This window comes from Streptomyces sp. NPDC091412 (genome assembly GCF_044756885.1).
Classification (GTDB): Bacteria; Actinomycetota; Actinomycetes; order Streptomycetales; family Streptomycetaceae; genus Streptomyces.
Genome location: NZ_JBIVTV010000004.1, coordinates 547,132 through 604,802 on the forward strand (window position 1 = coordinate 547,132; position 57,671 = coordinate 604,802).

Annotated in this window: 49 protein-coding genes (1 of these 49 running past the window's edge); 28 read left to right on the top strand and 21 right to left on the bottom strand. The window is 72.3% G+C overall.

The window, feature by feature from the left end:
* The first annotated feature begins 159 nt into the window (after positions 1–159).
* The 5 genes from ACIQMV_RS13715 to holA all read left to right on the top strand — a co-directional run bounded on the left by ACIQMV_RS13715 (position 160) and on the right by holA (position 6,636).
* Positions 160–1,260: a helix-hairpin-helix domain-containing protein gene (locus ACIQMV_RS13715; RefSeq protein ID WP_402592787.1), complete on the top strand. Its 1,101-nt coding sequence runs from the start codon at positions 160–162 to the stop codon at positions 1,258–1,260.
* 200 nt (positions 1,261–1,460) lie between these two features.
* On the top strand, positions 1,461–4,067 hold the full coding sequence (locus ACIQMV_RS13720) for a ComEC/Rec2 family competence protein (RefSeq protein WP_402592912.1): 2,607 nt from the start codon (positions 1,461–1,463) through the stop codon (positions 4,065–4,067).
* Positions 4,068–4,273: 206 nt separating this feature from the next.
* On the top strand, positions 4,274–5,155 hold the full coding sequence (locus tag ACIQMV_RS13725) for a YceI family protein (RefSeq protein WP_402592788.1): 882 nt from the start codon (positions 4,274–4,276) through the stop codon (positions 5,153–5,155).
* Between the two features lie 152 nt (positions 5,156–5,307).
* On the top strand, positions 5,308–5,553 hold the full coding sequence (locus ACIQMV_RS13730; RefSeq protein ID WP_402592789.1) for a hypothetical protein: 246 nt from the start codon (positions 5,308–5,310) through the stop codon (positions 5,551–5,553).
* Positions 5,554–5,646: 93 nt separating this feature from the next.
* Positions 5,647–6,636: a DNA polymerase III subunit delta gene (gene holA / locus ACIQMV_RS13735; protein ID WP_225075101.1), complete on the top strand. Its 990-nt coding sequence runs from the start codon at positions 5,647–5,649 to the stop codon at positions 6,634–6,636.
* 260 nt (positions 6,637–6,896) lie between these two features.
* On the opposite strand, the gene rpsT is transcribed toward holA, so the two are convergent.
* Positions 6,897–7,163, bottom strand: coding sequence for a 30S ribosomal protein S20 (gene rpsT, locus ACIQMV_RS13740; protein ID WP_141361020.1), 267 nt, complete (start codon positions 7,161–7,163; stop codon positions 6,897–6,899).
* Between the two features lie 220 nt (positions 7,164–7,383).
* Here rpsT and lepA point away from each other — a divergent pair, with 220 nt between their 5' ends.
* From lepA to hemW, 4 genes are all read left to right on the top strand, one after another.
* The gene (lepA, locus tag ACIQMV_RS13745; protein ID WP_141361022.1) at positions 7,384–9,252 is read left to right on the top strand and encodes a translation elongation factor 4; all 1,869 of its coding nucleotides are present in this window, start codon (positions 7,384–7,386) and stop codon (positions 9,250–9,252) included.
* A gap of 271 nt (positions 9,253–9,523) precedes the next feature.
* A complete protein-coding gene (locus ACIQMV_RS13750; RefSeq protein WP_402592790.1) occupies positions 9,524–11,398 on the top strand; it encodes an AMP-dependent synthetase/ligase in 1,875 nt (624 codons plus the stop codon).
* A gap of 237 nt (positions 11,399–11,635) precedes the next feature.
* On the top strand, positions 11,636–13,582 hold the full coding sequence (locus ACIQMV_RS13755) for a SpoIIE family protein phosphatase (protein WP_402592791.1): 1,947 nt from the start codon (positions 11,636–11,638) through the stop codon (positions 13,580–13,582).
* Between the two features lie 48 nt (positions 13,583–13,630).
* Positions 13,631–14,863, top strand: a complete 1,233-nt coding sequence (gene hemW, locus ACIQMV_RS13760; protein ID WP_402592792.1) for a radical SAM family heme chaperone HemW — start codon at positions 13,631–13,633, stop codon at positions 14,861–14,863.
* A 44-nt stretch (positions 14,864–14,907) separates the two neighbouring features.
* On the opposite strand, the gene ACIQMV_RS13765 is transcribed toward hemW, so the two are convergent.
* Both ACIQMV_RS13765 and ACIQMV_RS13770 read right to left on the bottom strand, forming a co-directional pair.
* The gene (locus tag ACIQMV_RS13765; protein ID WP_402592793.1) at positions 14,908–15,714 is read right to left on the bottom strand and encodes a DUF3097 domain-containing protein; all 807 of its coding nucleotides are present in this window, start codon (positions 15,712–15,714) and stop codon (positions 14,908–14,910) included.
* A 32-nt stretch (positions 15,715–15,746) separates the two neighbouring features.
* The gene (locus tag ACIQMV_RS13770; protein ID WP_402592794.1) at positions 15,747–16,490 is read right to left on the bottom strand and encodes an MBL fold metallo-hydrolase; all 744 of its coding nucleotides are present in this window, start codon (positions 16,488–16,490) and stop codon (positions 15,747–15,749) included.
* Between the two features lie 201 nt (positions 16,491–16,691).
* Between ACIQMV_RS13770 and hrcA the strand changes: the two genes are divergently transcribed.
* The 13 genes from hrcA (at position 16,692) to ACIQMV_RS13835 (ending at position 33,271) form a co-directional block, all read left to right on the top strand.
* On the top strand, positions 16,692–17,708 hold the full coding sequence (hrcA, locus tag ACIQMV_RS13775) for a heat-inducible transcriptional repressor HrcA (RefSeq protein ID WP_402592795.1): 1,017 nt from the start codon (positions 16,692–16,694) through the stop codon (positions 17,706–17,708).
* Positions 17,709–18,845 carry a molecular chaperone DnaJ gene (gene dnaJ, locus ACIQMV_RS13780; protein WP_141361036.1) on the top strand — a complete coding sequence of 379 codons (1,137 nt, stop codon included), beginning with the start codon at positions 17,709–17,711 and terminating at the stop codon, positions 18,843–18,845. It begins immediately after the preceding gene.
* 147 nt (positions 18,846–18,992) lie between these two features.
* Positions 18,993–20,081 (top strand): nitronate monooxygenase, encoded by a 1,089-nt coding sequence (locus ACIQMV_RS13785; RefSeq protein ID WP_402592796.1) that lies wholly within the window; start codon positions 18,993–18,995, stop codon positions 20,079–20,081.
* Positions 20,078–20,818 (top strand): 16S rRNA (uracil(1498)-N(3))-methyltransferase, encoded by a 741-nt coding sequence (locus ACIQMV_RS13790; RefSeq protein ID WP_402592797.1) that lies wholly within the window; start codon positions 20,078–20,080, stop codon positions 20,816–20,818. The genes ACIQMV_RS13785 and ACIQMV_RS13790 overlap by 4 nt, the downstream gene beginning before the upstream one ends.
* Before the next feature lie 92 nt (positions 20,819–20,910).
* On the top strand, positions 20,911–21,495 hold the full coding sequence (locus ACIQMV_RS13795) for a hypothetical protein (protein WP_402592798.1): 585 nt from the start codon (positions 20,911–20,913) through the stop codon (positions 21,493–21,495).
* Between the two features lie 81 nt (positions 21,496–21,576).
* Positions 21,577–24,801: a S41 family peptidase gene (locus ACIQMV_RS13800; RefSeq protein ID WP_402592799.1), complete on the top strand. Its 3,225-nt coding sequence runs from the start codon at positions 21,577–21,579 to the stop codon at positions 24,799–24,801.
* Between the two features lie 94 nt (positions 24,802–24,895).
* The gene (locus tag ACIQMV_RS13805) at positions 24,896–25,249 is read left to right on the top strand and encodes a histidine triad nucleotide-binding protein (RefSeq protein ID WP_225075087.1); all 354 of its coding nucleotides are present in this window, start codon (positions 24,896–24,898) and stop codon (positions 25,247–25,249) included.
* A 6-nt stretch (positions 25,250–25,255) separates the two neighbouring features.
* Positions 25,256–26,164, top strand: a complete 909-nt coding sequence (locus ACIQMV_RS13810) for a ribonuclease Z (protein ID WP_401771062.1) — start codon at positions 25,256–25,258, stop codon at positions 26,162–26,164.
* A gap of 20 nt (positions 26,165–26,184) precedes the next feature.
* Positions 26,185–27,177 carry an adenosine deaminase gene (locus ACIQMV_RS13815; protein ID WP_402592800.1) on the top strand — a complete coding sequence of 331 codons (993 nt, stop codon included), beginning with the start codon at positions 26,185–26,187 and terminating at the stop codon, positions 27,175–27,177.
* Between the two features lie 179 nt (positions 27,178–27,356).
* The gene (locus ACIQMV_RS13820; protein WP_141361051.1) at positions 27,357–28,322 is read left to right on the top strand and encodes a 5-dehydro-4-deoxyglucarate dehydratase; all 966 of its coding nucleotides are present in this window, start codon (positions 27,357–27,359) and stop codon (positions 28,320–28,322) included.
* Positions 28,319–29,608: a glucarate dehydratase family protein gene (locus ACIQMV_RS13825; RefSeq protein ID WP_402592801.1), complete on the top strand. Its 1,290-nt coding sequence runs from the start codon at positions 28,319–28,321 to the stop codon at positions 29,606–29,608. The genes ACIQMV_RS13820 and ACIQMV_RS13825 overlap by 4 nt, the downstream gene beginning before the upstream one ends.
* A 232-nt stretch (positions 29,609–29,840) precedes the next feature.
* Positions 29,841–30,962 carry a carbohydrate kinase family protein gene (locus tag ACIQMV_RS13830; RefSeq protein ID WP_402592913.1) on the top strand — a complete coding sequence of 374 codons (1,122 nt, stop codon included), beginning with the start codon at positions 29,841–29,843 and terminating at the stop codon, positions 30,960–30,962.
* Between the two features lie 230 nt (positions 30,963–31,192).
* On the top strand, positions 31,193–33,271 hold the full coding sequence (locus ACIQMV_RS13835) for a glycoside hydrolase family 31 protein (protein WP_402592802.1): 2,079 nt from the start codon (positions 31,193–31,195) through the stop codon (positions 33,269–33,271).
* A gap of 235 nt (positions 33,272–33,506) precedes the next feature.
* Here ACIQMV_RS13835 and era read toward each other — a convergent pair whose 3' ends face one another.
* From era to ACIQMV_RS13855, 4 genes are all read right to left on the bottom strand, one after another.
* On the bottom strand, positions 33,507–34,460 hold the full coding sequence (gene era / locus ACIQMV_RS13840) for a GTPase Era (RefSeq protein ID WP_172632973.1): 954 nt from the start codon (positions 34,458–34,460) through the stop codon (positions 33,507–33,509).
* A 46-nt stretch (positions 34,461–34,506) separates the two neighbouring features.
* Positions 34,507–35,871 carry an MFS transporter gene (locus ACIQMV_RS13845; RefSeq protein WP_402592803.1) on the bottom strand — a complete coding sequence of 455 codons (1,365 nt, stop codon included), beginning with the start codon at positions 35,869–35,871 and terminating at the stop codon, positions 34,507–34,509.
* Positions 35,872–35,994: 123 nt separating this feature from the next.
* A complete protein-coding gene (locus ACIQMV_RS13850) occupies positions 35,995–37,200 on the bottom strand; it encodes a cytochrome P450 (RefSeq protein ID WP_402592804.1) in 1,206 nt (401 codons plus the stop codon).
* A 28-nt stretch (positions 37,201–37,228) separates the two neighbouring features.
* A complete protein-coding gene (locus tag ACIQMV_RS13855) occupies positions 37,229–38,221 on the bottom strand; it encodes a PDR/VanB family oxidoreductase (RefSeq protein ID WP_402592805.1) in 993 nt (330 codons plus the stop codon).
* A gap of 228 nt (positions 38,222–38,449) precedes the next feature.
* Between ACIQMV_RS13855 and ACIQMV_RS13860 the strand changes: the two genes are divergently transcribed.
* Positions 38,450–39,250, top strand: coding sequence for an IclR family transcriptional regulator (locus ACIQMV_RS13860; RefSeq protein WP_172632974.1), 801 nt, complete (start codon positions 38,450–38,452; stop codon positions 39,248–39,250).
* A gap of 356 nt (positions 39,251–39,606) precedes the next feature.
* Here the strand turns inward: ACIQMV_RS13860 and ACIQMV_RS13865 are convergent, their stop codons facing one another.
* The 4 genes from ACIQMV_RS13865 to ACIQMV_RS13880 form a co-directional block, all read right to left on the bottom strand.
* On the bottom strand, positions 39,607–39,927 hold the full coding sequence (locus ACIQMV_RS13865; RefSeq protein ID WP_402592806.1) for a DUF202 domain-containing protein: 321 nt from the start codon (positions 39,925–39,927) through the stop codon (positions 39,607–39,609).
* Positions 39,924–40,313, bottom strand: coding sequence for a YidH family protein (locus ACIQMV_RS13870; RefSeq protein WP_402592807.1), 390 nt, complete (start codon positions 40,311–40,313; stop codon positions 39,924–39,926). The genes ACIQMV_RS13865 and ACIQMV_RS13870 overlap by 4 nt, the downstream gene beginning before the upstream one ends.
* Before the next feature lie 118 nt (positions 40,314–40,431).
* On the bottom strand, positions 40,432–41,385 hold the full coding sequence (locus tag ACIQMV_RS13875; protein ID WP_402592808.1) for an MBL fold metallo-hydrolase: 954 nt from the start codon (positions 41,383–41,385) through the stop codon (positions 40,432–40,434).
* Positions 41,382–42,806: an aldehyde dehydrogenase family protein gene (locus tag ACIQMV_RS13880; RefSeq protein ID WP_402592809.1), complete on the bottom strand. Its 1,425-nt coding sequence runs from the start codon at positions 42,804–42,806 to the stop codon at positions 41,382–41,384. The genes ACIQMV_RS13875 and ACIQMV_RS13880 overlap by 4 nt, the downstream gene beginning before the upstream one ends.
* A 238-nt stretch (positions 42,807–43,044) precedes the next feature.
* On the opposite strand from ACIQMV_RS13880, the gene ACIQMV_RS13885 reads away from it, so the two are divergent.
* Entirely contained in the window at positions 43,045–43,854 is an 810-nt protein-coding gene (locus tag ACIQMV_RS13885) for an SDR family oxidoreductase (protein ID WP_402592810.1), read from the top strand.
* A gap of 349 nt (positions 43,855–44,203) precedes the next feature.
* Here ACIQMV_RS13885 and ACIQMV_RS13890 read toward each other — a convergent pair whose 3' ends face one another.
* From ACIQMV_RS13890 to ACIQMV_RS13925, 8 genes are all read right to left on the bottom strand, one after another.
* Entirely contained in the window at positions 44,204–44,566 is a 363-nt protein-coding gene (locus ACIQMV_RS13890) for a cytidine deaminase (protein ID WP_402592811.1), read from the bottom strand.
* 66 nt (positions 44,567–44,632) lie between these two features.
* Positions 44,633–44,992, bottom strand: coding sequence for an MmcQ/YjbR family DNA-binding protein (locus tag ACIQMV_RS13895; RefSeq protein WP_141361077.1), 360 nt, complete (start codon positions 44,990–44,992; stop codon positions 44,633–44,635).
* Entirely contained in the window at positions 44,989–46,299 is a 1,311-nt protein-coding gene (locus ACIQMV_RS13900; RefSeq protein WP_141361079.1) for a hemolysin family protein, read from the bottom strand. Before ACIQMV_RS13900 ends, ACIQMV_RS13895 begins: the two co-directional genes overlap by 4 nt.
* An 8-nt stretch (positions 46,300–46,307) precedes the next feature.
* Positions 46,308–46,805, bottom strand: coding sequence for an rRNA maturation RNase YbeY (gene ybeY, locus ACIQMV_RS13905; RefSeq protein WP_141361081.1), 498 nt, complete (start codon positions 46,803–46,805; stop codon positions 46,308–46,310).
* A gap of 12 nt (positions 46,806–46,817) precedes the next feature.
* Positions 46,818–47,909, bottom strand: coding sequence for a PhoH family protein (locus ACIQMV_RS13910; RefSeq protein ID WP_141361084.1), 1,092 nt, complete (start codon positions 47,907–47,909; stop codon positions 46,818–46,820).
* A 144-nt stretch (positions 47,910–48,053) separates the two neighbouring features.
* Complete coding sequence (locus ACIQMV_RS13915) at positions 48,054–49,418, bottom strand: GH1 family beta-glucosidase (RefSeq protein ID WP_402592812.1); 1,365 nt, start codon at positions 49,416–49,418, stop codon at positions 48,054–48,056.
* A 46-nt stretch (positions 49,419–49,464) separates the two neighbouring features.
* A complete protein-coding gene (locus ACIQMV_RS13920) occupies positions 49,465–49,731 on the bottom strand; it encodes a protealysin inhibitor emfourin (protein ID WP_141361088.1) in 267 nt (88 codons plus the stop codon).
* 20 nt (positions 49,732–49,751) lie between these two features.
* The gene (locus ACIQMV_RS13925) at positions 49,752–50,843 is read right to left on the bottom strand and encodes a M4 family metallopeptidase (protein WP_402592813.1); all 1,092 of its coding nucleotides are present in this window, start codon (positions 50,841–50,843) and stop codon (positions 49,752–49,754) included.
* A gap of 394 nt (positions 50,844–51,237) precedes the next feature.
* Between ACIQMV_RS13925 and leuA the strand changes: the two genes are divergently transcribed.
* The 3 genes from leuA to ACIQMV_RS13940 all read left to right on the top strand — a co-directional run bounded on the left by leuA (position 51,238) and on the right by ACIQMV_RS13940 (position 55,315).
* Positions 51,238–52,959, top strand: coding sequence for a 2-isopropylmalate synthase (gene leuA / locus ACIQMV_RS13930; protein WP_141361093.1), 1,722 nt, complete (start codon positions 51,238–51,240; stop codon positions 52,957–52,959).
* Positions 52,960–53,154: 195 nt separating this feature from the next.
* Positions 53,155–53,853 carry a TerB family tellurite resistance protein gene (locus ACIQMV_RS13935; protein WP_141361095.1) on the top strand — a complete coding sequence of 233 codons (699 nt, stop codon included), beginning with the start codon at positions 53,155–53,157 and terminating at the stop codon, positions 53,851–53,853.
* A 517-nt stretch (positions 53,854–54,370) separates the two neighbouring features.
* Positions 54,371–55,315 (top strand): FAD-dependent oxidoreductase, encoded by a 945-nt coding sequence (locus tag ACIQMV_RS13940; RefSeq protein ID WP_402592914.1) that lies wholly within the window; start codon positions 54,371–54,373, stop codon positions 55,313–55,315.
* Here ACIQMV_RS13940 and ACIQMV_RS13945 read toward each other — a convergent pair.
* Positions 55,305–56,501 (bottom strand): GNAT family N-acetyltransferase, encoded by a 1,197-nt coding sequence (locus tag ACIQMV_RS13945; protein WP_402592814.1) that lies wholly within the window; start codon positions 56,499–56,501, stop codon positions 55,305–55,307. The two genes, ACIQMV_RS13940 and ACIQMV_RS13945, sit on opposite strands and share 11 nt — an antisense overlap.
* A 296-nt stretch (positions 56,502–56,797) precedes the next feature.
* Here ACIQMV_RS13945 and ACIQMV_RS13950 point away from each other — a divergent pair, with 296 nt between their 5' ends.
* Positions 56,798–57,268 (top strand): protein phosphatase, encoded by a 471-nt coding sequence (locus tag ACIQMV_RS13950; RefSeq protein WP_402592815.1) that lies wholly within the window; start codon positions 56,798–56,800, stop codon positions 57,266–57,268.
* A gap of 131 nt (positions 57,269–57,399) precedes the next feature.
* Here the strand turns inward: ACIQMV_RS13950 and bla are convergent, their stop codons facing one another.
* Positions 57,400–57,671 carry the 3' portion of a class A beta-lactamase gene (bla, locus tag ACIQMV_RS13955; protein WP_402592816.1) on the bottom strand. 799 nt of this gene lie beyond the right edge of the window, so only the last 272 of its 1,071 coding nucleotides appear in the window; its start codon lies off the right edge, out of view — the gene reads right to left on this strand; the stop codon is at positions 57,400–57,402.

Here is a 57,671-nt window from a genome sequence, read left to right on the forward strand (position 1 = left end):
CTTGCGGCGGGTGGTAGGGCGCCGTCTGTCCTGGCCAACGTCGTCGCTGCCACGGGTGAGGCGAGGGCAGTGGCCGCGGGTCCGCCCGCGGTGGATGGCACGGATTCGACTGCCCTGGGCGATGGGGGTTTTGTCACCGGGCGGGAGGTGGGCCCGGCTGTGGCGGCCGGTGGTGGGCTGGTCGGCGTGGGCCGGGCAGCCGCAGCCGGAGCCTCTGCTGCGGCGGTGGGCGTGGGTTCGGCGGCCGTGGTCGGCGGCGGGGTGACTGGCATGGCCGGTGGCGGCTCGGCAGCGATGGCCGCTGCCGGCCCGGCTGTGGTCGTCGACGGGGGTTCGGCGGACGTGAGTCCGTCCGGCGCGGGCCGCGTGAGCCCCGCTGCCGTGCGCGAAGTGAGCTGCTCGACCACGGCGGTTGGGGCGGGCCCGGTGGCGGCCGGCCGCAGGGGCGCGGCCCATCCCGCTGTGCGGGGCGCCGTGGAGACGGGCGGCAATGCCGAGTCGGAGCCCTTCGGTCCTGCCGGGGTGCCGGACTGGCGGGAGCGGACCGGGGCAGCGGTGCGCGAGCGCATGCCGTTGTGGTTGCAGGCGCGGTGTGGGCTGGAGCGCAGGAACGTGGTGGCGCTCACCGTGCTGTTCGCCGTCGCCGCGCTCCTCGCCGTGCAGCACTTCTGGACCGGCCGTACGCAGACGGTCCAGGCACCCGAGGTGGTGCGGGCGGTGGCTCCCCACGAGGACCAGGGGCAGGACAAGGCCACCACGGCCGGGGCGCCGCCGGTCCTCGCGCGGGGCGCTCCGGCGTCCCCCGGCACGGAGATCGTGGTGGACGTCAGCGGCAAGGTCCGGCGCCCCGGAATCCAGCGCCTGCCGGCCGGGTCGCGGGTGGCCGACGCCCTCCAGGCGGCCGGCGGGGTGCGTCCCGGCACCAGTACCGACGGCCTCAACCGGGCCCGCTTCCTGGTGGACGGCGAACAGGTCGTCGTCGGCGGCCCGGCTCCCGCCGCCGTACCCGAGGCGCCCGGAGCGGGCCTCTCCGGCGCGGCCGGTACGGGTGCCGCGGGCATGTCCACGGCCCCGGTCTCCCTCAGCACGGCCACCGCCGCCCAGTTGCAGACCCTGCCCGGCGTCGGTCCCGTGCTGGCCCGGCGCATCATCGACTACCGCACGCAGCACGGCGGCTTCCGCTCGGTGGACCAACTGCGTGAGGTCAGCGGCATCGGCACGCGCCGCTTCGCCGATCTGCGGGACCTGGTCAGCCCGTGAACCCCGACACCGACACCGACACCGACCCCGGCACCGGCCGCGACCCCGACACCGACCCCGGCACCGGCCGCGACACCGGCACCGACCCCGGCACCGACCCCGGCACCGGCACCGACACCGACACCGAGCGAGGCCCCGCGCCTCCCGGCCGCCCCGTCCCTGCCGAGCCCCCATCCGCCCGGACTCACCTCCGTCCCGCGGTGCACGCCGCCTCCGGCAAGCGACTGGGCAACGCCCATCCCCGGCAGGAAGGACCGGCAGACCTCCGGCTCGTCCCGCCCGCCCTCGCGGCGTGGGCGACGGCGGCCGTGGCACTGGACGCCTCCACGGGCCGAGTGACCGGCTTCGTGATCGCCTGCCTCGCCGCTGCCGCCGTACTCCTGGTGGGCCGACGACGCGGAAGCCGTGGAACACCCACACCCACGGCAGGGCAGCCACCCGCTCCTGCCGTCAGGCGGTCCGGGACACGTGCCTCCTGGGCGCGTACCTCCGCTGCCGCCGCGCTCCTGGGCGCCGCCGCGGCCGCCGTGTCCGCCGGGCTCCACGGGGCGGACGTGAGGCGCGGCCCGGTGCCCGCTCTGACACGCCAGTTCGCCACGGTGACCGCCGAGGTGGAGCTGACCTCCGACCCCCGCCTCACCCACCCCCGGATCCGCGGTGACCGTCAGGCGCCTCCCTCCGTACGGATGGACGCCGAGGTGCTGCGCGTCGACCGACCCGGCTCGGCGGCGGCGGTGGTGACCCGGACTCCGGTGCTGATCCTGGTCAACATCGACTCGCGCACGGCGTCCCGTGTCGGGGACCCGTCGGGAAGACCGGGACGCTCGCCGGGCGGGCACGACACGCACCCCGCGGAAGGGGCACAGCTCTCGCCCTGGCTGGGGCTGCTGCCGTCCACGCGGCTGAGAGTGACCGCGCGGCTGTCGCCCCCGATGACGGGCGGCGACCGGATCGCGGCGGTCCTCCGGGTCCAGGACAGGGCGCCGCCCGAGGTGGTGGCGGAGCCGTCCGCGCCACAGCGACTGGCGGGCCGGCTGCGTGCCGGGCTGCGGGCGGCGACCGACGGCCTGCCGGCGGACGCGCGGGCGCTGCTGCCGGGCCTGGTCGTCGGGGACACCTCGCGGATCACCCCCGAACTCGACGAGGCGTTCAAGGCGACGGACCTCACACACCTCCTGGCCGTCTCCGGGAGCAACCTCACCATCCTCCTCGCCCTGCTCCTGGGGCCACCGGGCCTGGCCCAGCGAGTGGAGCGCCGTGGCCTGGCACCGTGGCTGGGCCTGCCCCTGCGCGGCACCGCGCTGTTCGGGGCGGCGCTCACCCTGGGGTTCGTCGTCGTGTGCCGGCCCGACCCGAGCGTGCTGCGGGCCGCGGCCTGCGGAGCGGTGGCGCTGCTCGCCCTCGCGACCGGGCGCCGCAGATCGCTGCTCCCCGCCCTGGCGACGGCCGTACTGCTGCTGGTGCTCTACGACCCGTGGCTGTCGCGCAGTTACGGCTTCCTGCTGTCGGTGCTGGCCACCGGAGCCCTGCTCACCCTCGCGCCCCGCTGGAGCGCGGCGCTGCAACGGCGTCGGGTCCCCGCCAGGGCGGCCGAGGCGCTGGCCGCGGCGGCAGCGGCGCAGGCGCTGTGCGCGCCCGTCGTCGCCGTGCTGTCGGCCCGGGTGAGCCTGGTGGCGGTGCCGTGCAACCTGCTCGCGGAGGCCGCCGTCGCGCCCGCGACCGTACTGGGTTTCGCGGCGCTGGCGACGGCACCGGTCGCGATGCCGGTGGCGAAGACGCTGGCCTGGTGCGCGAGTTGGCCGACCGGGTGGATCGCGGACGTGGCCCGGACGGGGGCGGCCCAGCCCGGCGGGGGAGTGGACTGGCCGGGAAGCTGGACCGGGGCGCTGCTGCTGGCCCTCGTCACGGTGGCGGCCGTGCTCGCGGGCCGGTGGCTGCTGAGACACCCCTGGCTCTGCGGGGTCTGCGGGGCGCTGCTCCTCCTGGTGGTCGTGCAGCCGCCGCCACTGACCCGGGTGATCACCGGCTGGCCGCCGCCCGGCTGGCGGTTCGCGATGTGCGACGTGGGCCAGGGCGACGCGACGGTGCTCGCGGCGGGCAGCGGCGCCGGCGTGGTCGTGGACGCCGGACCCGACCCGGCGCTGGTGGACCACTGCCTGCGCAAGCTCGGCGTCACCAGGGTCCCGCTGGTCGTACTGACCCACTTTCACGCCGACCACGTGGCCGGCCTGCCGGGCGTGCTGCGCGGACGCGCGGTGGGCGCGATCGAGACGACCGGTTATCAAGAACCCGTGCAGCAGGCCGAGTTCGTACGGAGGGAGGCAGCCCGTCGCGGCATTCCGCTGACCCGTGCCGGTGCCGGGGAACAGCGCGGTACCGGTGACCTGACCTGGCAGGTGCTGTGGCCGCCACTGCCCCCCGCACCGGACCCGGACGGACCCAACGACGCCAGCGTCACACTGCTCGTCCACTCCGGCGGACTGCGCCTGCTGCTCCTGGGCGACCTCGAACCCCCGGCACAGCAAGCGCTGTTGAACTCCCCGATGAGCGCGCGACTGGCGGGCGTGGACGTGCTCAAGGTCGCCCATCACGGCTCGGCGTACCAGAGCCCGGACCTGATACGCGTGGCGGCTCCGCGCCTGGCCCTGATCTCCTGTGGCGCGGACAACAGCTACGGGCACCCGGCTCCTCCCACCGTAGCGGCCCTGCGCGCGCTGGGCGCGGTGGTGCTGCGCACGGACCGGGACGGGGCGCTCGCGGTGACCGGTGCGGGTGCGGGTGCGGGGGTGCGTGTGGCGCGGAACTGAATGCCGGGGATGTGTGCCGGTTGTGGGGAAGGTGAGGGGAAAATTTCATTTTCTGTCAATGAGCAGCCAGTTGATGCTCCTTGTGTGCAGTCCCGTGGCATGTGACGGATTCTCGTGATGTGGGCTCGTGTTGCCTGGAATGCCCTGTTGGTGATCGAATACTTCTTCGGCAATGGAGATGTCGAGGCATGCGTGGGGTGGCGTAGATGTTCGGCCGCTGGCTGGGAAACCGGACGAACCGGGCGCAACAGGCGAGTCCGCTCGCGGCGGTGCAGACTCCGCCCGACGCGGGTGTGTTGAGCTGCCGGGTGCTCGATCCGGTCAACCAACCGGTGGCGCACGCCGAGTTCACCGTCAGCGACACCATGGGGCGCACGGTGGTCGGCGGCGGCACGGATCCCTACGGGTTGTTCCTGGCGACGGTGCCGGCGGGGGAGTACCGGCTCGCCATCTCCGCGGAGGGGTACACGCCGCACAGGGCGACCGTGTTCGTCGGCGAGAACTCGCTGGCCCCGTTGGGTGATGTGACCCTCCAGGTCGCCCAGCCGCCGGACCTGCCGGCGCCGGGCGACTGGGAGATAGAGGCGACGCACTCCTCGATCGGCTTCACCGCCCGGCACATCGGGCTGGCCCGGATCCACGGGCGGTTCAACTCCTTCGCGGGAGCGGTGCGGATCTCCGATCCCGTGGAGCGGTCCGCGATGCACGTGGTGATCGACGCGGCGTCCATCGACACGAACGTGCGGATGCGTGACGAGCATCTGCGCTCGGCGGACTTCCTGGACGTGGCGAACTTCCCGACGCTGGAGTTCTACAGCGAGCGGTGCGTGCACAGGGGCGGCAGCAGATGGGCCGTCACCGGCGCGCTGTCGCTGCACGGGGTGACGCGTACGGTCACCCTCGACATGGAGTACCTCGGGCTCGGCAACGGCATAGAGGGCGAGGTGCGGGCGGCCTGCCGGGCCACCACCGAGCTGCACCGTGACGACTACACGGTGAGCTGGCAGACGATGCTGGCGCGGGGGATCGCCGTGGTCGGGCCGACCATCCAGGTCGCCCTCGACGTACAGCTCGTCCCCAAGGCCTGACGCCCGGCCGGGCACGGCCGTCGGGCGCCGCCGACCGCCGACCGCCGACCGCCGACCGCCGACCGCCGACCGCCGACCGCCGACCGCCGACCGCCGACCGCCGGCCGCCGGCCGCCGGTCCTCGGCACGGCGGGCTGCCGGACAATGACCCCGTGAGCGATGTGAGACACGTGCTGGTGCTGCCCGACCGCGATGCCGCGGAGGAGGTGGCGCAGGCACTCGCGGAGCGGTTCGCGGTCGACGAGGAGCCGCGGATCGTCCGCGACGCGCTGGCCGGTGAGGACGACGCCGAGGACGCGCAGTGGCTCGTCGTCCTCCGGGACGAGACGGAACGGCTGGATCCGGCGGAGCTGGACGCGTTCGCGGCGGAGTGGGAGGGCTGGCGCGAGGAGCCCTAGCCCTGTGGGGGCCGGGTGCGAACCGGTGTGGTCCGCGGCGTCCGGTGCCACGTGCCGGGGGCCTTGTCAGTGGTCCGTGGGATGCTTGTCGCGATGGCCAGGAAGACTGCGAACGACGACCTTCTCGCCCCGGTGACGCTTGCCGTGGGGCAGGAGGACCTCCTGCTCGACCGTGCCGTGCGGGAGGTGGTGGCCGCCGCCAGGGCCGCCGACGCCGACACGGACGTACGGGACCTCACCCCGGACCAGTTGCAGCCCGGCACGCTCGCCGAGCTGACCAGTCCGTCGCTCTTCGCGGAGCGCAAGGTCGTGGTCGTGCGCAACGCGCAGGACCTGTCGGCCGACACGGTCAAGGACGTCAAGGCGTATCTCGGGGCGCCCGCCGAGGAGATCACACTGGTGCTGCTGCACGCGGGCGGCGCCAAGGGCAAGGGCCTGCTCGACGCGGCGCGCAAGGCCGGTGCGCGCGAGGTGGCCTGCCCGAAGATGACCAAGCCGGCCGACCGGCTCGCCTTCGTACGGGGCGAGTTCCGCGGGCTCGGGCGCTCGGCCACACCGGAGGCGTGCCAGGCGCTGGTCGACGCGATCGGCAGCGATCTGCGGGAGCTGGCGTCGGCGGTGGCGCAGTTGGTCGCCGACATCGAGGGGACGATCGACGAGGCCGTCGTCGGCCGCTACTACACCGGGCGGGCCGAGGCGTCCAGCTTCACGGTCGCCGACCGGGCCGTCGAGGGGCGGGCGGCGGAGGCGCTGGAGGCGCTGCGGTGGTCGCTGGCCACCGGCGTGGCACCGGTGATGATCACCAGCGCGCTCGCCCAGGGCGTGCGGGCGATCGGGAAGCTGTCGTCCGCGCGCGGCGGCCGTCCGGCCGACCTGGCGCGGGAACTCGGCATGCCGCCCTGGAAGATCGACCGCGTCCGGCAGCAGATGCGCGGCTGGACCCCGGACGGCGTGGCCGTCGCCCTCCGCGCGGTGGCCGAGGCCGACGCGGGCGTCAAGGGCGGCGGCGACGACCCCGAGTACGCCCTGGAGAAGGCCGTGGTCACCATCGCCCGGGCGGCCCGCTCCAGAGGACGCGGCTGAGACGGCCCGCGCCACCCCACGTCGAAGGTCCCGGCCTCTCTTCACGCCTGCGCGACACGCCGAAGACCCCGCCGCTCTCCCTGGGGAAAGGGAGTGCGACGGGGTCTTCGGTTCACGCAGTTCGGTTCCGCGCCCGCGTGGCGAACGCAGGCCGCGCGCGGATCCGGGGGTGCCGGTCGGGGGCGGATGAGAGAGGGCCCGCCCTCAGTCCTTCCGGCCAAGTCGGATCCCGGAGGATCCGTTCAGATCAAGGAAGGGGCTCAGCCCTTGAGGGCCGTGACCTTGGTGGCCAGCGCCGACTTCTTGTTGGCGGCCGCGTTCTTGTGGATGACGCCCTTCGAGACGGCCTTGTCGAGCTGACGCGCGGCAGCGCGCTGGAGCTCGGTGGCCTTCTGGACGTCACCCGCGGCAGCGGCCTCGCGGGCCTTGCGGATCGCGGTCTTCAGAGAGGACTTGACGGCCTTGTTGCGCAGCCGCGCCTTCTCGTTGGTCTTGTTCCGCTTGATCTGGGACTTGATGTTCGCCACGAATGAGCCTTTTCAGGTTCTGGTACGGGGCCGCACGGGTCCCGTACCGATGATTTCTTGAGTGGTGCCTCGCGCGTAGAGGGCATGAGACACAGTCGCCCAGGCTACCAGTGGCCCGCTGGGCGGCCCAAACCGGTCGCCGGTCCCCACCCGTGGGACCATGGAAGCTACGTATCGTTCCGACCCGAGGCACAAGGCGCCTCAAGAAACAGGACCCTGCGTGCCCGCGACCCCTGACAACGTGCCCGAGCCGAGCCGTACCGCCCCGGCTCTGATCCGCAACTTCTGCATCATCGCGCACATCGACCACGGCAAGTCCACGCTCGCCGACCGGATGCTCCAGCTGACCGGGGTGGTCGAGCAGCGGCAGATGCGCGCCCAGTACCTCGACCGCATGGACATCGAGCGCGAGCGCGGCATCACGATCAAGTCCCAGGCGGTGCGTCTGCCGTGGGCTCCCACCCACGACCCCGGCAACACGCACATCCTCAACATGATCGACACCCCGGGGCACGTCGACTTCACCTACGAGGTCTCGCGGTCGCTCGCCGCCTGCGAGGGGACCGTCCTGCTCGTCGACGCGGCCCAGGGCATCGAGGCCCAGACCCTCGCCAACCTCTACCTGGCGATGGAGAACGACCTCACGATCATCCCGGTCCTCAACAAGATCGACCTGCCGGCCGCGCAGCCGGAGAAGTTCGCCGAGGAACTGGCCAACCTCGTCGGCTGCGACCCCGAGGACGTGCTGAAGGTCTCCGCCAAGACCGGCCTCGGCGTCGACGCGCTGCTCGACCGGGTGGTCAAGGAGATCCCGGCTCCGGTCGGCGTCGCCGACGCCCCCGCCCGCGCGATGATCTTCGACTCCGTCTACGACTCCTACCGCGGTGTCGTGACCTACGTCCGTGTCATCGACGGTCAGCTCAACAAGCGCGAGCGGATCCGGATGATGTCCACCGGCGCCACCCACGAGCTGCTGGAGATCGGCACCAACTCCCCGGAGATGCTGCCGGCCGACGGTCTCGGTGTCGGCGAGGTGGGCTACCTGATCACCGGGGTGAAGGACGTCCGCCAGTCCAAGGTCGGTGACACCGTCACCAGCCAGCACAAGGGCGCCGAGGAGGCGCTGGGCGGCTACAAGGACCCCAAGCCGATGGTCTTCTCCGGCCTGTATCCGCTGGACGGCTCCGACTATCCCGAGCTGCGCGAGGCGCTGGACAAGCTCCAGCTCAACGACGCCGCCCTGGTCTACGAGCCGGAGACCTCCGCCGCCCTCGGGTTCGGCTTCCGCGTCGGCTTCCTCGGCCTGCTCCACCTGGACGTGATCCGCGAGCGGCTGGAGCGCGAGTTCGGGCTCGACCTGATCGCCACCGCCCCCAACGTGGTCTACCGCGTGCTGATGGAGGACGGCACCGAGCACACGGTCACCAACCCCAGCGAGTTCCCCGAGGGGAAGCTCGCCGAGGTGTACGAGCCCGTCGTACGGGCCACGATCCTCGCGCCCACCGAGTTCATCGGCTCGATCATGGAACTGTGCCAGACCCGCCGCGGCACGCTGCTGGGCATGGACTACCTCTCCGAGGACCGCGTCGAGATCCGCTACACCCTCCCGCTCGCCGAGATCGTCTTCGACTTCTTCGACCAGCTGAAGTCCAAGACCCGCGGCTACGCCTCCCTCGACTACGAGCCCACCGGTGAGCAGAGCAGCTCCCTGGTCAAGGTCGACATCCTGCTGCACGGCGACAAGGTGGACGCCTTCTCGGCGATCACCCACAAGGACCAGGCGTACGCGTACGGCGTCCGGCTCGTCGCCAAGCTCAGGGAGCTGATCCCGCGGCAGAGCTTCGAGGTGCCCGTCCAGGCCGCCATCGGCTCCCGGGTGATCGCCCGCGAGACCATCCGCGCCATCCGCAAGGACGTCCTCGCCAAGTGCTACGGCGGTGACATCTCCCGTAAGCGGAAGCTGCTGGAGAAGCAGAAGGAGGGCAAGAAGCGCATGAAGATGGTGGGTTCCGTGGAGGTTCCGCAGGAGGCCTTCATCGCGGTGCTCTCCAGCGATGACAGCGCGGGGTCGGCCAAGGGCAAGAAATGACCGCCCGGTAGCCCGGGGCGTGCGGCCGTTACCCGGTGAACCGGGTGAAAATGGGGCCCGTCGTGCGAAAGCGCGGTGGGCCCTCGCGCATCCGCGTGGTAGCTCTCCGTGCGAAGTGACGGAGCACTGCCCCTTACGCGGTGGCCGGTCGCGCCTTAGTCTGATCCTGCTCGTTAGTTACTCGTGAGTTAAGCAACAGTTCGCACCACCACACGTGAGTCACCCCAGCCGCAAAGAGCCAGCCGCACTGTCGCGGGCCCCGGAGGATGTCGTGAGCGACGCACAGACCCTGATCGAGAACCGTCCGCCGTCCGTGGCGGCCCTCTTCCTGGAGCGTGTGGCGGCGACACCGGACGCCGAGGCCTACCGCTACCCCGTACCCGCGGCCTCCGGCGAGGGTCCGGACGACTGGAAGTCGCTGAGCTGGGCGCAGTCCGCCGAGCGGGTCTACGCGATCGCGGCCGGACTCATCGAGCTGGGCGTGCGGCCGGAGGAGCGGGTCGCGCTCGCCTCCGCCACCCGTGTGGAGTGGCTGCTGGCCGACCTCGGCATCATGTGCGCGGGCGCGGCCACGACCACGGTCTACCCGCAGACCAACGCCGGCGAGGCGGCCTTCATCCTCTCCGACTCCCAGAGCCGGGTGCTTATCGCGGAGAACGCCGAGCAACTGGCCAAGGCCGAGGAGAAGCGCGCCGAGCTTCCCGAGCTGCACCACGTCGTCGTCATCGACGCGGACGGCGTCGAGGCCGGCGACCGGGTGCTCAGCCTGGCCGAGCTGGAGCGGCGCGGGGCCGCGTACCTGAAAGAGCACCCCGAGCTGATCAAGGAGCGGGTCGGCGCGATCACCAAGGATCAGCTCGCCACCCTCATCTACACCTCCGGCACCACCGGCCGCCCCAAGGGCGTCCGGCTGCCGCACGACAACTGGTCGTACATGGCCAAGGCCATCGCCGCCACCGGGCTGGTCGGCGCCGACGACGTCCAGTACCTGTGGCTGCCGCTCGCGCACGTCTTCGGCAAGGTCCTCACCTCCGGCCAGATCGAGGTCGGGCACGTGGCGGCCGTGGACGGTCGCGTGGACAAGATCATCGAGAATCTGCCGGTCGTCCAGCCGACCTACATGGCGGCCGTCCCGCGCATCTTCGAGAAGGTCTACAACGGCGTCGCCGCCAAGGCCCGCGCCGGCGGCCCGGCCAAGTACAAGATCTTCCAGTGGGCCGCCGAGGTCGCCCGCGAGTACGCCAAGGTCACCCAGGACAACTTCAGGCGCACCGGCACCCGCTCCGCGCCCTTCGGCCTGGCCGCCAAGCACAAGGTCGCCGACGCGCTCGTCTACGCCAAGATCCGCGAGGCCTTCGGCGGCCGGCTGCGCGCCTGCGTCTCGGGCAGCGCCGCCCTCGCCCCGGAGATCGGCTACTTCTTCGCCGGCGCCGGCATCCACATCCTGGAGGGCTACGGCCTCACCGAGTCCTCCGCCGCCTCCTTCGTCAACCCCGGCCAGGCCTACCGCACCGGCACGGTCGGCAGGCCGCTGCCCGGCACCGAGGTGCGCATCGCGGACGACGGCGAGATCCTGCTGCGCGGCCCCGGCATCATGGAGGGCTACCACAAGCTGCCCGAGCAGACCGCCGAGGTGCTGGAGGCCGACGGCTGGTTCCACACCGGCGACATCGGCGAGCTCTCCGCGGACGGCTATCTGCGCATCACCGACCGCAAGAAGGACCTCATCAAGACCTCGGGTGGCAAGTACATCGCTCCCGCCGAGGTCGAGGGCCAGTTCAAGGCGGTGTGCCCGTACGTCTCCAACATCCTCGTGCACGGCGCCGACCGGAACTTCTGCACCGCGCTGATCGCCCTCGACGAGCCGGCGATCCTGGCGTGGGCCAAGGAGAACGGCCTGGAGGGCAGGCCGTACGCCGAGGTCGTCGCCGCGCCGCGGACGGTCGAGATGGTCGACGGCTACGTCAGGCAGCTCAACGAGGGCCTGCAGCGCTGGCAGACCATCAAGAAGTTCCGCCTGCTGCCGCGCGACCTCGACGTCGAGCACGGCGAGATCACCCCGAGCCTGAAGCTGAAGCGGCCCGTGGTGGAGCGGGAGTACAAGCATCTGATCGACGAGATGTACGCGGGCGCGCGTGAGGCGTGATCACTGAGCCGGCCCGGCCGGTGAACTCCCCGCGCGCCTCGGGTGCGCGGGGAACGATCACGAATAGGTTCACGGGCGCTCGGATCTGTCCGTCTTTGATCACTCCGGTAGCGCGGTTCTCATGGTTCTCATGCAAGGCGACACACTTCGGTAACTCCTTGCTTATGGGCGCGGTCGGTCTGTCACCCTGTCGGCATCGACCGAACCGATTCGTCCGGACCGCCCGGGGAGCCGCAGATGGGGGTCATTCCCACGCAGCGGGAGACCGCCTCCCGTGCCTTCGGGGTACCCGCGCACGCGTCCGGCACGGCCGCGTACGCCGCGGGGGCATGCCCGAGGACGCACGCGACACTGCCCGGCGGCCCCCTCGCGCCCGGCGCCGCCCGCGCGCGGCTGCGCGCCGCGCTGGCCGAGTGGACGGACCTCGGGTTCGAGATCGGTGAGCGACTGGCCGAGGACGCCCTGATCGTGGTCAGCGAACTGGTCACCAACGCCGTCGTGCACGCGGGCACCGACGTCGAGCTGACCTGTCGGCTGGAGCCGGAGACCGGCGCCTGTGTGGTCGAGGTGTGCGACCACCACCCCTCGCGCGCCCCCAGCGACCACGGCTCCGGGGCACTGCACGAAACCCCGGAGCACGGCCGCGGCCTGCGGCTCGTCGCGACGCTCTGCGAGGCGTGGGGCGTCACCTACCGGGCCGGCGCCAAGACGGTGTGGGCGCGGCTGCCCGCCGAGGCCGGCCCGGCGGAGGAGGACGAGGAGGCGGTGTACGGCACCGAACGCGGGCTCGGCATCGCCGAGGTCCTCGCGCCCGAGCCCCAGCGCGCCGGGCGGGACCGGGACTGGCTGGGACGCGGCGCGCTGTCCTTCCTCGCGGAGGCCTCCGACCTGCTCGCCGGACAGCTCGACGAGGACCTGGTCGCCTCGCTCACCGGACAGCTGCTCGTACCGCGGCTGGCCGACTGGTGCGCGGTGTGGCTGGAGGACGAGTCCACCGGCCGGTGGGGGTCCTCGCGCTGGAGCGAGGGCGGCGGGGGCTGGAGCGACGTCACCGGCGCGGCCGGACCCCGGCTCGCCCGGGTGTGGCACGGCAGCGAGAGCCGGATCGAGGAACTGCGCCGGGCCCTGGAGAAGGACCCGCCGCGCCCCACCGACGGCCTGCGGTCCGGGCCCGCCCCGTACCCCTGGCCCGGGGAGGCCCTCGGCCCGCACGCGGCCCACGGCGCGGCGCTGGCGTACCGCCTGATCGCGGGCGGCCGTCCGCTGGGCACGCTCGTCATCGGGCGGACCGGACTGCTCCGCTTCCCCGACGAGGTCACCGGGCTGATCGAGGACCTCAGCCGCCGGGTCGCCCTCGCCATCGGCGCGGCCCGGCAGTATGCCCGCCAGGCCACCATCAGCGCCGTGCTCCAGCGCGGCCTGCTGCCCGGCGCGGTCGCCGAGATCCCCGGTCTGCGCAGCGCGCTGGTGTACGAGCCGTGCGACAAGGGCGGCCCGAGCGGTGACTTCTACGACCTCTTCCCGGCCGGCGACGGCCGCTGGTGCTTCGCGGTCGGCGACGTGCAGGGCAAGGGTCCCGAGGCCGCCGTCGTCATCGGGCTCGCGCGCCCCTGGCTGCGGCTGCTGGCCCGCGAGGGCTACGGCGTCGCCGACGTCCTGGACCGCCTCAACCAGCTCCTCCTCGACGACGCCACCGAGGCCGCCGACGCCGCCGCGCGCGTCCTGGTGGCGGCCGGCGGACGGACCCCGGTCCCCGGCGACACCCAGACCCGGTTCCTGTCCCTGCTGTACGGCGAGCTGGTCCCCTTCGACGGCGGCGTGCGCTGCACCCTCGCCTCCGCCGGGCACCCGCTGCCGCTGGTCCTCGGGCGCGAGGGCGGCGTCCGTACGGTGGCCCGGCCGCAGGCGCTGCTCGGGGTGATCGAGGACGAGACGTACGCCTGCGAGACCTTCGAGCTGCGGCCCGGTGACACCCTGCTGTGCGTCACCGACGGCGTCACCGAGCGGCGCTCCGGCTCCCGTCAGTTCGACGACGGCGACGGCCTCGCCACGGCCCTCGCCGGCTGCGCCGGGCTCGACGCGGAACCGATCGCCGAGCGCATCCGCCGGCTCGTCCACGACTTCGGAACGGGCCCACCGGAGGACGACCTGGCCCTGCTGGTACTCCAGGCCGAATGCGACTGACAAAACGACCCACCGGGACCAGTCCGCGTGTGCTGGACAATGGAAGGCATGCCTTCCGCACTTCCCGATGGTGAGTCCGTTCCCGACGACGGTGCGCTGCCCGTGGCCGCGCTCGCCGGGGCGGCCGAACGGCCCCTCGGGTTCTATCTGCACGTCCCCTACTGCGCGACCCGCTGCGGGTACTGCGACTTCAACACCTACACCGCCACCGAGCTGCGCGGCACCGGCGGGGTGCTCGCCTCCCGTGACAACTACGCCGGGACGCTGACCGACGAGGTGCGCCTCGCCCGCAAGGTGCTCGGCGACGACCCGCGCGAGGTCCGCACGGTCTTCGTCGGCGGCGGCACGCCCACGCTGCTGCCCGCCGAGGACCTGGTGCGGATGCTGGGGGCGATCCGCGACGAGTTCGGTCTCGCGGCCGACGCGGAGATCACGACGGAGGCCAACCCGGAGTCGGTCGACCCGGCCTACCTGGCCACGCTCCGCGAGGGCGGCTTCAACCGGATCTCCTTCGGCATGCAGAGCGCCCGGCAGCACGTCCTGAAGATCCTCGACCGCACCCACACGCCCGGCCGCCCCGAGGCCTGTGTGGCCGAGGCCCGCGCCGCCGGCTTCGAGCACGTCAACCTCGACCTGATCTACGGCACTCCCGGCGAGTCCGACGACGACTGGCGGGCCTCGCTGGACGCGGCCCTCGGCGCCGGCCCCGACCACGTCTCGGCGTACGCCCTGATCGTGGAGGAGGGCACGCAGCTCGCCCGCCGGATCCGGCGCGGGGAGATCCCGATGACGGACGACGACGTGCACGCCGACCGCTATCTGATCGCCGAGGAGACGCTGTCCGCGGCGGGCTTCGAGTGGTACGAGGTGTCCAACTGGGCCACCTCGGAAGCCGGCCGCTGCCTGCACAACGAGCTGTACTGGCGCGGCGCCGACTGGTGGGGCGCGGGACCCGGCGCGCACAGCCACGTCGGGGGCGTGCGCTGGTGGAACGTGAAGCACCCCGGCGCGTACGCGGCGGCCCTCGCGGCCGGTCGCTCCCCGGGCGCCGGCCGGGAACTCCTCACCGAGGAGGACCGCCGGGTGGAGCGCGTCCTGCTGGAGCTGCGACTGCGGGAGGGCGTCCCGCTGGACCTGCTGCGCCCGGACGGCCTTGCCGCGTCGCGGCGCGCGCTGTCCGACGGGCTGCTCCAGGAAGGGCCGTACGAGGCGGGGCGGGCCGTGCTCACCCTGCGGGGCCGGCTGCTGGCGGACGCGGTGGTGCGGGACCTGGTGGACTGAGCCACCCGGAGCGGGCGGTCCCTGGAGACGCGGGCCCGGCTCGGCTACTCGGGCTGGGCGGTGACGAAATCGATCAGTTCCTCCACCCGCCCGAGCAACTCCGGTTCCAGGTCCTTGTAGGACCGCACCTGGGACAGGATCCGCTGCCAGGCCGCGCCCGTGTTCTCCGGCCAGCCCAGGGCGCGGCACACGCCCGTCTTCCAGTCCTGGCCGCGCGGGACGCGGGGCCAGGACTCGATCCCCAGCGAGAAGGGCTTCACGGCCTCCCAGACGTCGATGTACGGGTGGCCGACCACCAGCGCGTGCTCGCTGGTCACCGACTCGGCGATGCGCCACTCCTTGCTGCCGGGCACCAGATGGTCCACGAGGACGCCGAGGCGGGCGTCCGGACCGGGCGCGAACGCCTCGACGATCGCGGGCAGGTCGTCCACGCCCTCCAGGTACTCCACGACCACGCCCTCGACGCGCAGGTCGTCGCCCCACACCTTCTCGACCAGTTCGGCGTCGTGCCGGCCCTCGACGTAGATGCGCCCGGCGCGGGCCACACGCGCGCGTGCCTCGGGCACGGCGACCGAACCGGATGCCGTACGGGTGGGCCGTACCGGGCCGGACGACGGCTTCACCAGGGTGACCACCCGGCCCTCCAGCAGGAAGCCGCCGGACGCGAGTGGGAACACCCGGTGCTTGCCGAAACGGTCCTCCAGCGTCACCGTGCCCGCCTCGCAGCGGATCACCGCCCCGCAGAAGCCGGTCCCGGGCTCCTCCACGACCAGACCCGGCTCGGCGGGAACCTCCGGCACGGGCCGGGGCTTCTTCCAGGGCGGAGTGAGGTCGGGTGAATACTGGCGCATTCGAGTGACGATATGGACAGGCCCGTGTCCGATCAGGGCGACACGCCGAAGCGCGCGGCCAGGGCGTCCCGCTGGGCACGGACGAAGGCGGCGTCCACCACCGCTCCGTGACCGGGGACGTACAGCGCGTCCTCGCCGCCGAGCGCCAGCAGCCGGTCGAGGGCGGCGGGCCACCGGGACGGCACGGCGTCCGGGCCCGCCTGGGGTTCGCCGGACTCCTCGACCAGGTCCCCGCAGAACACCACGGTCTGCTCGCCCGGCACCACCACCGCGAGGTCGTGCGTGGAGTGCGCCGGGCCCATGTTCGCCAGCAGCACCTCCCGCCCGCCACCGAGCCGGACGGTGAGCCGGTCGCGGACCTCGCGGCCGGGCCGTACCAGGGCGTCCGCCGCCTCCTCGGCCGCCTCGGCGTCCAGCCCTTGGCGCACCGCGTCCCCGCGCAGCTCAGCGCGCTCACCGCTGTCACCGAACACCGCGTCCGCGCCCTCGGCGGCGAAGATCTCCGCGCCGTCGAACTCCGCCGCCCCGAAGATGTGATCGAAGTGGGGGTGGGTGAGCGCGAGATGTGTCACATCACCACCGGCGAGCGCCCGCGCCCACGCACGCAACCGTGCGCCCTCCGGGCGGCTCGAACCTGCGTCGACCATCAGCGCGGCGCCCTCCCCGACGACCAGCCCGACCGTGCAGTCCCATCCGGGCAGGCGGCACCGCCCCACCCCGTCCGCCAGCCGTTCCCATTCCAGTTCTTCCCGAGGGGCTTCCCACGCATCCGTCATAGGGCGACGCTAGCGGTGATGCCTGCCGGGTACGACATCCCGGCCGATCCCGGGTGATCCCGGTCCCGACCTCGTAGTCCGTCGCGGTCCGGCCTTGCCGGGGGTGTACCCGGCGGCCGTACACTGGGCCGGGTAGAGCTGGCACTCGTATGCGCAGAGTGCCAGGCGGGTGGCCGAGGAACGATCCTGGAGGTGTGCGCGATGCTCAGCGAGCGGCGGCTTCAGGTGCTGCGCGCCATCGTCCAGGACTACGTCGGCACCGAGGAGCCGGTGGGCTCCAAGGCCCTCACCGAACGGCACAGCCTGGGCGTCTCACCGGCCACGGTCCGCAACGACATGGCGGCCCTGGAGGACGAGGGCTACATCGCCCAGCCGCACACCAGTGCCGGCCGTATCCCCACCGACAAGGGGTACCGCCTGTTCGTCGACAAGCTGGCCGAGGTCAAGCCGATGACCGCGCCGGAGCGGCGTGCCATCCACAACTTCCTCGACGGTGCCGTCGACCTCGACGACGTGGTGGCCCGCACGGTGCGGCTGCTCGCGCAGCTGACCCGGCAGGTCGCCGTGGTGCAGTACCCGTCGCTGACTCGTTCGACCGTGCGGCACGTGGAGCTGCTGGCGCTCGCGCCCGCGCGCGTGATGCTGGTGCTGATCACGGACACCGGCCGGGTCGAGCAGCGGATGGTCGACTGCCCCGCGCCCTTCGGGGAGACGTCCCTGGCCGACCTGCGGGCGCGGCTGAACAGCCGGGTCGCCGGCCGCCGCTTCACGGACGTCCCGCAGTTGGTGGAGGATCTGCCCGACGGCTTCGACGTCGAGGACCGCGGCACCGTCTCGACCGTGCTGTCCACCCTCCTGGAGACGCTCGTCGAGGAGAACGAGGAGCGGCTGGTCATCGGCGGCACCGCCAACCTCACCCGCTTCGCGCACGACTTCCCGCTCACGATCCGGCCCGTTCTGGAGGCGCTGGAGGAGCAGGTCGTGATGCTGAGGCTGCTCGGTGAGACGCAGAATCCGGGCATGACCGTGCGCATCGGTCACGAGAACGCCCACGAAGGACTCAACTCCACGTCCATCGTGTCGGTCGGCTACGGTTCGGGCGGCGAGGCAGTGGCCAAGCTCGGCGTGGTCGGACCGACCCGCATGGATTACCCGGGAACGATGGGAGCGGTACGCGCAGTGGCACGGTACGTCGGACAGATCCTGGCGGAGTCGTAGGTGGCCACGGACTACTACGCCGTTCTCGGCGTGCGCCGTGACGCGTCGCAGGAAGAGATCAAGAAGGCCTTCCGGCGGCTCGCGCGCGAGCTGCACCCGGATGTCAACCCGGATCCGAAGACCCAGGAGCGGTTCAAGGAGATCAACGCCGCCTACGAGGTGCTCTCCGACCCGCAGAAGAAGCAGGTCTACGATCTCGGCGGCGACCCCCTCTCGCAGGCCGGCGCAGCCGGCGCGAGCGGCTTCGGGGCCGGTTCCTTCGGCAACTTCTCCGACATCATGGACGCCTTCTTCGGCACGGCGTCGCAGCGCGGACCGCGTTCGCGCACGCGCCGGGGCCAGGACGCGATGATCCGGCTCGAGGTCGAGCTGGACGAGGCGGCCTTCGGCACCACGAAGGACATCCAGGTCGACACGGCCGTCGTCTGCACCACGTGCAGCGGCGAGGGAGCGGCCCCGGGCACCACCGCGCAGACCTGCGACATGTGCCGCGGCCGGGGTGAGGTCTCGCAGGTCACCCGGTCCTTCCTGGGCCAGGTCATGACGTCCCGTCCGTGCCCCCAGTGCCAGGGCTTCGGCACGGTGGTGCCCACCCCGTGCCCGGAGTGCGCCGGCGACGGCCGCATCCGCGCCCGCCGCACCCTGACCGTGAAGATCCCGGCCGGTGTCGACAACGGCACGCGCATCCAGCTCGCGGGCGAGGGCGAGGTCGGCCCCGGCGGCGGTCCGGCCGGCGATCTGTACGTCGAGATCCACGAGCTGCCGCACCAGACCTTCCAGCGGCGCGGCGACGACCTGCACTGCACGGTCACCATCCCGATGACCGCGGCGGCCCTCGGCACCAAGGTGCCGCTGGAGACCCTGGACGGTCTGGAGGAGGTCGACATCCGCCCGGGTACCCAGTCCGGCCAGTCGATCCCGCTGCACGGCCGGGGCGTGACGCACCTGCGCGGCGGCGGCCGCGGCGACCTCATCGTCCACGTCGAGGTCCAGACCCCGACCAAGCTCGACCCCGAGCAGGAACGCCTGCTGCGCGAGCTCTCCAAGCTGCGCGGCGAGGAACGCCCACTGGGACAGTTCCAGCCGGGGCAGCAGGGCTTGTTCTCGCGGTTGAAGGACGCGTTCAACGGTCGCTGAGGCGGGGCTGAGGTCGGTAGGGGGTCCTGGGCCGAGGCGGGGCCCGGGTCCGCCGGGTGCAGTGGTTGGGCCGGAAGGGATTCCTCCGGCATATGCCGGAGGTCGCCCGGATTCGGACTCGTCAGGCGGACGTGACAACATGCCGTCATGTCCTCCGCACTGACCGATCTCTTCCCGCACCCGATCGTGCAGGCGCCGATGGCGGGCGGTCCCGCGGTGCCGCCGCTCGCCGCGGCGGTGTCCGATGCCGGCGGACTGGGATTTCTCGCCGCCGGTTACAAGACCGCCGACGGCATGTACCAGGAGATCAAGCAGCTGCGCGGACTGACCGGCCGCCCCTTCGGCGTCAACGTGTTCATGCCGCAGCCGGAGAGCGCCGAGACCGGCGCCGTCGACCTCTACGCCCACCAGCTCGCCGGCGAGCCCGGCTGGTACGAGACCGAACTCGGCGACCCGGAGTCCGGACGCGACGACGGCTACGACGCCAAGCTCGCCGTGCTCCTGGAGGACCCGGTGCCGGTCGTCTCCTTCCACTTCGGCGTGCCCGCCCGCGAGGTCGTGGACTCCCTGCACCGGGTCGGCACCTTCGTTCTCGCCACCGCCACCACCACCGAGGAGGCGCTCGCCGTGGACCGCTCGGGCGCGGACGTGGTGATCGCCCAGGGCGTGGAGGCCGGCGGTCACCAGGGCACCCATCGCGACCTCCCGGAACAGAGCGGCGCCGGGATCGGCGTGCTCTCGCTCGTCGCGCAGATCCGTGAGGCGGTCGCCCTGCCGATCATCGCCACGGGCGGCATCATGCGCGGCAGCCAGATCGCCGCCGTGCTCGCGGCGGGCGCCAGTGCCGCCCAGCTCGGCACGGCCTTCCTCGCCACCCCCGAGTCCGGCGCGCACGAGCTGCACAAGCAGGCCCTCACCGACCCGGTGTTCCCGCGTACGGAGCTGACCCGGGCGTTCTCCGGCCGGCCGGCCCGCGGACTGGTCAACCGCTTCATGCGGGAGCACGGCCCGTACGCGCCCGCCGCCTACCCGGAGGTCCACCACCTCACCGCGCCGCTGCGCAAGGCGGCCGCCAAGGCGAAGGACGCGCAGGGCATGGCACTGTGGGCGGGCCAGGGCCACCGGATGGCCCGCGAGCTGCCCGCCGGGCAGCTGGTGGAGGTGCTGCTCGCCGAACTCGACGCCGCACGGGCGGCACTGGCGACCGGTTTCGCGGCAGGAGGTGACGCGCGATGACCGCGCCGGTGTTCGTCGTGGACGAACTGAAGGAAATCGGAACGGAGTTCGTGCTGGAGGGCCCCGAGGGGCGGCACGCGGTCTCGGTCAAGCGGCTGCGGCCGGGCGAGGACGTGGTGCTCACCGACGGCCGCGGGCGCTGGATCGAGGGCGTGGTCAAGGCCGCCGAGGGCAAGGACCGGCTGGTGGTCTCGGACTTGGCGTCCCTCGTCGAGGAACCGCCGGAGTCCCCCCGTATCACCGTCGTCCAGGCCCTGCCCAAGGGCGACCGCGGCGAACTCGCCGTGGAGACCATGACCGAGGTCGGCGTGGACGCGATCGTGCCGTGGTCCGCCTCCCGCTGTATCACGCAGTGGAAGGGCGACCGGGGCCTGAAGGCGCTCGGCAAGTGGCGCGCGACCGCCCGCGAGGCCGGCAAACAGTCCCGCCGGGTGCGCTTCCCCGAGGTCGCGGACGCGGCGACGACCAAACAGGTTGCCGCACTTCTGGCCGAAGCCGACTTCGCCGCCGTGCTCCACGAGAGCGGCGAGGAGCGCCTGGCCTCCGTCGAACTCCCCGCCCAGGGCGACATCGTGCTGGTCGTCGGCCCGGAAGGCGGGGTGTCACCCGAGGAACTGGCACAGTTCGGGGACGCGGGGGCGAAGGCGTACGTGCTCGGCCCCACCGTGCTGCGCACCTCCACCGCCGGCACGGCGGCCGCCGCCCTGCTGCTGGGCCGTACCGGCCGCTGGTCCTGACCGGCGGGGCCGCGTGAGCGCGGGCGCGCGCGGCGTGCGTGTGGCCGTATGCGCTCTACCGCCCCGGGCGCGGCGGTGGCAGGCTGCCGTGCATGGGGGCATCGAGGCGGATTCGGCACCTGCCGCGCGGGCGGCGGGTGAGGGCCGTGGCGGTGCTCGCGGCGGTCGCCGCGGGCGGTGCCGTCGCATGTGAACCCGGCGGGCTCAACGCCGCGTCGGCGGCGTCCACGACCGACGTGACGGCGACGGCGGAGCTGAACCGGCGTCACACGACGGTGAGTTGGCTCAGCTGCATAGGCAGGGACGACGACGGCGGACGGACGCGCACGGCGGGGCGTCAGGGGAACCGGTCGCCGTCGGCGTCCGAGACCACCGTGGTCACCGTGGACTGCCAGGGGGAGACGAAGGACGGCCGGAAGATCTCCGTCACCGGGAAGGTCACCCGGGCCGTCGACGGAGCCTGTGTGCGCGGGGACCTGACCGCCAAAGTCGGCGGCAGGGTCTTGTTCCACGTGGGTGGCCTCGGCAACTGCGACGCCACGACCGGGCCGACGTACCGGCCGCCCGTCACCTACCGGCCCACCCACGGTCAGCCGGAGCCGGCGGTCACGGTGACCGTCACCCGGACGATCTGGTGCCAGGGCGATCCCACCTGCTGGCCCGTCCGGGGCAAGTGAGGCCGCACCGCCGCCGGTTCGTGTGCGGGGGGAGCCATCCGACCCCTGTCCGTCGCCGCCGCCCCTGCGTAGGGTGATCACGTGACTCAGCCCGCATCGTCTCCGTCGCCCGCATCGCCCGCCTCCTCCGCGTATCTCCGGTTCCCGTATCTGCGCGGCGAGTTGGTCGCCTTCACCGCCGAGGACGACGTGTGGCTCGCGCCGCTGGACGGCGGCAGGGCCTGGCGGGTCAGCGCCGACAACGTGCCGGCGAACCACCCCCGTATCTCGCCCGACGGCGCCTTCGTCGCCTGGAGCTCCACCCGTGACGGCGCTCCCGAGGCGCACATCGCCCCGGTCGCCGGCGGTCCCGCCAAGCGCCTGACGTACTGGGGGAGTTCGAAGACCCAGGTGCGCGGCTGGACCCCGGACGGCGAGGTCCTCGCGATCAGCACCCAGGGCCAGGCCAGCCTGCGCCGCACCTGGGCGCGCGCCGTCCCGCTCGACGGCGGACCGGCAACCACCCTGCCGTACGGGCCCGTCGGCGATGTCGCGTACGGCCCGCACACCGTCCTGCTGTCCGCGCCGATGGGCCGCGAGGCGGCCTGGTGGAAGCGGTACCGGGGCGGCACGGCGGGCAAGCTGTGGATCGACCGCGAGGACACCGGGGAGTTCGTCCGGCTGCACGAGGACCTGGACGGCAACCTCGAATACCCGCTGTGGGTGGGGGAGAGGATCGCCTTCCTCTCCGACCACGAGGGCACCGGCGCGCTGTACTCCTCCCTCGCCGACGGCTCCGACCTGCGCCGGCACACCCGGTTGGACGGTTTCTACGCCCGGCACGCCGCCACCGACGGCACCCGGGTCGTCTACTCCAGCGCCGGTGAACTGTGGCTGCTTGACGATCTGGACGGCGCCGAGCCGCGCCGGATCGACGTCCGGCTCGGCGGGCCGCGCGTCGACCTCCAGCCGTATCCGGTGAACGCCTCCCACTGGTTCGGCTCGGCGGCCCCCGACCACACCGCGCGCGGCAGCGCGGTCGCCGTGCGCGGCGCCGTCCACTGGGTCACCCACCGCTCCGGTCCCGCCCGCGCGCTCGCCGCCGAGCCCGGCGTACGCACCCGGCTGCCGCGCACCTTCCGCGCCGAGGGCGAGGAGTGGGTGGTGTGGGTGACGGACGCCGAGGGCGACGACGCCCTGGAGTTCGCGCCCGCCACCGGCCTGGCGCCCGGCGCCACCCCGCGCCGGCTGGGCGCCGGGCAGCTCGGCCGCGTCCTGGAACTCGCCACCGCCCCCGACGGCAGCCGCGTCGCCGTCGCCTCGCACGACGGCCGGCTGCTGCTCGTCGAACGCGAGAGCGGCGAGGTGCGCGAGGTCGACCGCAGCGAGCACGGGGACGTCGGCGACCTCGCCTTCTCGCCCGACTCCGCCTGGCTGGCCTGGTCGCACCCCGGGCCGCGCCCTCTCAGCCAGCTCCGCCTCGCCAACACCACCGACCTGTCGGTCACCGAGGCGACCCCGCTGCGCTTCCGGGACCACGCGCCCGCGTTCACCCTCGACGGCAAGCACCTCGCCTTCCTCTCCCACCGCTCCTTCGACCCGGTCTACGACGAGCACGTCTTCGACCTGGCGTTCGTCGAGAGCTCCCGCCCGCACCTGATCACGCTCGCCGCGGCGACCCCCTCGCCGTTCGGCCCGCAGCGGCACGGCCGGCCCTTCGAGGCGCCCGACAAGGAGGAGACCCCGGACAGCGAGGGTGTCCCGGCGACCCGGATCGAGCTGGAGGGCCTGGCCGACCGCATCGTGCCGTTCCCGGTCGAGGCCGCCCGCTACTCCAACCTCCGCGCCGCCAAGGACGGCGTGCTCTGGCTCAGGCACCCGGTGCGCGGTGTTCTCGGCGCCTCCCGCGCCACGCCCGACGACCCGGACCCGAAGACCGAGCTGGAGCGCTACGACCTCCTCCAGCAGCGCATCGAGCATCTCGCCGCCGACGCCGACCACTTCGCGGTCAGCGGCGACGGCAAGCGGGTCCTGCTGTGGACGGACGGCAAGCTCAAGGTCGTGCCGAGCGACCGGCGCGCCTCCGGCGACGAGGACAGCGACTCCAACATCACCGTCGACCTCGGCCGGGTCCGGCAGACCGTCGACCCGGCCGCCGAGTGGCGGCAGATGTACGAGGAGACCGGCCGCGTCATGCGGGACCACTTCTGGCGGCCGGACATGGGCGGCGTCGACTGGGACGGCGTCCTCGACCGCTACCGGCCCGTCCTGGACCGGATCGCCACCCACGACGACCTGGTCGACCTGCTCTGGGAGGTGCACGGCGAGCTGGGCACCTCGCACGCCTACGTCATGCCGCCCGGAGGCTTCGGGCACGGCACCCGGCAGGGGCTGCTCGGCGCGGACATCTCCCGGCACGAGGACGGGAGTTGGCGGATCGACCGGGTCCTGCCCTCGGAGACCTCCGACCCGGACGCGCGCAGCCCGCTCGCCGCTCCCGGCGTCGCGGTGCGCGCCGGGGACGCGATCGTCGCGGTCGGCGGCCGCCCGGTCGACCCGGTGGCCGGCCCCGGCCCGCTGCTGGTCGGCACGGCGGACAAGCCGGTCGAACTGACCGTCCTGCCGGCCGGCGGGGGCGACCCGCGGCACGCGGTCGTGGTCCCCGTCGCCGACGAGGAACCCTTGCGCTACCACGCGTGGGTGGCCGACCGCCGCGCCTACGTCCACGAGCGGTCCGGCGGCCGCCTCGGCTACCTGCACGTACCGGACATGCAGGCCCCCGGCTGGGCGCAGATCCACCGCGACCTGCGCGTGGAGGTGGCCCGCGAAGGGCTCGTCGTCGACGTCCGCGAGAACCGCGGCGGCCACACCTCCCAGCTCGTGGTGGAGAAGCTGGCCCGGCGGATCGTCGGCTGGGACCTGCCCCGCGGCATGCGGCCGGAGAGCTACCCGCTGGACGCGCCCCGCGGCCCGGTCGTCGCCGTCGCCAACGAGTTCTCGGGATCCGACGGCGACATCGTCAACGCGGCGATCAAGGCGCTGGGCATCGGGCCGGTCGTCGGCACCCGCACCTGGGGCGGCGTGATCGGCATCGACAGCCGCTACCGCCTGGTCGACGGCACGTTGATCACCCAGCCCAAGTACGCCTTCTGGCTGGAGGGTTACGGGTGGGGCGTGGAGAACCACGGGGTGGACCCGGACGTCGAGGTCGCGCAACGCCCGCAGGACCACGCGGCGGGCCACGACGCCCAACTCGACGAGGCGATCCGCCTCGCGCTTCAGGCGCTCCAGGAGACGCCCGCGAAGACGCCGCCGTCCCTGCCGTGACCGTCCGGGGGCCGAGGCCCCCGGACCCGGCCGGATCCGCGCGCCCTGGATACCATGCCCCCGTACCCGATCAACCCGGCGTGAGGAGCACCGCATGGCAGGGGAACCCCAGGGCGACTGCCTGTTCTGCAAGATCGTCGCGGGACAGGTCCCGGCCACGATCGTCCGCGAGACGGAGACGACCGTCGCCTTCCGGGACATCAACCCCCAGGCGCCGACCCACGTCCTGGTGATCCCCAGGGCGCACTACAAGGACGCCGCGGTCCTCGCCACCGAGGCTCCCGGACTCGCCGCGGACGTGCTGCGCGAGACGCAGGCGATCGCCGACGAGGACAAGCTGGACAGCTACCGCATCGTGTTCAACACCGGTTCCGGCGCCGGCCAGACCGTCTGGCACGCCCACGCGCACGTCCTCGGCGGCCGCGGCCTCGAGTGGCCCCCCGGGTAGGCCGTCGTGTCCGTACGTGAACTGGTCGTCCTCGGCACCGCCAGCCAGGTGCCCACCCGGCACCGCAACCACAACGGCTATCTGCTGCGCTGGGACGGCGAGGGCATCCTGTTCGACCCCGGCGAGGGCACCCAGCGCCAGATGCTGCGCGCCGGGGCCGCCGCGCACGACCTGAACCGGATCTGCGTCACCCACTTCCACGGCGACCACAGCCTCGGCCTGGCCGGGGTGATCCAGCGGATCAACCTCGACCGGGTGCCGCACGAGATCACCGCCCACTACCCGCGTTCGGGCCGGCGCTTCTTCGAGCGCCTGCGCTATGCCACCGCCTACCGCGAGACGGTCGAGCTGACCGAGGCGCCGGTCGACGCCGACGGCGTCCTCGCGACGACCCCGGCGTACACCCTCGAAGCCCGCCGGCTCTCCCACCCGGTGGAGTCCTTCGGCTACCGGCTCGTCGAGCCGGACGGGCGCCGCATGCTGCCCGAGCGGCTCGCCGCGCACGGGATCAAGGGCCCGGACGTGGGCCGCGTCCAGCGCGAGGGTTCCCTGGGCGGGGTGCCGCTGGAGGCCGTCAGCGAGGTGCGGCGCGGACAGCGGTTCGCGTTCGTCATGGACACCCGGCTGTGCGAGGGCGTGCACGCGCTCGCCGAGGGCTGCGACATGCTGGTCATCGAGTCGACCTTCCTCGACGAGGACGAGCAACTGGCCGTCGAGTACGGACACCTGACCGCCGGTCAGGCTGCGCGGGTGGCGCGGGATGCCGGCGTGCGGCATCTGGTCCTCACCCACTTCAGCCAGCGGTACACCGACCCCGGGGGAGAGTTCGAGCGGCAGGCGCGGGCGGCCGGGTTCGACGGCGAGCTGACCGTGGCGCGCGACCTGCTCAGAGTGGCGGTTCCGAAACGCCGCTGACCAGGTCGTACGATGTTGCGATGCCGCTGCCGAAAGCCGAACTGCACCTGCACGTCGAAGGCACCCTGGAGCCCGAGCTGGCTTTCGAGCTGGCCGCGCGCAACGGCGTCGAGCTGCCCTACGCGGACACCGACGCGCTCCGCGAGGCCTACCGGTTCGAGGACCTCCAGACCTTCCTGAACCTGTACTACGAGCTCATGGCCGTCCTGCGCACCGAGCGGGACTTCGAGGACCTGGCCGACGCCTATCTCGCGCGGGCCGCCGCGCAGGGCGTGCGGCACGCGGAGATCTTCTTCGACCCGCAGGCCCACCTCTCCCGGGGCGTCGGCATGGGCACAGTCGTCGACGGACTGTGGCGGGCGCTGGGCCGCAGCCAGGAGAAGCACGGCGTCTCGACCCGGCTGATCATGTGCTTCCTGCGCGACGAGTCCGCCGAGTCGGCCATGGAGACGCTGGAGGCCGCCAAGCCGTACCTCGACCGGATCGCGGGGATCGGACTGGACTCCGCCGAGGCGGGCCACCCGCCGGCGAAGTTCCGCGAGGTGTACGAGGCCGCCGCCGCCCTCGGGCTGCGGCGCGTGGCGCACGCCGGCGAGGAGGGCCCGCCGGAGTACATCGCGCAGGCCCTCGACGTGCTCGGCGTCGAGCGCGTCGACCACGGGCTGCGCTGCATGGAGGATCCGGACCTGGTCGCCCGACTGGTGCGCGACCGGATCCCGCTGACCCTGTGCCCCCTGTCGAACGTGCGCCTCCGCGCGGTCGGCACGCTGGCCGACCACCCGCTGCCGGCCATGCTGGACGCCGGCCTGCTGTGCACGGTCAACTCCGACGACCCGGCCTACTTCGGCGGCTACGTCGGCGACACCTTCGACGCGGTCCGCGACACCCTGGGCCTGGGCGAGGACCGGCTGCGCGAACTGGCCCGCAACTCCTTCCTCGCCTCCTTCCTGGAGCACGACGAGGAACTGCGCCGGCGGTACCTCGCCGAGGTCGAGGCGTACGAGTTCCCGTAAGCCCCCGCCGAACCCGTCTCCCGCATGCGCCGGGCGCCCTGTGCGCCCGGCGCATGCGGGTTTTCGGACGTCTGCGGGTTTTCGGGCGGCCGACCACGCGACCCCCGAAGGCCCGTTGACGGAGCATGTTCGCGTTTCTAAACTCCGTTCCCATACATGGATAGCGTCTATGTGGGGAGATGGCCAGGGTGAGTCCGGAGACGAACACCGCGGGTCCGTCCGATGTGGTGCGCAGACTGCGGGAGGGAATGGCGGGCGGTGTGCTGTCCTTCCCGCTGACGGCGTTCCACGACGACGGGTCGCTCGACCCCGACGGCAGCCGCGCCTACCTGGCCGCTCAGCTCGCCACCGCGCCCGGCGCCGTCTTCCCGGCCTGCGGCACCGGCGAGTTCTTCTCGCTGGACGAGGACGAGTACCGCCAGGTCGTCTCGATCGCCGTCGAGGAGGCGGCGGGCCGGGTGCCCGTGGTGGCGGGCGCCGGGTACGGCTGGGCGCAGGCCGCACGGTTCGCGCGCATCGCCGAGGAGGCCGGCGCCGACGCGCTCCTCGTCCTGCCGCACTACCTCGTCGCCGCCCCGCAGAACGGACTGGCCGCCCAGCTCGAACAGCTCGCGGCCCGCACCCGGCTGCCGCTCATCGCCTACCAGCGCGGTCAGGTGGCGTACGGCCTGGAGGCGTTCCGGCGCATCGCGCGGATCCCCTCGGTGATCGGCCTCAAGGACGGCCGCAGCGACCTCGACGCCCTCCAGCGGCTCACCCTCGCCGCCCCCGAGGGGTTCCTGTTCTTCAACGGTGCCCCCACCGCCGAGATGCAGGCCCGCGCCTACGCGGCCGTCGGCGTCCCCGCCTACTCCTCCGCCGTGCACGCCTTCGCCCCGGAGATCGCGAACGCCTTCTTCGCCGCGCTGCGGTCCGGAGACGGCGGCTCCGCCGACAAGCTGCTGCGCGACTTCTACGTCCCCTTCGTCGAACTGCGCGACCGGGTGCCCGGATACTCCGTGTCCCTGGTGAAGGCGGCCGCCCGGCTGCGCGGGCGCCCCGTCGGACCCGTCCGGGCCCCGCTCACCGACCCCTCGCCCGCCGACCTGGCCGACCTGAGGGAACTGCTGGACGCGGGACTCGACATGGTGGGGGCCGCCCTGTGACCCGCGACCTCACCGTCACCGAGGTACGGCTGACCCCGATCCTGATCGCCGACCCGCCGCTGCTGAACACCCAGGGCGTGCACCAGCCGTACACCCCCCGCCTGATCGTGGAGGTGGTGACGGCCGACGGGATCACCGGATACGGCGAGACCTACGGCGACACCAAGTACCTGGAGCTGGCCCGCCCCCTCGCCGACCGGCTGACGGGACGTCGGATCACCGACCTGAACGGCCTGTTCGGCCTCGATCTCGCCGTGGACGCCTCCCGGGTGGAGAACGCCGTCGACGTCGGCGGGCTGCGCGGCGTCCAGACCGCCGACAAACTGCGCCTGTCCGTCCTGTCCGGCTTCGAGGTCGCCTGCCTGGACGCCCTCGGCAAGGCGCTCGGCCTGCCCGTGCACGCGCTGCTCGGCGGCAAGGTGCGCGACTCCGTCGAGTACAGCGCCTACCTCTTCTACAAGTGGGCCGGGCATCCGGAGGGCGTCGACTGCGAGAAGGACGACTGGGGCGCCGCCCTCGACCCGGCGGGCGTGGTGGAGCAGGCGCGCGGGTTCACCGAGCGCCACGGCTTCACCTCCTTCAAGCTCAAGGGCGGCGTCTTCCCGCCCCAGGAGGAGATCGCCGCCGTACGGGCCCTGGCGGAGGCCTTTCCCGGACACCCGCTGCGGCTGGACCCCAACGGGGCCTGGTCGGTGGAGACCTCCGTGGAGGTGGCCCGGCAGCTCGGGGACGTCCTGGAGTACCTGGAGGACCCCGCCCTCGGCACGCCCGCCATGGCGGAGGTGGCCGCCCGGACCGGCGTTCCGCTGGCCACCAACATGTGCGTGACGACCTTCGCCGAGATCAAGGAGGCGTTCACCTCGAACGCGGTCCAGGTGCTGCTCTCCGACCACCACTACTGGGGCGGCCTGCGCAACACCCAGCACCTGGCGGCTCTGTGCGCCGCCTTCGGCGTCGGCGTGTCGATGCACTCCAACACCCATCTGGGGATCAGCCTGGCCGCGATGACCCACGTGGCGTCCACCGTGCCCGGCCTCCACCACGCCTGCGACACCCACTACCCCTGGCAGTCGGAGGACGTCCTGACCGAGCGGCTCACCTTCGACGGCGGCCGGATCGCCGTCCCCGACGGCCCCGGTCTCGGCGTCGAACTCGACCGGGACAGGCTGGCCTTCCTGCACCGCCGCTGGGCCGAGGACGACGGCCGCCTGCGGGACCGGGACGACGCGGCGGCGATGCGCGTCGCCGAACCGGGCTGGACCGCCCCGCCGACCCCCCGCTGGTAGACGCGGCCCGCGCTCCCCGGCGTGAGCGCCGACGCGTCGTCGGCGCTCTGGTGCACACTGGCCGGACCAGTACCACGTCAGGGAGCGCACCGTGACCGCGTCCAACACGTCCGCCGGAGCGGGACCGGCTTACCCGGAGGACCGGGAGGACCGGGGAAACCTCGCGGACCGGGGAAACCTCGCGGACCGGGAGGACCTCGTTGACCGGGAGGACCGGGAGGACCGGGAGTACATCGTCGGGGCACCGCACGCCCACGTCGATGCCCAGGTCGACCCGCTGGCCGGGCTGCGCTCCGCGGACGATCCGCCCTGGGACGTGTACCTCACGGGCACCGTCTTCCTCGACATCATCTTCACCGGACTCGACTCCGCCCCGGTGCGCGGGACCGAGTCCTGGGCGCGCGGGATGGGGTCGAGCCCCGGCGGGGTGGCCAACATGGCGACCGCGCTGGCCCGCCTGGGACTGCGGACGTCCCTGGCGGCGGCCTTCGGAGACGACCACTACGGCGACTACTGCTGGGACGCGCTGGAACAGGGCGAGGGCATCGACCTGTCCCCGTCCGGCACCGTGCCCGGCTGGCACTCGCCGGTCACCGTCTCCATGGCGTACGAGGGCGAGCGCACCATGGTCTCGCACGGCCACGAGCCGCCCCCGGAGGCCGTGTTCCTCCAGGAGGGTGTCCCGGAGTGCCGGCCCCGCGCGCGTGCCGCCGTGGCCTCTCTGACGCCGGGCCGGCGCTCCCCGTGGATCGCCCAGGCCGCGGGCGAGGGCACGCGCATCTTCGGGGACGTCGGCTGGGACGACACCGGTGCCTGGGACCTGGCGGGCCTGTCCGACCTGGAGCACTGCGAGGCGTTCCTGCCCAACGCCGAGGAGGCGATGCGCTACACGGGCACCGACTGCCCGCGCGCCGCGGCGCACGCGCTCACCGCGTTCGTCCCGATCGCGGTGGTCACCCTCGGCTCCGAGGGCGCCTACGCGGTCGACCGGCGCACGGGGGAGAGCGCCGAGGTGCCCGCCATCGCGGTGGAGGCACTGGACCCGACCGGCGCGGGCGACGTCTTCGTGGCCGGCTTCGTCACCGGCACCCTGGCCGGCTGGCCGCTGGCCGACCGCCTGGCCTTCGCCGGCCTCACCGCCGCCCTGTCCGTGCAGGAGTTCGGCGGCTCCCTGTCGGCCCCCGGCTGGTCCGAGATCGCCGCCTGGTGGCGCCGGGTCCAGTCGGTCGAGGGCCAGGACCCGGAGGCCCTGCGGCGGTACGCGTTCCTGGAGGACCTGGTTCCGGAGGCGAGCGTCGAGCCGTGGCCGCGGCGCCGGGCCGTGCCGACCATCGGGTTCCGCAGGCCGGCGTGACCGGTGCCGCGCGGGACCGCGCGGCAGGCCGCCCGCTACGGCGGATTCCACGTCCTCGGCGAATTCGGTGGATTCCGCCACGACTCCAAGACCGGCGACGTCGTTGACAGGTGACGTCCGCCGCCCGATCATCGGCGGCGACCGAGCGCGATGAGGCAAGCAGCCTCCGGCCTCCTGACTCCCTCCGTCGAAGGACACGCGTCGTGCGCAGAAGAACACGCAGACTTAGAGTGCTCCTCGCCGTTTCCGGCCTCGTCCTCGCGCTGCCCGTCGCGTTGACCACGCCGGAACCGGCCCAGGCGCGGCCGCGGACCGGGGCCGCCCCCGACCGCCGAGCGCCCCGGTTCACCCACTCCGCGCGTCAACTCAGTTTGACCGTACCGGCGGGCCGCAACACCCCCGGTTACGCCTTACGGGTGGCGAGGAATCAACTCTCGTTGACGACGGACCGTTCGGGCGGCACAGTTCTGGCCACCGCGGGCGGCGACACCGGCGCACTGCGCTTCCGGACCGCCGGCGGATGGCAGCACGCCACCCGTGTCACCGACTGGACCTGGCGGAACGGCACGCTCGCCCTCACCGCCGCCACGACGACGCCCGGTGTCACCGTACGGGCCCGGGTCACCCCGTCCGCCGACCGCTACCGGCTCGACTGGCAGGTCGTGGGCACCGCCCCCGAACGCCTCGGCCTCGCCTACGACTTGCCGTCCGCCGGCCACTGGTACGGCCACGGCGAGACCCAGACCCCGCACGGTGGCCCCGCCACCGACCAGCCCTGGCCGCTCGACAGCGGGCAGGTCGCCGACCCGGCCTTCGGGCCGGCCTCCTACTACATGGTCGACCCGTTCTGGTACACGTCCTCGGCGGCCGGACTGCACGTGGACACCGGGCACGTCATGAACGTCGCGATCAACCAGGACAAGGACGGTCTCGGCCGCTTCGACATCGAGTCCGCGGACCCCTACCGGGCCACGGTCTTCGTCGAGTCCACGCCGCTGGAGGTCTACCGCGACTACGTCGGCGTCGTGGGCAGGCCGGCCAAGAGCGACGCCACCCAGCGGCAGTACGCCGAGCCGGTCTGGAACTCCTGGGCGCAGTTCTACACCCACGTCGACCAGGCGCGGCTCCTCGGCTACGCCCAGGCCCTGCACGACCACGGGATCACCGGGCACACGCTCCAGCTCGACGACAAGTGGGAGTCCGACTACGGGAACATGACCTTCGACGCGAAGGCCTACCCGGACCCCGGGGCGATGTCCCGCCGGATCCACGCCCTCGGCTTCGACTTCGGCCTCTGGGTGACGCTGTGGATCAACCTGGACTCCGACCAGTACCAGTACGCCGCCGACCACGGCTATCTGCTCGGCGCCGCCACCGATCCCGCCGAGCCGTGCCGCGTCACCTGGTGGAACGGCACCGCCGGCATCGTCGACCTCGCCAACCCGAAGGCCAGGTCCTGGTACGAGGGGCGGCTGCGCGGCCTGATGAGCACCTACGGCGTGGACGGGCTGAAGTTCGACACCCGCTTCTTCGACGAGCGGTGCGTTCCCCGCGCGGGCGCCGAACCCACCGACTACCAGCGCCTGGGTGCTCAACTCGCCGACAAGTTCGACCTCCAGGGCGTCGGCATCCGCGTCCACTGGGACACCACCGCCCACCGGGCCGGGTTCGTCACCCGTCAGCTGGACAAGGGCACGGGCTGGAACTCCCTGCGGGCCGCCGTCACGCAGAACCTCGCCATCTCCACCATCGGCTACCCCTTCGTCACCACCGACATGATCGGCGGCTCCAGCGGTCAGCCCGCCCCCACCCGGCAGGTCCTGGTCCGCTGGGCCCAGGCCGCGTCGCTGATGCCGCTCATGTACGCCTCCACGTCCCCCGTCGAGACCGTCGACGTGACGACCGGCAGGAAGGTGGTGTACGACGCGCGGACCGCCGCCCTCTACCGCGAGGCCATCGCCCGCCACGGCCGCCTCGCCCCCTACATCCGCGACCAGGTCCGGCACACGCTGCGCACCGGCGACCCGATCATGCGCCCGCTCTTCTTCGACTTCCCGCACGACGAGCGGGCGTACACGATCACCGACGAGTGGATGCTGGGTCCCGCGATCCTGGCGGCCCCCCAACTGACCGACGCGCCCGCCCGCCCCGTCCACCTCCCCGCGGGCACCTGGTACGACGTCACCCACGCCCGCACCCTGCACGGCCCCCGAACCATCCCGGCCTACACCACCCCCCTGAACGCCACCCCGGTCTTCGTCAACCTGAACGCAAAGGAAGCGAAGAAGGCCCTACGGGCCCTGCGCTGACCCCCACAGGACGCAGGGCGGGCGAGGGACCCGCCGAGGCCCCGGGGCGGCGCCTTCTCGACCCACCGAGACAGGTGGGCGGGTGGGTGAACCGGGGGTGCAGGGGGCAGAGCCCCACGCCGGGGTCTGGGGCGGAGCCCCAGGGCCGGGGACCTTTCAACTCACCGAGTCGGGCGGGCGAGTGGGAAAGCAGGGGCGGAGCCCAGGAAGGAGGGGCCCCCGGCGAACCGAGCCGTCAGAAGCCGAGGCGGCGGAGCTGCTTGGGGTCGCGCTGCCAGTCCTTGGCGACCTTCACATGAAGGTCGAGGAACACCGGCGTCCCCAGCAGCGCCTCGATGTGCTTGCGGGACTTGATCCCGACCTCCTTGAGCCGCTTCCCCTTGGGCCCGATGATGATGCCCTTCTGGCTCGGCCGCTCGATGAACACGTTGGCGTGGATGTCGAGCAGCGGCTTGTCCGCGGGCCGGTCCTCGCGCGGCAGCATCTCCTCCACCACCACCGCGATGGAGTGGGGCAGTTCGTCCCGCACCCCCTCCAGCGCCGCCTCCCGGATCAGCTCGGCCACCATGACCTGCTCGGGCTCGTCCGTGAGGTCGCCCTCGGGGTAGAGCGCGGGCCCCTCGGGCAGCAGCGGGACCAGCAGATCGGCCAGCAGGTCCACCTGCTTGTTCGCCGTCGCCGACACCGGAACGATCTCCGCCCAGGTGATCCCCAGCTCCTCACCCAGCTGGTCGATCGCGATCAGCTGCTCGGCGAGCGCCTTGGGGTCCACCAGGTCCGTCTTCGTGACGATCGCGACCTTGGGCGTCTTCCTGATCCCGGCCAGTTCCTTCGCGATGAACCGGTCACCGGGACCGATCTTCTGGTCGGCCGGCAGGCAGAAGCCGATCACGTCGACCTCGGCCCAGGTGGTCCGTACGACGTCGTTCAGCCGTTCCCCCAGCAGGGTGCGCGGCTTGTGCAGCCCCGGTGTGTCCACCAGGATCAGCTGCGCGTCCGGGCGGTGGACGATGCCCCGCACGGTGTGCCGCGTCGTCTGAGGCCGGTTCGAGGTGATCGCCACCTTCTGCCCGACCAGAGCGTTCGTGAGGGTGGACTTGCCCGCGTTGGGACGGCCCACGAAGCAGGCGAAGCCTGCCCGATGGGCAGCCTCGACGGACTGCTCGGATGACTGGGTGCGAACGCTCATGGCGCCCATTGTCCCTGATCCACGAACCACGGCTGCACACGCGTCCTCAGTCGACGAGGCCCAGCCGGGTGCGGTCCCGCTGCTGGTTGATGAGGACCGTGGAGAGGGCGCCCACGACCACCAGCAGCAGCGCGGTGAGCAGGAAGGCGTGGGTGAAGCCCAGCGTGGTCGTCGCCGCCGAGCCGACCAGGAATCCGGTGACGGCCGGAGCGAACAGGCCACCGGTGCTGAGCAGGGCGTTGGTCACCTGGAGGACGGCGCCGCGCTGTCCGACCGTGGTCATCTCGGCCGCGACCAGGTAGGTCACCGCGAACAGGGCCGGTGCGGTGCCGAACCCGAAGGTGAAGGCGACGATGCGCACCGTGTCGTCGGAGACGAGGGCACCGAGGAGCAGGGTGAGACCGCTGAAGACGGTGGCGCAGGAGAGGACGGTCCCCCGTGAGACCCGGGTCGGGACACCGCGGCCGTCGAGGACCTGGGTGATCCAGCTGAGCCCGACCGTGGCGACGGCACCCCAGAGGGCGGGGAGGACGATCATCGAACCGGCCTGCTGGGTGCCGTACCCCATGACCTTCTCGTAGTACGTGGGCAGCCACGACGTGGCCAGGGCGAAGGTCCAGTAGCCGAGGAAGGAGCACAGCACGGCGAGGATCCACGACGGGGTGAGGAAGGAGCGCAGGTACCTCACGGGCTGCGCGACGGTGGCGCCCGAGCCCGGAGCGACGGGCGGCGCCGTCCCCTCGATCTCGTGCTCGGCCCGCTCCGACGTGTAGGGTCCCTCCTTCCCCAGGACCAGCCACAGCACCGCCCAGACCACGCCGATGAAGCCCAGGAAGACGAACGTCGCCCGCCAGCCGAAGTCGGCCGCGATCCAGGACAGCACCGGCGCGAAGCAGACGATGCCGAGCGTCACGCCGGAGGAGGCGAGAGCCGCGGGCGTGGCGCCCTTTTTCTTCGGAAACCACTGGTAGACGGCGTGCATCATGATCGGCGCCAACGGACCCTCGCCCGCGCCCAGCAGCACGCGGCTGAACCACAGCGCGGGCAGCGACGCGAAGACGAAGACCGGCACCTGGGAGACGGCCCAGATGAGGCACAGGGTGAGCAGGATCCACTTCGACTTCACACGGTTGGCGATGGGCGCGGCGACCAGCTGGGCGACACCGAACAGGAAGAACACCGCGCTGCCGAGCAGACCGAACTGCTCCGGGGTGATGTGCAGATCCCGCATCACCGGTACGGCGACGATGCCGAGGATGGCCTTGTCCGCCCAGCTGATCATCATGAGGACCAGCAGCAGGACGGCCATCAGCCAGCCGTAGGAGGTGCGCTTCCCGGGGGTCCAGCGGCGGGGATCCGCCGGGTCCGGAACCGGTGGGACCGATGGCGGGGTGGCGAGGTGTTGCGTCATGGAAGCCTCCGGAGCGGAGACGGTCGCGAACGGACCGCTGGGAGCGAAGAGGGAGGACGGAGCCGCCGGCGGGCCGCCGACGGCTCCTGGAACGCGTGAAGAGAAGAGGCGACGGCGCGGTGATCAGGACCGCGGCGTGACCCGTACGGGCAGGGAGGCGAATCCGCGCAGGACGTTGTGGGTCAGCGGGACCGGCTCGCCGGCGAGTTCGATCGTGTCGACGCGGGCGGCCAGAGCTTTGAGCACGAGCTCGATCTCGAGTCGGGCGATGGGCTGCCCGACACACTGGTGGAGCCCCATCCCGAACGCGACGTGGCCGGACGCCTGCCGGTCCAGGTCGTACGTGTCGGCGTTCGCGCCCCACTTGCGCGGGTCGCGGTTGGCGGCGCCGATGAAGAGCAGCACCTTGGCGCCCGCCGGGATGTGGACGCCGCCCAGCACGCCGGGCGCCGTGGTCGTCCGGTGGAACTTCTGGAACGGGGACTCAAGACGCAGCGCCTCGTCCACGGCGAACTTGGCGAGGGACGGGTCCTCGCGCAGTGCCGCCCAGGCCCGGGGTGTGCGCGCCAGGCAGGCGAGGGTGTTGCCGATCCCGAAGACCGTGGTGTCGACGCCCGCGGACAGCAGGGCCCGCACCAGCAGGGCGGCCTGCTCGGCGGTGATCAGACCGTCCCGCACACGGTCCCAGACGCGTGCGCCGAAGCCGGTGTCGTCGAGGTTCTCCCGGGCGCAGTTGCGCAGGATCGCGGCGCTGTGCTCGTCGGCGTGGGCAAAGGCCAGGTCGAAGATCTCGTTCTGGGGGCCGAACGCGTTGAAGACCATGTTGCCGTAGGGCAGCAGGTTCTCCCGGCCCTCCTGGGGGATGCCCACCGCGTCGGGGAAGACCCGCAGCGGGTACTTCTCCGCCAGGTCCTTGACCACGTCGAACTCGCGGCGGGCGACGAGTTCGTCGGCGATCTCCTCGGCCGGTCCGGTGAAGCGTTCCCGCAACGGCCGTACCGTCGCCGGGTTGATGACGCCGGTCAGCGCGCGACGCATGACCGTGTGGATCGGGGGGTCGGACTCCAGGATGCTCGGCGGGCGCCATCCCGTGTCCTGGCGGATGTCGCGCGGGCCGAGACCGCCGGAGGAGCAGTACGTCTCGAAGTCGGTGAGGACCTCGTAGACCTCCTCGAAGCCGGCGACGGCGTACGCGCCGCACTTCTCCAGCCAGGTCACCGGGCCCGCCTCGCGCAGCCGCGTCAGCATCGGGTAGGGCTCCGCGATGTTCGCGGGGGAGAAGGGGTCGTCCGGGAGCGTGACGACGCCCTCGGCAGGTGCGATGGTCATGAAGAGAACCTCTTTTGATGCCGGTCTGTCACAGGTCGAGGACGAGTCGGCCGCAGCCCGCCGCCGCACGGGAGACGCAGATCATCATGGTCGCGCCGGTGTCCTGGTCGTCCTGGGTGAGCACGGCGTCGCGGTGCTCCGGCTCGCCCGAGACGACGGGGGTCTCGCAGGTGCCGCACAGGCCCTGCCGGCAGGAGGACAGCACGCGGACGCCGACGTCCTCGACCGCTTCCAGGATCGTGCGGTCGGTGGGTACCGACACGGTCTTCCCGCTGCGCGCGAGTTCGACCTCGAACGGTTCGGCCACGGACCCGGGGCCCAGCGCGGTGGCCGCGAACCGCTCGGTGTGCAGCGAGCCGGGCGGCCACCCCATGCACAGTTCCTCGACCGCGCTCAGCATCCCGCCCGGCCCGCAGGCGTACACCAGCATGTGGGCCCGGGGCATGGCCAGCACGCCCGCCAGGTCCATGCGGCCGCGCTCGTCCTCGGCGACGATGTCGACCCGGTCGCCGTACTCGTCGACGAGCCGCTCGGCGAAGGCCATGCCGGCGCGTGACCGTCCGCCGTAGACCAGGCGCCAGTCCCTGCCCGCCTCCGCGGCCCGCTCGATCATCGGGATGATCGGGGTGATGCCGATGCCACCGGCCAGGAAGAGGTACTTCCGGGAGTCCCTGACCGGGAAGTTGTTGCGCGGCTCGGAGATCTCCAGCGTGTCGCCGGGGCGTACGTTCCGGTGGATCCAGCGGGAGCCGCCCCGCGAGCCGGGGACGTCGAGGACGGCGACACGCAGGTGCGACAGGTCCTTCGTGGAGGAGCACAGCGAGTACTGCCGTACGTACTGGCCACCGAGGTGGACGTCGATGTGGGCCCCCGGCTCCCACGGCTGGAAGGGCGACCCGTCCGGGGTCACGAGGACCAGCGAGACGACACCGTCGGCGACCCGGTCCACGCGTTCCGCGATCACCTCGCGGGTGCGGGGCACGACGCCGCGGCGGTCCGTGCGCGCACTGAGTCCGCCCATCTGAAGCCTGCTTTCTCACGTGGTCCTCGGGGGCCGGGCGAACCGTGTCGCACCGGTGCCGGAATGTTAGGTAGCGCGGAGCGCCTTTCCCCGGGGCTTTCCACTCAGTAGAAACCGGCATCGACCCCATGGTCGACGTGTCCCTGCTCACGGGTGCCGCTACCTGCGGCTTCCTGGAATTTCCCGAGGGCTTTCCTTCGTCTCCCACGGGTCGTAATGTGCGGTTTCATGAGCTCTCAGGACAAGCGGCCCACCGGGCGGGAGGCGCTGCCGGCCGGGCCCGCCGGGGCTGCCCCGAAGTCCGTCGCCGCCCGTGCGCTGAGGATCCTGGACACTTTTGACTCCGAGCACTACGAGCTGTCCCTGAGCGACATCTCCCGCCGCAGCGGGCTGCCGGTGGCCACCTGCCACCGGCTCGTCCGTGAGCTCGTCGAGTGGGGCGGCCTGCTGCGGACCGGCGGCCGGTACCGCATCGGCCACAAGCTGTGGTCCCTGGGACTGCTCTCCGAGAGCCACCACGGCCTCGCCGAACTGGCCGCGCCGTACATGCACGACGTGCTCTTCCTGACCAAGCACGTGGTCAACCTCTTCGTCCTCGACGGCGCCCACGCCCTGCTGCTCGAACGGATCTCCGGAACCCAGCCGGGACCGGCCCTGCACCGGGTGGGCGACCGCCTGGCCCTGCACGCCAGTGCCGGGGGGAAGGCGTTCCTCGCCTACGGGCCGCCGGAACTCGCGCGGGCCGCTCTGGCCAACCCGCAGCGGCTCACCCCGCACACCGTGATCGACCCGACCCGGCTGCGCCGCGAACTCGAACAGGTCCGGCGCAAGGGGTACGCCATGACGCTGGAGGAGGCGGTCGAGGGGGCGCACGGGATCGCGGTGCCGGTCACCGCCGCCGACGGCGGTGTCATCGCGGCCCTCGGTGTCGTCACCGTCGGAACGCGCCCCCGCCCCGCCGGGATCGTGCCGGTCCTGCAGATCGCCGCGCGGAGCATCGCACGAGAGGCGGGCCGCCTGGCCGCGTAGAGCGACACGGCTGGAAGGTGCCGACGCCCGGTGCCCTGTGGCCGGACGCCGCCAGGCGGGGGTTCGCGGGCATGGGCGCATGCGGGCATGGGCGCATGCGAGTGCGGACGATCACAGGGCGGGGCCGTTCGCGGGAGGGGGTTTCGCGTGGGACGGGCGGGCGCTGGACGGGGGTTCGCGCTGGGCGGGCGCATGCGGGTACGGGCGCATGCGGGTAGGGGAGTTCCACGGGGCGGGCGCGCGGCGGGTGTCGTGCGCGGCCGGCGATCGTAGTGGGGACGTCATGACGCGAGGCATCGTGCGTGGCAGGTGCGGCAGGTGCGGCAGGGTGGGAAGCCGGTGGTGGAGCCCGCGGCTCACGCCCCGCCGGTCAGCAGCAAGGGCAGGCTGATCAGGACCGTGGCGGCCGTCGACGCCGCGGTCAGGGCCATCGCCGCGGGCGGCGGAGGCGCGGTCTCCCGACGCGTACCGCCGACGAGGAAGGTCACGGCCGCGGCCGTCGCCGCGCAGACCGCGGCCGCCCAGCCCAGCGGTGAGGAGCCGCTCGCCGCCGTGTGCACGAGCAGCAGCGCACCCACCGCCTGGGACATGGTCGTCCGCCGCCAGGCGAGGCGGGTGCGCTCGGGTTGCAGTCCCGGGTCCCGGCCGCCGGCGCGGACGGGCACGGCCCGCGTCACGCGGGCCCGCCGGCCCAGACCAGCACCGTGGTGAACGAGGCGATCGCCGTGATCACGACGGCCAGCACGGGCAGCAGCCAGGAATCGGGCAGTGGCGCGTCACGGCGGATCGCGCGTTGGACGCGCCGCCAGTGCGGATGGGCCCCGCCCGTGATCACGACGGCCAGCAGCGCGCACACGACCGCCAGGAGTTCTCGCGCGTGCGGGATCGCGAAGGCCGGTACGAGCTGCCGTACCGCCACCGCCGCCGCCAGCAGGCTGACACCGGTACGGATCCAGGCGAGGAAGGTGCGCTCGTTGGCGAGCGTGAACCGGTAGTCCGGCTCCCTCCCCCCGCCATCGCCGCCGTCTTCTTCCTCGCGTCCCCGGTCGTTGCCCGTGACCATCCCGCTCTTCCCGCTTCCTTCCCGAGCCGTTCTGCACCTGTGGGCCGTCGGCACCCGTCCACACCCGCGTACACGCCCGTACGCGGCCGAGTGCGGGGCCGCCGGGCCCGCCGTCCGCTCAGCTCCCCGCGCGGACCACCGGGCCCGTGGCGACGGAGAACCGCGCGCCGCTCGTGGCGACGTCGATCGGGCCGTCGTACGTCGACGCGGCCTCGGTGCGCCAGTACTCGGCGTCCGCCGGCCCCGCGAAGTGGGACAGCACCAGGCGCCGCGCCCCGGCGGCCTTGGCGACCCGGCCGGCCCCGGCCGGCGGGGTGTGCGAGTTCTCCTGGTGGGCCAGGAAGGCGGGGGAGAAGCCACGGCTGCGGTAGAAGTCGAGGTTGACGGCCTCGTGGACGAGGACGTCGGTGCCCTCCGCCAGCCGGGCGAGGTTCGCCGACTCGGCCGTGTCACCGGAGAAGGTGACCGATCCGTAGGCGGAGTCGATCCGGTAGGCGAGAGCCGGGTGCACCGGCGGGTGGTCCACCAGGACGGCGGTCACCGTGATCCGCTCGTCCGCGTAGACCTCGAACGGCTCACCGGCGGCCGCGGAACCCCTGGCCGGGGCGGCCACCTCCGAGGCGCGCACCAGGTCCGCCAGCGGCGGCCGGTCCTCGTCGCCCACCCGGATGGCGATGTCGTAGGAGAACGCGTCCAGGGCGGAGGCCACGAGGCGGTCCGTGCCGGCGAGGTGCCGGGTGCCGTCCTCCGGGTCGGGGCCGGGGCCGACGATGTGGACCGGGGTGGAGAAGCCGTTCACCGGGCGCCCCCAGTTCCACAGCAGGAACCCCGGGAGCTCGATCACGTGGTCGGAGTGCAGGTGCGTGATGAACCCCGCCCGGAAACGGTGCCCCCGCAGGCCGGCCTCGTTCGCGGCGCGGGTGCAGCCGATGCCGAAGTCGACCAGGTAGAAGGCGTCGTCGACGACGACCGCGCTGGCGATGCCGTGCTCGGGGCCTCGGATGGCGGGCCCGGCGGCGACGCCGAGCGTGATGAGGTCCATGCCGCGCTGTGCGGACGTGGTGTCGGTCACCGGCGCTGTCCTTCCGGTACGGGTGCCGCCTCGTGCGGTGTCGGGGTGTGGGGACGGGCGTTGACGGTCCTGGGTTCGAGGTACTCCTCCAGCCCCCAGCGGCCGCGCTCACGTCCGAGGCCGGAGGCCTTCCAGCCGCCGAACGGAGCGTCCGGTTCCACCTGGGTGTGCTGGTTGATCCAGACCGTGCCGGCCTCGATGCCCGCCGCCACCTCGTGGGCACGGTCCAGGTCGGGCGACCACACCGAGGCGCCGAGACCGAAGTCCTGCGCGTTCAGACTGTCGATCGTCGTCCGGAGGTCGTCGTAGGCCACGACCGGCAGGGCGTTGCCGAACTGCTCGGCGTCGACGAGGTCCATGCCGACCTCGGCGTCCGTGACGATCGTCGGTTCGAGGAAGTGACCGGGCAGGTCGCAGCCGCGGCCGCCGCCCGCCGCGACCCGCGCCCCGGCGGCGACGGCGCCGTCGACCAGGCCACGGACGACGCCGTGCTGGGTGGCCGAGTGCATCGGGCCCATGGTCGACCCGGTGGCCACCCCGTGCCCGAGCCGGTGCCGGGCGACGGCCTCGGCCATGGCCTCGACCAGTTCGTCCCTCAGACCACGCGGTACGAAGACCCGCTTGACGGCCATGCACACCTGCCCCGCGTTGCGGAAGGCCGAGCCGACGATGCCGGACGCGGTCGTCTCGACGTCCGCGTCCGGCAGGACGATCGCGGGGTCGTTCCCGCCGAGTTCCAGGGTGACGCGCTTGACCGTGGCGGCCGCCTGGGCGGCCACGGCGGTGCCGACCTCCGTCGACCCGGTGAAGGAGATCTTCCGTACGCCGCGCAGGGTGCTCAGCGCCACGTTGACCGCGCGGCCGGGGCTGGTGCGGTACTGCAGCACACCGGCGGGCAGGACCCGGTTCATGAGGTCGACCAGGGCCATGGTGGACAGCGGTGTCGTGGCCGAGGGCTTGGCGATGACGGTGCACCCGGCGGTCAGGGCGGGGGCGAGCTTCACGCACAGCAGGGAGATGGGGAAGTTCCACGGCGTGATGGTGCCGACCAGGCCCACCGGCCGGTGGTGCACCTCGACGGTGCGGTCGGCCCGGTCGGGCAGCCTCTCCACCTCGTCCCAGGCGAGTGCGGCGTAGTGGTCCAGCAGCCCGGCGCCCACGCGGAACTCGCCGACGGCCTCGGCCAGAACCTTGCCCTGCTCCAGGGACAGCAGCCGTCCGAGTTCGTCCTCGTGGGCGCGGACGAGTTCCGCGCAGGCGTGCAGGGCGGCCTGCCGGGCCGAGCGGTCCGCGGCCCACGCCGGAGCGGCGGCCCGCGCGGCGGCGATCGCCTGCCGCACCTCGTCCTCGCCGTGCACCGGGGCCCGGCCGACCGGCTCCAGCGTGGCCGGGTCGTGTACGGCGTACGTCTCTTGGGCCATCTGCGTGCTCCTGGTCGGCGGCGGGGGTCGGGATCACACGATCCCCGCACGTCACGCCGTGGACAAGCAGGTCATCCACTCAGTGGAAAGCGGACTGCCGGACGGTGGCCGCCGCACCCTCGGCGTCGCGGAGTTTTCCACAGGGTGGAAAGTGAGCTTGTCAATGAGGCCGCTTCCCCCGCAGGCTCGGCCCGCGCCCCTGGTATCCCCGCATTCCGCCGACGAACGAGTGAGAGCCATGATGAACAACACGCAGTTGCCCGTGGTCGTGACCGGGGTCGCCTCCGGTATCGGAGCGGCGGCCGGCCGCCTGCTCGCCGACAGGGGACTGCCCGTCGTCGGAATCGACCGGTCGGTGCCCGAGTCCTTCGCGGGGACCTTCGTCCGGGCCGACCTGTCCACGCCCGGCGGCGCGCACGAGGCCGCGCGGAGCGTGCTGGCCGCCGCCCCGGACGGGCTCACGGGACTCGCCAACATCGCCGGTGTGCCCGGTACGGCGCCCTGGCGGACGGTGCTCGGCGTCAACGTCTTCGGCCTGCGGGAACTGACCGCCGCGCTGGTACCGGCGATCAGGGAGGGAGGCTGCGTCGTCAACCTCTCCTCGGCCGTGGCCACCGCCTGGGAGCGGAACCTGACCGCCGTACGGGCCTTCGCCCTCGCCCGCGACACCGAGGCGGCGCTCGACGCCGTGGCCCGCGACGAGGGCGTCACCGGCAACTCGTACCGCTTCTCCAAGGAGTGCGTGCGGTACCTCACCGAACATCTCGCGGCCGAGTACCTGTCCCGCAGGGTCCGGGTGACCTCCGTCAGCCCGGGGCCCGTGGCCACGCCGATCCTCGACGACTTCAAGCGGGACCACGGCGTCGCCAAGGTCGAGGGAGCCGGCGCCCTGCTCGGTCGGTTCGGGGAGCCGGCGGACATCGCCCGCGTCGTGGCCTTCCTGCTGAGCGACTCCGCGGCCTGGATCAACGGCACCGACATCCGCGTCGACGGCGGCCTGACGGCCTACCGCACCGTCCAGGAGGCCTCCGAGGCCGGCACCGGCTGACCCACGTCGCACGACCGCTCGCGGCGCGGCCCGGCCGGCCCACCGGCGGGGAGCGGTGACCGCGGGCCCCCGTCACCAAGTCTCGGGTGTCAGGCGTCCGTCACCGAGCCCTGAGTGTCAGGCATCTGTCACCAAGTCCAGGGTGTCAGTCGTCCGTCACCAAGTCCCGGGCCGCGGGCACGCGTCACCAAGTCCCGAGTGTCAGGCCCCCGTCACCAAGTCCCGGGCATCAGGGCTCCCGCCACCAAGCCCCGGACCGCAGGCCCCCGTCACCAAGTCCCGGGCCGCAGGCCCCCGTCACCAGGCTCCGGCCGGCAGGCCCCCCTCACCGGGCCCCGTCCGTCGGACCTCAGCCGTCCTCGCCCGCCGGCAGGGTGAGCCGTACGGTGCCGTCCGGGCCGGCCAGCAGGACCGGTGTGGCGGTGCCGCCCAGGTCCCGTACGGCGGCCCGGTCCTCCGGGGCGATCTCCTCCGCCTCGCTGACCACCGCCGCCGCCTCCAGGGACGTCGCCCCGGACGCGACGGCCATCGCCACCGCCGTCCGGAGGGCGCTCAGCTTCAGGGAGGCGAGGTGCACCGACCCGGCGACATACGTACGCCCCGTCTCGTCCCGTACGGCCGCGCCCTCCGGCACACCGTTGCGGGCCCGGGCCGAACGGGCCAGGGTGACGATCTTGAGGTCCTCGGGATCAAGCGCGATGGTCTCGGTCATGCCTCGAGCATAAGAGCCGCCCCGGCGGCCGCCGAGATCACCCCGGCGGCCGCGGAGTCCGGGTGCTCAGGCCCGGTCGAGACGGAGCCGGTCCGCGCGCGGCAGCCCCGCCACGACCAGGTCGTAGGAGTCCTCGACGAGCTCGCGGACCAGGCGGTCCGGGAGCCCGGCGTCGACCGTGACCGTGTTCCAGTGGCGCTTGTGCATGTGCCATCCGGGGACGATCAGGCCCTCGTGCTCGGCGCGCAGCCGGATCGCGTCCTCCGGGTCGCACTTGAGGTTGACCTTCAGCGGCCGGGAGTCCAGGGCCGACAGCGCGAACAACTTGCCCTGGACCTTGAAGACCGAGGTCTCCGGATTGAAGGGGAAGTCCTCCACCACCGCGTTGAACGACAGGCAGAGGGCGCGCAGCTCCTCCGGGCTCATTCCGGCTTCCCCTCCCCGTCCCCGGTGGGGGCCGCCGGGCCCACCGGCTCCGCGAGCACGGTCACGATCTTGTTCCGGCGGCCGGCCGCGGCCTCCGCGGTCAGCCGCAGCTCCCGGCCGTCGGGCAGTTCCACGACCGACGACGCGCCCGCGATGGGAACCCGGCCCAGGGCCTTGGCGAGCAGCCCGCCGACCGTCTCCACGTCCTCGTCGTCGTACTCCTCCAGGCCGTACAGCTCGCCCAGGTCCGTGATGTCCAGGCGCGCGGTGACGCGGTAGCGGTCGTCGCCGAGCGGCTCCACCGGCGGCAGCTCGCGGTCGTACTCGTCGGTGATCTCGCCGACGATCTCCTCGAGGATGTCCTCGATGGTGACGATGCCGGCCGTGCCGCCGTACTCGTCGATGACGACGGCGACGTGGTTGCGTTCCTTCTGCATCTCGCGCAGCAGGTCGTCGGCGTTCTTCGTGTCCGGCACGAAGACGGCCGGACGCATCGCCGTCGACACCAGCTCGCTCTCGGCGTCCCGGTTGATGTGCGTCTTGCGGGCCAGGTCCTTCAGATAGACGATCCCGACGATGTCGTCCTCGCTCTCGCCGGTGACCGGGATCCGCGAGAAGCCGGAGCGCAGCGCCAGCGTGAGGGCCTGGCGGATGGTCTTGTACCGCTCGATCACCACCAGGTCGGTGCGCGGCACCATGACCTCGCGCACGAGGGTGTCGCCCAGTTCGAAGACCGAGTGCACCATGCGCCGCTCCTCGTCCTCGATGAGCGACTCCTGCTCGGCCAGGTCGACCAGGGCGCGCAGCTCCGCCTCGGAGGCGAACGGGCCGCGCCGGAACCCCTTGCCGGGGGTCAGCGCGTTGCCGATGAGGATCAGCAGCGACGGGAGCGGGCCCAGCACCCGCGCGAGCGGCACCAGCACGTACGCCGCGGCGGTCGCCGTGTTCAGCGGGTGCTGGCGGCCGATGGTGCGCGGGGAGACCCCGACGGCCACGTACGAGACGAGCACCATGACCGCGATGGCGACGACCAGCGCCTGGGCCGTGCCGGAGAACGCCTCCAGACACGCGTAGGTGACCAGGGCGGCCGCCGCCATCTCGCAGGTCACGCGAACCAGCAGCGCCAGGTTGAGGTAACGGGTCGGGTCGGCGGCGACCTGGGCCAGCTTGGCGCTGCCGCGGCGGCCCGACTTCACGGCCCCCTCGGCACGGAAGCTGGACACCCGCGCGAGGCCCGCCTCCGCGCAGGCGGCGAGCCAGGCGACGACGACGAGCGCGATCGCGCCGACGACGATCTGAGGGTTCATGGGCGGGCTTACGAGACGGTGGGCGCCGGGGACGGGCCGTGCAGGCCCTGCTCGGCGCGCCAGCCGTCCACGATCGCTGCCTGCAGACCGAACATCTCGGCCTTCTCGTCCGGCTCCTCGTGGTCGTAGCCGAGCAGGTGCAGCACGCCGTGGACGGTGAGCAGCTGGAGCTCCTCGTCCATGGAGTGCTGCGTCGGAGCCTCGGCACCCTGCTTCGCGGCGACCTCGGGACAGAGCACGATGTCGCCGAGGAGGCCCTGCGGGGGCTCTTCGTCGTCCTTGGAGGGCGGCCGCAGCTCGTCCATCGGGAAGGACATGACGTCCGTGGGCCCCGGCAGGTCCATCCACTGGACGTGCAGCTGCTCCATGGCGTCGGCGTCCACGACGATCACCGAGAGCTCGGAGAGCGGGTGGATGCGCATGCGGGTGAGTGCGTAGCGGGCGATGTCGAGGATCGCCCGCTCGTCGACCTCGGTTCCCGACTCGTTGTTGACGTCGATCGACATGGTGGTGCTGGTCTACTTCCCCTTGTGCCCGTGTCCGTGCGCGTGCCCGGCCCTGCCGTGGCCGCCGGTCCTCGGCGCGCCGTTCTCGGTGCCGTGACTGCTGTCGTACTTCTCGTACGCGTCGACGATACGGCCCACGAGCTTGTGCCGTACGACGTCGTGCGACGACAGCCGGGAGAAGTGGACGTCCTCGACGCCCTCCAGGATCTCCTGCACCTGCCGCAGTCCGGACTTCTGGCCGTTGGGCAGGTCCACCTGGGTGACGTCACCCGTGATGACGATCTTCGAGTCGAAGCCGAGCCGGGTGAGGAACATCTTCATCTGCTCGGGGCTGGTGTTCTGGGCCTCGTCCAGGATGATGAAGGCGTCGTTGAGGGTGCGGCCGCGCATGTAGGCGAGCGGCGCGACCTCGATCGTCCCCGCCGCCATCAGACGCGGGATGGAGTCCGGGTCGAGCATGTCGTGCAGCGCGTCGTACAGCGGGCGCAGGTACGGGTCGATCTTCTCGTAGAGCGTGCCGGGCAGGAAGCCCAGGCGCTCGCCGGCCTCGACCGCCGGGCGGGTCAGGATGATGCGGTTGACCTGCTTGGACTGAAGCGCCTGCACCGCCTTGGCCATGGCCAGGTAGGTCTTTCCGGTGCCGGCGGGGCCGATGCCGAAGACGACCGTGTGCTTGTCGATCGCGTCGACGTACCGCTTCTGGTTGAGCGTCTTGGGGCGGATCGTGCGGCCGCGCGAGGACAGGATGTTCTGCGTGAGGACCTCGGCGGGGGTCTCGTGGCCGTCACTCTCGCCGTTCTCGCTCGCCTTGAGCATGGCGATGGAGCGTTCCACTGCGTCCTCCGTCATCGGCTGCCCGGTGCGGAGCACCAGCATCATCTCGTCGAACACGCGCTGGACCAGGGCGACGTCCGCCGGGTCACCGACCGCGCTGATCTCGTTGCCCCGGACATGGATGTCGGCCCCCGGGAAGGCCTTCTCGATCACGCGCAGGAGAGAGTCGCCGGACCCCAGCACGGTCACCATGGGGTGCTGGGCGGGGACGGTGAACTGTGCTCTGGCCTGCCCCTGCGCGGGGGTCTTGGCTGCGGGTGTCTGAGTCATGGGCCGGCGCTGAAGGCCTGCGGTTCCTCCTCGTCACGGCCGCACAAGTGAGGGCGGCCTCGCGCTTCCAGGGTACGACGGGGGAGTGACAACGCCGTAGGGCTTTTCGGCGACCGCGGCGACCCCGCCGACCCAGGGGCGGGATCAGTCCGGCACGGGGGACGCGCCGGCCTCCGTCCCGGCCCCCCGCTGGGCCCGCAGCAGGTCCCGGAACCAGCGGTAGGACGCCTTCGGGGTGCGCTCCAGGGTCTCGTAGTCGACGTGCACCAGGCCGAACCGGCGGGCGAGGCCTTCCGCCCACTCCCAGTTGTCCAGCAGCGACCACACGAAGTAGCCGCGCACGTCCACGCCCGACTCCAGGGCCCGGTGCAGGGCGCGGATGTGGCCGTCCAGGTAGGCGATGCGGTCCTGGTCGTCGAGGCCCTCGTAGGAGCACCCGTTCTCGGTGATGACGACGGGCGGGAGCCGGTCGCCGTAGCGGTCGCGCAGGCCGGTCAGCAGCTCGGTCAGCCCCTCCGGGACCACGGGCCAGCCGAAGTCCGTGACCGGGTGGCCCTCGATCTCCCGTACCGAGAAGGGCAGTTCGGCGGGCAGGGTGAGACCGCCGAACTCGATCTCCTCGCCGCTCGGAGCGCCCACCCGCGTCGGGGCGTAGTAGTTGACGCCGTACCAGTCCAGGGGCTCCGCGATGACCTTCAGATCCGAGTCGACGTCCGCGGGGGTGCCCGGCATCAGCTCGCCCAGCCCCTCGGGGTACCGGCCGAGCAGCAGCGGGTCGGCGAACAGGCGGTGCAGCAGCAGGTCGTAGAAGCCGGCCGCCTCGACGTCCGCCTGCTCCCCGGACGCCGGCCGGACGGGACTGTGCGAGTTGGCGATGCCGATGTCCGCGGCCCCGGCCGCGCGCAGCGCGCGGACCGCCAGGCCGTGGGCGAGCAGTTGGTGGTGGGCGGCCGGGAGCGCGTCGAACAGCAGCCGCTTCCCCGGTGCGTGCACGCCGAGGGCATGGCCGAGCAGGGTGTGCTCGGCGGGCTCGTTGAGCGTGATCCATTTCGTCACGCGGTCGCCCAGGCGCTCGGCGACCACCGACACATGGTCGGCGAACCGCGCGGCCGTGTCCCGCTCCAGCCAGTCGAGGCGGGCCGGCAGGTCCCAGTGGAAGAGGGTCGGGACCGGACGGACGCCGGCCGCGCACAGCTCGTCGACCAGCCGGTCGTAGAAGTCCGGGCCGCCGGGGGAGTTCACCCGGGGCCAGGAGACGGAGAAGCGGTACGCGTCCACGCCGAGGCCGGCCAGCAGCGCCACGTCCTCGCGGTGGCGGTGGTAGTGGTCGCAGGCCACCGCTGCCGTCGAGCCGTCCTTGACCCGTCCCGGCTCGGCCGAGAACGTGTCCCACACGGACGGCTCGCGCCGGTCGGCCGCCCCCTCGATCTGGTGGGCCGAGGTCGACACGCCCCACAGGAAGCCGGCCGGGAACCGGGGTATCGGGTTCGTCACCATGGGCGGGATCATCCTTACCGTAGGTAACGGAAGTCAACGCCCGGGCGGTAAAAGGACCTCACGCCCCCTCCTTGAGCACGCGGGAGATGAGCTCGCGCTGCTCCCCGGTCAGCCGGGGATCGGCCGCGTACACCGTCCGGCCGTCCACGGTGATCTCGTAGCTGAAGCCGTCGGGCACCCCGGCCGGCGGCGCGGCCTTGCCGGCGGCCAGCGCCCGCTCGGCCAGGTCCCTCCATTGCGGGGCGTCGGACCGCCCCGAGACGTCCACCTCGGCGCGGCGCTCGATGCCCGCGAACCCTCCTGTGCGCCTCACTCGAATCCGCATGGTCCGTGTCTAGTACGGAACTACAGCGTCCGCACCCCCACCTGTTCCCAGGCCTTCCGCACGGCCTCGAGTTCGCCGCCGTCGGTGCCGTACCGCTCCCGCGCGGCCCGCACGGTGAGTGTGGCGAAGTCCGTGAACTGCGCGTCCTCGTGCAGCTCACCGCCGGTCAGCACGTCGTACCAGAGCTGCCCCGCCTTCTCCCAGGCGTGGCCGCCGAGCGCGGTGGCGACCAGGTAGAAGGCGTGGTTGGGAATGCCGGAGTTGATGTGCACGCCGCCGTTGTCGCTGCCCGTGTGGACGTAGTGGTCCATCGCAGCCGGCTGCGGGTCCTTGCCGAGCACGTCGTCGTCGTACGCCGTGCCGGGTGCCTTCATGGAGCGCAGCGCGGTGCCGCTGACGCCCGGGGCCAGCAGCCCGGCGCCGATCAGCCAGTCGGCCTCGGTGGCGGTCTGGCCGAGTGTGTACTGCTTGATCAGCGAGCCGAAGACGTCGGAGAGCGACTCGTTGAGCGCGCCGGACTGCCCGAAGTAGGCCAGGTTGGCGGTGTGCTGGGTGACGCCGTGGGTCAGCTCGTGGCCGATGACGTCGACCGGGATGGTGAAGTCCAGGAAGATCTCGCCGTCGCCGTCGCCGAACACCATCTGCCCGCCGTTCCAGAAGGCGTTGTTGTACTTCTCGTCGTAGTGCACGCTGGCGTCCAGCGGCAGGCCGCTGCCGTCGATCGAGTCGCGCCGGTAGGCCGTGCGGTACAGCTCGAAGGTGGCGCCGAGGCCGGCGTAGGCGCGGTTGACCGTGGCGTCCCCGCCGGGCTCCTCGCCCTCGCCGCGCACCTTCCTCCCGGGCAGGTCGGTGCCGTGCCGGGCGTCGTAGACGGTGCGGTGCGGCTGCCCGTCCCGCTTGCCCGCGGGCGCGGCGACGGCGGGTGCGCCGATGACGGTGGTCAGCCGCCGCCGGGTGCGCTCGAAGGCGTCGCGCTCCAGGGTCCGGCGGGCGGGTCCGGAGAGCGCGGGGTCGTCGTTGCGGGCGAGGCGGTCCAGGACGTGCGGCGGCACGATGGTGCAGAAGACGGGCTCGAAGCCCCCGTTGGTCGGCGTGGTCGTCGTGGTCGGCATACCAGGCACACTTGCACTGTGTGGTCGCCCTGTCACCACCCGCAACCATGATTGGTGAAATATCGGGGCAAGGGGTCCGCGCTTCCGTCACGGAGTGATAGGCGTCCGTGACGGAGTGGCAGGCGGCCGGGCGTGGCCGGGGGGCCGCGCCGGTGACATCGCGCACTTTTTGCCCTGTTTGCCCCTTCGGTTTCGCATACTGGGACGGGCCCGCGCATCCGGCGCGGCTCGGCTAGGCTGCGCAGCATCATGCGTTTCGGGCTGCTTCTCCTTAGCTGCCGCGGCGAGGGCCTGTAGTCGAGGCCGACCCCCTCCCCGCGGAGTTCGGCGTTGCGCCGTCGGCCGTTCACCGGCACCCGCGGACCTGCGGAATTTTCGAGGAGCCCACGCACACATGGTCAACCGCCAGCAGCCCAGTTCCATGCCGATCCACAAGTACGGCCGCTACGAGCAGGTCGACATCCCCGACCGCACCTGGCCCGGCCGCCGGATCACCGCCGCTCCCCGCTGGCTCTCCACCGACCTGCGCGACGGCAACCAGGCCCTGATCGACCCGATGTCGCCCGAGCGCAAGCGCCGGATGTTCGACCAGCTGGTCAAGATGGGCTACAAGGAGATCGAGGTCGGCTTCCCGGCCTCGGGCCAGACCGACTTCGACTTCGTGCGCTCGATCATCGAGGAAGAGGGCGCGATCCCCGAGGACGTCACGATCTCCGTGCTGACCCAGGCCCGTGAGGATCTGATCGAGCGGACCGTGGAGTCCCTGAAGGGCGCCCGGCGCGCCACCGTCCACCTCTACAACGCCACCGCCCCGGTCTTCCGCCGGGTCGTCTTCCGCGGCTCCAGGGACGACATCAAGCAGATCGCCGTCGACGGCACCCGCCTGGTGATGGAGTACGCCGAGAAACTGCTGGGCCCGGAAACGGAGTTCGGCTACCAGTACAGCCCCGAGATCTTCACCGACACCGAGCTGGACTTCGCCCTGGAGGTCTGCGAGGCGGTGATGGACGTGTACCAGCCGGGCCCGGGCCGCGAGATCATCCTCAACCTGCCCGCCACGGTGGAGCGTTCGACGCCGTCGACGCACGCGGACCGCTTCGAGTGGATGCACCGCAACCTGTCCCGCCGCGAGTACGTCTGCCTGTCCGTCCACCCGCACAACGACCGCGGTACGGCCGTCGCCGCCGCCGAACTGGCGCTGATGGCCGGCGCCGACCGCGTCGAGGGCTGCCTGTTCGGGCAGGGCGAGCGCACCGGCAACGTCGACCTGGTCACCCTGGGCGTGAACCTGTTCTCGCAGGGCGTCGACCCGCAGATCGACTTCTCCGACATCGACGAGATCCGCCGTACGTGGGAGTACTGCAACCAGATGGAGGTCCACCCGCGCCACCCGTACGTGGGCGACCTGGTCTACACGTCCTTCTCCGGCTCCCACCAGGACGCCATCAAGAAGGGCTTCGACGCCATGGAGGCCGACGCGAAGGCCAAGGGCGTCACGGTCGACGACATCGAGTGGGCGGTGCCGTACCTGCCCATCGACCCCAAGGACGTCGGCCGCTCCTACGAGGCCGTCATCCGCGTCAACTCGCAGTCCGGCAAGGGCGGTGTCGCCTACGTCCTGAAGAACGACCACAAGCTGGACCTGCCGCGCCGGATGCAGATCGAGTTCTCGAAGATCATCCAGGCGAAGACGGACGCCGATGGCGGCGAGGTCACGCCGAAGGAGATCTGGGCGGCCTTCCAGGACGAGTACCTGCCGATTCCGGAGAACCCCTGGGGCCGCATCCAGGTCAGGACCGGCCAGTCGACGACGGACACCGACGGGGTCGACACGCTCACCGTCGAGGCCACCGTCGACGGCGAGGACACCGTTCTCACCGGCTCCGGCAACGGTCCGATCTCGGCCTTCTTCGACGCCCTGCACTCCATCGGCGTCGACGTACGCCTGCTGGACTACCAGGAGCACACGATGAGCGAGGGCGCCTCCGCCCAGGCCGCCTCGTACATCGAGTGCGCGATCGACGACAAGGTCCTGTGGGGGATCGGCATCGACGCGAACACGACACGTGCGTCGCTGAAGGCGGTCGTCTCGGCCGTCAACCGCGCGGCGCGCTGACCGCTCTGACCGGCGCTTTCGGGGCCCCGGCCGCCTGCTGAGGCGGCCGGGGCCCCGTCGTGCGCCCGACGAGTATCGGCCAGTCTCCGCCGCAGGTCACGGAAAGGTCTCCTCCGGGGTACTGACGACACCTCGACAATGTGGCTAACATCACGCCAGTGCGGCGATGTTGCCGCGCCGTTACGGAGGTGGGACGTGCTGCCAGTACGGGGACGAAACGGCCGTGTCACCAGGCTTGCCCGGCTGCTGGGCACCCGTACCGCGTGGACGCCGGTCGGCGACGGCGAGTTCTTCTGCCCCGGCTGCGGCGGGGACCGCAACTACCAGCGGCTGAGCGGGCGTCGGCGCTTCACCGTCCTCGGCGTGCCGCTGCTGCCGCGCGGCACGGCCGGGCCAGTCGTCGAGTGCGCCGCCTGCGGCGGCCACTTCGGCACGGACGTCCTGGACCATCCGACGACCACCCGCTTCTCCGCGATGCTCCGCGACGCCGTGCACACGGTCGCCCTGGCGGTGCTGTCCGCGGGCGGAACCGGCTCCCGTACGGCCCTGGAGACCGCCGCGGCCACCGTCCGCGCGGCCGGCCTGGCCGACTGCACCGAAGAGCAGCTGGCCGCCCTGGTCGAGGCGCTGGCCGCGGACACCGGGCGCGCCTACGACGACCAGCCGTGCGGCGCGGGCCTGGCCATAGAGCTGCACGAGGCCCTCGACCCGCTCGCCCCGCACCTGGCCCCCGCGGGCCGGGAGTCGATCCTCCTCCAGGCCGCCCGCATCGCCCTGGCCGACGGCCCCTACACCCCCGCCGAACACGACACCCTCAGCACCGTCGGCGCGGCCCTGACCATCTGCACGGACGAGGTGACCCGGCTGCTGACGGCGGCGCGCACACCTTCGTAGCACCCGCTGCCCGGCTGGACCCGGTCTCTCCCGTGGGCGGCACATGGGGCGCGTGGTGGGCACCCCGCGTCTCCGGGACTCGGACCGGCCCCGTCCTCGACCGATGCGACGGGGCCCAGGCACCCCCGGACCGACGTGCGACTGGAGATGCGGCACGCGACGGTCACCGTGCACGGAGCCTCGCCCGCGGCGTCCGCCCGCCTCCCCGTTCGCATGGGCGACCTGCCCCGCGAGCCTGTCGGCTTCCAGCCCCGAGAGGACCTGGTGGCGGACCTCGCCCGCGTCGCCTACGCACCGCTCTGTGCACGAGTGCCTTGTCCACGTGAGCCGGGCAGGCCGCGGCAGGTCACGGGGCGGGGAAGAGTGTTGTCGCCACGCCGGGCACACCGCGGCGACGTCGTGGCAGACGTGGAGCGTACGGTGGTTCGAACAGGTGCGACGCAGGGACGCTGCCCGGGCGAGGGCGAGGGCGAGGAGAACAACCACACGGAGGTGTGCATTGTCGGCCGGCGTGGTGGTGATCGGTGCCGGAGTCGTGGGACTCACCACAGCGGTGTGTCTGGCGGAGTCCGGAATGGACGTACGGGTGGACACGGATCGGTCCCCGGGCGAGACGACCTCGGCAGCCGCGGGCGCGATGTGGGATCCGTACCTGGTGGAGCCCGCTCACCTGGTCGACCGGTGGAGCCGCGTGACCCTGTCGGTGCTGAACACGTTGAGCGCCGATGCGGAGACGGGGATCCGACAGGTGGAAGGCACTCACGAGTCCCGGATTTCCCGCGGGATGCCGGAGTGGGGCAGCCTGGTCGAAGCCCGCGTCTGTGAACCCGGTGAACTCCGCCCGGGTTTCCTGTCCGGGTGGCGTTATCGTGCCCCCGTCGTCGACATGCCCCGATATCTGCGCTACCTGGCCCGCCGGCTCGAGCGGGCCGGCGGTCACCTCCGCCGTCGCCGTTACCACACGCTCGAAGAAGCGGTGCGCGAAGCGCCGGTGGTCGTCAACTGCTCGGGCGCGGGAGCCCGTTCGCTGGCGGCGGACCGCTCGGTCGAGGCGGTGCGCGGCCAACTGGTGGTGGTCGAGAACCCGGGTATTCGGTCGTTCTTCTGCGACGACACCCCGGGGGCCGACGAGCTCACCTACATCTACCCGCACTCCGACGCCGTGGTCCTCGGGGGGACTGCGGTGTCCGGGAACTGGGACCTGCGCCCCGACGAGGCCGCGGCTCGGGAGATCGTCCAGCGCTGCGTCGCGGTCGAACCGTCCCTCGCGGGTGCCCGCGTACTGGAGCACCGGGTCGGGCTGCGGCCGGCGCGGGAGGAGGTGCGACTCGAGGGGGAGTCCCGTGAGGGCACACTGCTCCTGCACAACTACGGTCATGGCGGAGCTGGACTGACCCTGTCGTGGGGGTGCGCCCGTGAGGTCGCCGAGCGGATCCGCGGGGCGACCGGACTCATTCCCTGATCTGCCACTGCCGGCGCTCCGTGATTCCCTGCTCCGAGCCTCTGCGGAAGAGGTACAACCAGGTCCGCATCGCCAGCGCGGCGCCCAGGGCGGCTGTCCACGGCCAGCTGGTGGTCTTCGTTGTCACGAGCGCCGCACCGAGTACCGGCGAGACAGCGGTGAACACCATCAAAGCGATTTCGCTCCGGCTCCGGCGAAATCGGAAAGCGATGGAAAACTCGGAATGCTCGTACCAGGCGATTGCGGCACTCAGCACGACGGCCAGGACCATGGCCGTCCATGGATTGCTGCTGACTTGGGCGTAAGTGACGGGAAGTGAGATCACGAAAGGTAACACGCCGCCGTACTCGGACAGCACGTTCCCCCACTTCATGATCTTGCCGAACGAGTTCGAGCGTATTCGGGCCAGTTCGCCGGAGGCGCTCGCGTACACGATCAGAGAGAGCACGGTGCTGAAGGTTGCTCCGATGAGCAGCAGACGGACATCGTCAGGGAATCGTTTCGATGCAAAGGCGAAGCCCAGGAGGAACGTCACAGCGGCGAGAATGGAACCGGAGAAGGCTATGCCCGCCGCGGCTTCCCCGGACTGCAGGGTCGCCGGGTCGTCCCGCTCAAAGCGTGCGATTTCGAACGCGGGTGCACCGGACAGGGTGACCAGGGCCGTTACGGCGTGGTCGGCGGGTGCCAAGGATTCCATGAGCTGTTCACGGGCGCTTGTGTGAACGAGATGCCGCGCATCCGGATCGATGTATGCGACGCGCGTTGTGTGCTGGAAGTGGAGGGGAAGCGCGTCATCCGTACCGCTGGTGTGCATGACCCGAGTTCCTATGAAACCGCACGCCAGTAAGAGGCGCGTCACCGTCGGCTGCCCGGTGTTCGCCACCGCGGAGACCAGCGGCGGTTCGCCGGACCTTCGCGGAACCTGCCGCAGCATCTCGGCCAGGAGCTGTGATGCCACGCCGTTCCGGCGCATCCCGGCCCGGACCGCGATCACCGACAGGCGCACGTGCCCCGGGGAAGGCATCTCCGCGGCGACGCAACCCACCAACTCGCCCGAGGACTCGGCCACTCGAACCAGCCTGCGCTCAAGGGCCTCGGCAAGGAGTGCCGGCGACGGCACGACGGCCGCGTCACACGTATCGGCCAACAGGGTTCGGATCTGGGCGAGATCAACGGGGAGGGCCATCCGGGTAGACCATGCGGCCATGTCCATGGGGTCCGTTCAGCCGGTCGGAGTGTGGGGGGATCCTACAGATCGAAGGTCTGATGTACAGGGGGGTGCGGGTCCTGCCTGCGCAGTCCCCCGGTCGGTGATGCTCGGTGGCCTGCCCTGCCCTGCCCTGCCCTGCCCTGGCCTTGCCGACCACCCGCCGGCTGTCTGCCCCGTGAGCGGGGACGACTTCCTGGGGGCAGCGGCTTCGGACACCCGGCTTGTATAGTCGCCGCGCCGCGACGGACATGTCGGAAGGGGATGCCGGAGCCGTGAACGGGGAGCACGAGCACTACGCCGGACACGAGGAGCCGTGGGACGAGCGGACCCCGGGCGTCCTGCGACTGCCGTCCGGACGGCTGGTACGGGGCAGAGGACTGCGCCACGCCCTCGACCCGTCGGCGCAGACCCCGTCGTACGGCGTCTACCTCCTCGGCGAACAGCCGCCCGCGACCCCCTGGGCGCTCCGCTGGCTGCGCTGGCCCGACTTCCGCCTCCCGGCGGACCGTGAGGAGGCCCGCTCGGTGCTCACCGACGCCTGGGCCCGCGCCATCACCGAACGCGTCGAACTCGCCTGCGCCGGCGGCCGCGGCCGCACCGGCACGGCCCTGGCCTGCCTGGCGGTCCTCGACGGCGTACCGGCGAAGGAGGCCGTCGCCTACGTCAGAACCCACTACGACCGGCACGCGGTGGAGACACCGTGGCAGAAGCGGTACGTACGGCGCTTCACGCCGCCGCTGTGACCGTCGCTGTGACTGCTCCTGCGCCGGCGGGCGTTCCCCGGGAATCGCGACCCTGACCCAGCGGCTCACGCGACGGCGTACGCCGACGCCCGCAGCCGCGGCGAGGCGCCCTGAGCGCCGAGCGCCGTGCCCTATCCCAGTGCCTCCGCCACCGCGGCGGCGGTCCGGGCCACGAGGGCGTCGTCGTACGGGGCGTCCCGGGCCGGTTTGGTCGACAGCACGGCCAGGACCACGGGGGAACCGGACCCGGTCCACGCGACACCCACGTCGTTGGTGGTGCCGTGGGCACCGGAGCCCGTCTTGTCCGCGACCGTCCAGGTCGGCGGCAGGCCCGCGCGGAAGCGGTTCGCGCTGGTGGTGTTGTTCAGCAGCCAGTGCGTCAGCAGCCGGCGGTCGTGACGGT

What these genes read in the sequence shown, in the direction of transcription:
- ACIQMV_RS13725 (WP_402592788.1), top strand. Translation starts at nt 4,274, where the DNA reads ATGTTCGGCCGCTGGCTGGGAAACCGGACGAACCGGGCGCAACAGGCG.
- holA (WP_225075101.1), top strand. Translation starts at nt 5,647, where the DNA reads ATGGCCAGGAAGACTGCGAACGACGACCTTCTCGCCCCGGTGACGCTT.
- ACIQMV_RS13755 (WP_402592791.1), top strand. Translation starts at nt 11,636, where the DNA reads ATGGGGGTCATTCCCACGCAGCGGGAGACCGCCTCCCGTGCCTTCGGG.
- hemW (WP_402592792.1), top strand. Translation starts at nt 13,631, where the DNA reads ATGCCTTCCGCACTTCCCGATGGTGAGTCCGTTCCCGACGACGGTGCG.
- ACIQMV_RS13765 (WP_402592793.1), bottom strand. Translation starts at nt 15,714, where the DNA reads ATGCGCCAGTATTCACCCGACCTCACTCCGCCCTGGAAGAAGCCCCGG.
- ACIQMV_RS13770 (WP_402592794.1), bottom strand. Translation starts at nt 16,490, where the DNA reads ATGACGGATGCGTGGGAAGCCCCTCGGGAAGAACTGGAATGGGAACGG.
- hrcA (WP_402592795.1), top strand. Translation starts at nt 16,692, where the DNA reads ATGCTCAGCGAGCGGCGGCTTCAGGTGCTGCGCGCCATCGTCCAGGAC.
- ACIQMV_RS13785 (WP_402592796.1), top strand. Translation starts at nt 18,993, where the DNA reads ATGTCCTCCGCACTGACCGATCTCTTCCCGCACCCGATCGTGCAGGCG.
- ACIQMV_RS13790 (WP_402592797.1), top strand. Translation starts at nt 20,078, where the DNA reads ATGACCGCGCCGGTGTTCGTCGTGGACGAACTGAAGGAAATCGGAACG.
- ACIQMV_RS13795 (WP_402592798.1), top strand. Translation starts at nt 20,911, where the DNA reads ATGGGGGCATCGAGGCGGATTCGGCACCTGCCGCGCGGGCGGCGGGTG.
- ACIQMV_RS13805 (WP_225075087.1), top strand. Translation starts at nt 24,896, where the DNA reads ATGGCAGGGGAACCCCAGGGCGACTGCCTGTTCTGCAAGATCGTCGCG.
- ACIQMV_RS13815 (WP_402592800.1), top strand. Translation starts at nt 26,185, where the DNA reads ATGCCGCTGCCGAAAGCCGAACTGCACCTGCACGTCGAAGGCACCCTG.
- ACIQMV_RS13820 (WP_141361051.1), top strand. Translation starts at nt 27,357, where the DNA reads ATGGCCAGGGTGAGTCCGGAGACGAACACCGCGGGTCCGTCCGATGTG.
- era (WP_172632973.1), bottom strand. Translation starts at nt 34,460, where the DNA reads ATGAGCGTTCGCACCCAGTCATCCGAGCAGTCCGTCGAGGCTGCCCAT.
- ACIQMV_RS13845 (WP_402592803.1), bottom strand. Translation starts at nt 35,871, where the DNA reads ATGACGCAACACCTCGCCACCCCGCCATCGGTCCCACCGGTTCCGGAC.
- ACIQMV_RS13850 (WP_402592804.1), bottom strand. Translation starts at nt 37,200, where the DNA reads ATGACCATCGCACCTGCCGAGGGCGTCGTCACGCTCCCGGACGACCCC.
- ACIQMV_RS13855 (WP_402592805.1), bottom strand. Translation starts at nt 38,221, where the DNA reads ATGGGCGGACTCAGTGCGCGCACGGACCGCCGCGGCGTCGTGCCCCGC.
- ACIQMV_RS13860 (WP_172632974.1), top strand. Translation starts at nt 38,450, where the DNA reads ATGAGCTCTCAGGACAAGCGGCCCACCGGGCGGGAGGCGCTGCCGGCC.
- ACIQMV_RS13870 (WP_402592807.1), bottom strand. Translation starts at nt 40,313, where the DNA reads ATGGTCACGGGCAACGACCGGGGACGCGAGGAAGAAGACGGCGGCGAT.
- ACIQMV_RS13880 (WP_402592809.1), bottom strand. Translation starts at nt 42,806, where the DNA reads ATGGCCCAAGAGACGTACGCCGTACACGACCCGGCCACGCTGGAGCCG.
- ACIQMV_RS13885 (WP_402592810.1), top strand. Translation starts at nt 43,045, where the DNA reads ATGATGAACAACACGCAGTTGCCCGTGGTCGTGACCGGGGTCGCCTCC.
- ACIQMV_RS13890 (WP_402592811.1), bottom strand. Translation starts at nt 44,566, where the DNA reads ATGACCGAGACCATCGCGCTTGATCCCGAGGACCTCAAGATCGTCACC.
- ACIQMV_RS13895 (WP_141361077.1), bottom strand. Translation starts at nt 44,992, where the DNA reads ATGAGCCCGGAGGAGCTGCGCGCCCTCTGCCTGTCGTTCAACGCGGTG.
- ACIQMV_RS13900 (WP_141361079.1), bottom strand. Translation starts at nt 46,299, where the DNA reads ATGAACCCTCAGATCGTCGTCGGCGCGATCGCGCTCGTCGTCGTCGCC.
- ybeY (WP_141361081.1), bottom strand. Translation starts at nt 46,805, where the DNA reads ATGTCGATCGACGTCAACAACGAGTCGGGAACCGAGGTCGACGAGCGG.
- ACIQMV_RS13910 (WP_141361084.1), bottom strand. Translation starts at nt 47,909, where the DNA reads ATGACTCAGACACCCGCAGCCAAGACCCCCGCGCAGGGGCAGGCCAGA.
- ACIQMV_RS13915 (WP_402592812.1), bottom strand. Translation starts at nt 49,418, where the DNA reads ATGATCCCGCCCATGGTGACGAACCCGATACCCCGGTTCCCGGCCGGC.
- ACIQMV_RS13920 (WP_141361088.1), bottom strand. Translation starts at nt 49,731, where the DNA reads ATGCGGATTCGAGTGAGGCGCACAGGAGGGTTCGCGGGCATCGAGCGC.
- ACIQMV_RS13925 (WP_402592813.1), bottom strand. Translation starts at nt 50,843, where the DNA reads ATGCCGACCACGACGACCACGCCGACCAACGGGGGCTTCGAGCCCGTC.
- leuA (WP_141361093.1), top strand. Translation starts at nt 51,238, where the DNA reads ATGGTCAACCGCCAGCAGCCCAGTTCCATGCCGATCCACAAGTACGGC.
- ACIQMV_RS13945 (WP_402592814.1), bottom strand. Translation starts at nt 56,501, where the DNA reads ATGGCCCTCCCCGTTGATCTCGCCCAGATCCGAACCCTGTTGGCCGAT.